Source organism: Novosphingobium sp., assembly GCF_030699305.1.
Lineage (GTDB): Bacteria > Pseudomonadota > Alphaproteobacteria > Sphingomonadales > Sphingomonadaceae > Novosphingobium.
This window is the reverse complement of sequence record NZ_JAUYNB010000006.1, coordinates 111,631-166,220: the sequence shown is the minus strand read 5'-3', so window position 1 is coordinate 166,220 and position 54,590 is coordinate 111,631. Positions and strand designations below refer to the sequence as shown.

Annotated in this window: 60 protein-coding genes, 1 tRNA gene and 2 pseudogenes (1 of these 63 running past the window's edge); 32 read left to right on the top strand and 31 right to left on the bottom strand. The window is 63.1% G+C overall.

The genetic code is table 11. The features are described from left to right. Positions 1-96 precede the first annotated feature (96 nt). The gene (locus tag Q8Q53_RS16255; protein WP_371136482.1) at positions 97-471 is read right to left on the bottom strand and encodes a hypothetical protein; all 375 of its coding nucleotides are present in this window, start codon (positions 469-471) and stop codon (positions 97-99) included. 219 nt (positions 472-690) lie between these two features. Between Q8Q53_RS16255 and Q8Q53_RS01745 the strand changes: the two genes are divergently transcribed. From Q8Q53_RS01745 to Q8Q53_RS01705, 9 genes and pseudogenes are all read left to right on the top strand, one after another. Beyond that, entirely contained in the window at positions 691-1,704 is a 1,014-nt protein-coding gene (locus tag Q8Q53_RS01745) for a dihydrodipicolinate synthase family protein (RefSeq protein ID WP_305700019.1), read from the top strand. Positions 1,705-1,766: 62 nt separating this feature from the next. Further along, positions 1,767-2,030 carry a hypothetical protein gene (locus Q8Q53_RS01740; RefSeq protein ID WP_305700018.1) on the top strand — a complete coding sequence of 88 codons (264 nt, stop codon included), beginning with the start codon at positions 1,767-1,769 and terminating at the stop codon, positions 2,028-2,030. Between the two features lie 30 nt (positions 2,031-2,060). Beyond that, positions 2,061-2,885 (top strand): protocatechuate 3,4-dioxygenase, encoded by an 825-nt coding sequence (locus tag Q8Q53_RS01735; RefSeq protein ID WP_305700017.1) that lies wholly within the window; start codon positions 2,061-2,063, stop codon positions 2,883-2,885. Further along, positions 2,882-3,475, top strand: a complete 594-nt coding sequence (locus Q8Q53_RS01730) for a 2-hydroxychromene-2-carboxylate isomerase (protein ID WP_305700016.1) — start codon at positions 2,882-2,884, stop codon at positions 3,473-3,475. The genes Q8Q53_RS01735 and Q8Q53_RS01730 overlap by 4 nt, the downstream gene beginning before the upstream one ends. Positions 3,476-3,636: 161 nt before the next feature. Next, entirely contained in the window at positions 3,637-3,966 is a 330-nt protein-coding gene (locus Q8Q53_RS01725; RefSeq protein ID WP_305700015.1) for a 2Fe-2S iron-sulfur cluster-binding protein, read from the top strand. 85 nt (positions 3,967-4,051) lie between these two features. Then, positions 4,052-4,327, top strand: a complete 276-nt coding sequence (locus Q8Q53_RS01720) for a hypothetical protein (RefSeq protein WP_305700014.1) — start codon at positions 4,052-4,054, stop codon at positions 4,325-4,327. A 38-nt stretch (positions 4,328-4,365) separates the two neighbouring features. After that, positions 4,366-4,749: a hypothetical protein gene (locus tag Q8Q53_RS01715; protein WP_305700013.1), complete on the top strand. Its 384-nt coding sequence runs from the start codon at positions 4,366-4,368 to the stop codon at positions 4,747-4,749. A 6-nt stretch (positions 4,750-4,755) separates the two neighbouring features. Continuing rightward, positions 4,756-5,601, top strand: coding sequence for a protocatechuate 3,4-dioxygenase (locus Q8Q53_RS01710; RefSeq protein ID WP_305700012.1), 846 nt, complete (start codon positions 4,756-4,758; stop codon positions 5,599-5,601). A gap of 101 nt (positions 5,602-5,702) precedes the next feature. Then, positions 5,703-6,403, top strand: a pseudogene (locus Q8Q53_RS01705) (IS6 family transposase). A gap of 36 nt (positions 6,404-6,439) precedes the next feature. On the opposite strand, the gene Q8Q53_RS16250 reads toward Q8Q53_RS01705, so the two are convergent. After that, on the bottom strand, positions 6,440-6,598 hold the full coding sequence (locus Q8Q53_RS16250) for a YodC family protein (protein WP_371136481.1): 159 nt from the start codon (positions 6,596-6,598) through the stop codon (positions 6,440-6,442). A gap of 134 nt (positions 6,599-6,732) precedes the next feature. Between Q8Q53_RS16250 and Q8Q53_RS01700 the strand changes: the two genes are divergently transcribed. Then, positions 6,733-7,344: a hypothetical protein gene (locus Q8Q53_RS01700; protein WP_305700011.1), complete on the top strand. Its 612-nt coding sequence runs from the start codon at positions 6,733-6,735 to the stop codon at positions 7,342-7,344. A gap of 519 nt (positions 7,345-7,863) precedes the next feature. Here Q8Q53_RS01700 and Q8Q53_RS01695 read toward each other — a convergent pair. From Q8Q53_RS01695 to Q8Q53_RS01675, 5 genes are all read right to left on the bottom strand, one after another. Then, entirely contained in the window at positions 7,864-9,279 is a 1,416-nt protein-coding gene (locus tag Q8Q53_RS01695) for an aromatic ring-hydroxylating dioxygenase subunit alpha (protein ID WP_305700010.1), read from the bottom strand. A 115-nt stretch (positions 9,280-9,394) separates the two neighbouring features. Continuing rightward, a complete protein-coding gene (locus Q8Q53_RS01690) occupies positions 9,395-9,838 on the bottom strand; it encodes an enoyl-CoA hydratase-related protein (protein WP_305700009.1) in 444 nt (147 codons plus the stop codon). Next, a complete protein-coding gene (locus Q8Q53_RS01685; protein WP_305700008.1) occupies positions 9,817-10,533 on the bottom strand; it encodes an IS6 family transposase in 717 nt (238 codons plus the stop codon). The genes Q8Q53_RS01690 and Q8Q53_RS01685 overlap by 22 nt, the downstream gene beginning before the upstream one ends. A gap of 278 nt (positions 10,534-10,811) precedes the next feature. Then, positions 10,812-12,014, bottom strand: a complete 1,203-nt coding sequence (locus tag Q8Q53_RS01680) for a site-specific integrase (RefSeq protein WP_305700007.1) — start codon at positions 12,012-12,014, stop codon at positions 10,812-10,814. Positions 12,015-12,196: 182 nt separating this feature from the next. Further along, positions 12,197-12,287 (bottom strand) — tRNA-Ser (locus Q8Q53_RS01675). An 86-nt stretch (positions 12,288-12,373) separates the two neighbouring features. On the opposite strand from Q8Q53_RS01675, the gene Q8Q53_RS01670 reads away from it, so the two are divergent. Then, complete coding sequence (locus tag Q8Q53_RS01670; RefSeq protein WP_305700006.1) at positions 12,374-12,769, top strand: metallopeptidase family protein; 396 nt, start codon at positions 12,374-12,376, stop codon at positions 12,767-12,769. A 52-nt stretch (positions 12,770-12,821) separates the two neighbouring features. On the opposite strand, the pseudogene Q8Q53_RS01665 reads toward Q8Q53_RS01670, so the two are convergent. Continuing rightward, a pseudogene (locus Q8Q53_RS01665) lies at positions 12,822-14,171 on the bottom strand (aldehyde dehydrogenase family protein); the annotation flags it as partial. A gap of 96 nt (positions 14,172-14,267) precedes the next feature. Next, on the bottom strand, positions 14,268-14,777 hold the full coding sequence (locus Q8Q53_RS01660) for a helix-turn-helix domain-containing protein (protein ID WP_305700005.1): 510 nt from the start codon (positions 14,775-14,777) through the stop codon (positions 14,268-14,270). 197 nt (positions 14,778-14,974) lie between these two features. On the opposite strand from Q8Q53_RS01660, the gene Q8Q53_RS01655 reads away from it, so the two are divergent. Next, positions 14,975-15,322: a hypothetical protein gene (locus tag Q8Q53_RS01655; protein ID WP_305700004.1), complete on the top strand. Its 348-nt coding sequence runs from the start codon at positions 14,975-14,977 to the stop codon at positions 15,320-15,322. Positions 15,323-15,421: 99 nt separating this feature from the next. Here Q8Q53_RS01655 and Q8Q53_RS01650 read toward each other — a convergent pair whose 3' ends face one another. From Q8Q53_RS01650 to galE, 3 genes are all read right to left on the bottom strand, one after another. Further along, a complete protein-coding gene (locus Q8Q53_RS01650; RefSeq protein ID WP_305700003.1) occupies positions 15,422-16,045 on the bottom strand; it encodes an HAD family phosphatase in 624 nt (207 codons plus the stop codon). Between the two features lie 108 nt (positions 16,046-16,153). Beyond that, entirely contained in the window at positions 16,154-16,279 is a 126-nt protein-coding gene (ykgO, locus tag Q8Q53_RS01645; RefSeq protein ID WP_003046794.1) for a type B 50S ribosomal protein L36, read from the bottom strand. A gap of 75 nt (positions 16,280-16,354) precedes the next feature. After that, the gene (gene galE, locus Q8Q53_RS01640; RefSeq protein WP_305700002.1) at positions 16,355-17,356 is read right to left on the bottom strand and encodes a UDP-glucose 4-epimerase GalE; all 1,002 of its coding nucleotides are present in this window, start codon (positions 17,354-17,356) and stop codon (positions 16,355-16,357) included. Positions 17,357-17,475: 119 nt separating this feature from the next. Between galE and Q8Q53_RS01635 the strand changes: the two genes are divergently transcribed. From Q8Q53_RS01635 to Q8Q53_RS01625, 3 genes are all read left to right on the top strand, one after another. Beyond that, positions 17,476-18,159, top strand: a complete 684-nt coding sequence (locus tag Q8Q53_RS01635) for a hypothetical protein (RefSeq protein ID WP_305700001.1) — start codon at positions 17,476-17,478, stop codon at positions 18,157-18,159. Positions 18,160-18,230: 71 nt separating this feature from the next. Beyond that, positions 18,231-18,824, top strand: a complete 594-nt coding sequence (locus Q8Q53_RS01630; RefSeq protein WP_305700000.1) for a DUF4136 domain-containing protein — start codon at positions 18,231-18,233, stop codon at positions 18,822-18,824. Continuing rightward, positions 18,821-19,963, top strand: a complete 1,143-nt coding sequence (locus Q8Q53_RS01625) for a M14-type cytosolic carboxypeptidase (protein WP_305699999.1) — start codon at positions 18,821-18,823, stop codon at positions 19,961-19,963. Before Q8Q53_RS01630 ends, Q8Q53_RS01625 begins: the two co-directional genes overlap by 4 nt. A gap of 126 nt (positions 19,964-20,089) precedes the next feature. On the opposite strand, the gene Q8Q53_RS01620 is transcribed toward Q8Q53_RS01625, so the two are convergent. The 3 genes from Q8Q53_RS01620 to Q8Q53_RS01610 are packed head-to-tail and all read right to left on the bottom strand — an operon-like array spanning position 20,090 to position 21,743. Next, positions 20,090-20,518, bottom strand: coding sequence for a cytidine deaminase (locus tag Q8Q53_RS01620; protein ID WP_305699998.1), 429 nt, complete (start codon positions 20,516-20,518; stop codon positions 20,090-20,092). An 18-nt stretch (positions 20,519-20,536) separates the two neighbouring features. Then, the gene (locus Q8Q53_RS01615) at positions 20,537-21,235 is read right to left on the bottom strand and encodes a glycoside hydrolase family 25 protein (protein WP_305699997.1); all 699 of its coding nucleotides are present in this window, start codon (positions 21,233-21,235) and stop codon (positions 20,537-20,539) included. 25 nt (positions 21,236-21,260) lie between these two features. Next, positions 21,261-21,743, bottom strand: a complete 483-nt coding sequence (locus tag Q8Q53_RS01610; protein ID WP_305699996.1) for a UPF0262 family protein — start codon at positions 21,741-21,743, stop codon at positions 21,261-21,263. Positions 21,744-21,890: 147 nt separating this feature from the next. Between Q8Q53_RS01610 and Q8Q53_RS01605 the strand changes: the two genes are divergently transcribed. Then, entirely contained in the window at positions 21,891-23,399 is a 1,509-nt protein-coding gene (locus tag Q8Q53_RS01605; protein ID WP_305699995.1) for a replicative DNA helicase, read from the top strand. Positions 23,400-23,503: 104 nt separating this feature from the next. Then, a complete protein-coding gene (rpoZ, locus tag Q8Q53_RS01600; RefSeq protein ID WP_305699994.1) occupies positions 23,504-23,848 on the top strand; it encodes a DNA-directed RNA polymerase subunit omega in 345 nt (114 codons plus the stop codon). 89 nt (positions 23,849-23,937) lie between these two features. Here the strand turns inward: rpoZ and Q8Q53_RS01595 are convergent, their stop codons facing one another. Together Q8Q53_RS01595 and ftsH are read right to left on the bottom strand one after the other, a co-directional pair. Continuing rightward, a complete protein-coding gene (locus Q8Q53_RS01595; protein ID WP_305699993.1) occupies positions 23,938-24,321 on the bottom strand; it encodes a hypothetical protein in 384 nt (127 codons plus the stop codon). 27 nt (positions 24,322-24,348) lie between these two features. Next, the gene (gene ftsH, locus Q8Q53_RS01590) at positions 24,349-26,277 is read right to left on the bottom strand and encodes an ATP-dependent zinc metalloprotease FtsH (RefSeq protein WP_305699992.1); all 1,929 of its coding nucleotides are present in this window, start codon (positions 26,275-26,277) and stop codon (positions 24,349-24,351) included. A 149-nt stretch (positions 26,278-26,426) separates the two neighbouring features. On the opposite strand from ftsH, the gene Q8Q53_RS01585 reads away from it, so the two are divergent. Then, positions 26,427-27,542 (top strand): hypothetical protein, encoded by a 1,116-nt coding sequence (locus Q8Q53_RS01585; RefSeq protein ID WP_305699991.1) that lies wholly within the window; start codon positions 26,427-26,429, stop codon positions 27,540-27,542. On the opposite strand, the gene Q8Q53_RS01580 is transcribed toward Q8Q53_RS01585, so the two are convergent. Continuing rightward, positions 27,543-27,941, bottom strand: a complete 399-nt coding sequence (locus tag Q8Q53_RS01580; RefSeq protein ID WP_305699990.1) for a hypothetical protein — start codon at positions 27,939-27,941, stop codon at positions 27,543-27,545. A gap of 109 nt (positions 27,942-28,050) precedes the next feature. Between Q8Q53_RS01580 and Q8Q53_RS01575 the strand changes: the two genes are divergently transcribed. Then, positions 28,051-29,586 carry a phosphopantothenate--cysteine ligase family flavoprotein gene (locus Q8Q53_RS01575; protein ID WP_305699989.1) on the top strand — a complete coding sequence of 512 codons (1,536 nt, stop codon included), beginning with the start codon at positions 28,051-28,053 and terminating at the stop codon, positions 29,584-29,586. Next, positions 29,549-30,022, top strand: coding sequence for a dUTP diphosphatase (dut, locus tag Q8Q53_RS01570; RefSeq protein WP_305699988.1), 474 nt, complete (start codon positions 29,549-29,551; stop codon positions 30,020-30,022). Before Q8Q53_RS01575 ends, dut begins: the two co-directional genes overlap by 38 nt. A gap of 129 nt (positions 30,023-30,151) precedes the next feature. On the opposite strand, the gene Q8Q53_RS01565 is transcribed toward dut, so the two are convergent. The 4 genes from Q8Q53_RS01565 to secB form a co-directional block, all read right to left on the bottom strand. Continuing rightward, positions 30,152-30,850 carry a DUF4136 domain-containing protein gene (locus Q8Q53_RS01565; protein ID WP_305699987.1) on the bottom strand — a complete coding sequence of 233 codons (699 nt, stop codon included), beginning with the start codon at positions 30,848-30,850 and terminating at the stop codon, positions 30,152-30,154. A 114-nt stretch (positions 30,851-30,964) separates the two neighbouring features. Continuing rightward, positions 30,965-31,999, bottom strand: coding sequence for a tryptophan--tRNA ligase (gene trpS, locus Q8Q53_RS01560; protein ID WP_305699986.1), 1,035 nt, complete (start codon positions 31,997-31,999; stop codon positions 30,965-30,967). Between the two features lie 24 nt (positions 32,000-32,023). Then, on the bottom strand, positions 32,024-33,595 hold the full coding sequence (murJ, locus tag Q8Q53_RS01555; RefSeq protein ID WP_305699985.1) for a murein biosynthesis integral membrane protein MurJ: 1,572 nt from the start codon (positions 33,593-33,595) through the stop codon (positions 32,024-32,026). A gap of 36 nt (positions 33,596-33,631) precedes the next feature. Beyond that, complete coding sequence (gene secB / locus Q8Q53_RS01550) at positions 33,632-34,159, bottom strand: protein-export chaperone SecB (protein WP_305699984.1); 528 nt, start codon at positions 34,157-34,159, stop codon at positions 33,632-33,634. A gap of 241 nt (positions 34,160-34,400) precedes the next feature. On the opposite strand from secB, the gene Q8Q53_RS01545 reads away from it, so the two are divergent. From Q8Q53_RS01545 to Q8Q53_RS01535, 3 genes are read left to right on the top strand one after another with little or no spacing between them, the layout of a single operon-like run. Beyond that, a complete protein-coding gene (locus Q8Q53_RS01545; RefSeq protein ID WP_305699983.1) occupies positions 34,401-35,078 on the top strand; it encodes a Tim44/TimA family putative adaptor protein in 678 nt (225 codons plus the stop codon). A gap of 7 nt (positions 35,079-35,085) precedes the next feature. Beyond that, on the top strand, positions 35,086-36,312 hold the full coding sequence (locus Q8Q53_RS01540; protein WP_305699982.1) for a murein transglycosylase A: 1,227 nt from the start codon (positions 35,086-35,088) through the stop codon (positions 36,310-36,312). After that, a complete protein-coding gene (locus tag Q8Q53_RS01535; RefSeq protein ID WP_305699981.1) occupies positions 36,312-36,887 on the top strand; it encodes a Smr/MutS family protein in 576 nt (191 codons plus the stop codon). The genes Q8Q53_RS01540 and Q8Q53_RS01535 overlap by 1 nt, the downstream gene beginning before the upstream one ends. Before the next feature lie 128 nt (positions 36,888-37,015). Here Q8Q53_RS01535 and Q8Q53_RS01530 read toward each other — a convergent pair whose 3' ends face one another. Beyond that, positions 37,016-39,328, bottom strand: a complete 2,313-nt coding sequence (locus tag Q8Q53_RS01530) for a TonB-dependent receptor (protein ID WP_371136480.1) — start codon at positions 39,326-39,328, stop codon at positions 37,016-37,018. Between the two features lie 195 nt (positions 39,329-39,523). Between Q8Q53_RS01530 and Q8Q53_RS01525 the strand changes: the two genes are divergently transcribed. From Q8Q53_RS01525 to Q8Q53_RS01500, 6 genes are all read left to right on the top strand, one after another. Further along, on the top strand, positions 39,524-40,165 hold the full coding sequence (locus tag Q8Q53_RS01525; RefSeq protein ID WP_305699980.1) for a TetR/AcrR family transcriptional regulator: 642 nt from the start codon (positions 39,524-39,526) through the stop codon (positions 40,163-40,165). 50 nt (positions 40,166-40,215) lie between these two features. Continuing rightward, positions 40,216-41,769, top strand: a complete 1,554-nt coding sequence (locus tag Q8Q53_RS01520) for a peptide chain release factor 3 (RefSeq protein ID WP_305699979.1) — start codon at positions 40,216-40,218, stop codon at positions 41,767-41,769. 38 nt (positions 41,770-41,807) lie between these two features. Continuing rightward, the gene (locus Q8Q53_RS01515) at positions 41,808-42,380 is read left to right on the top strand and encodes a pyridoxamine 5'-phosphate oxidase family protein (RefSeq protein WP_305699978.1); all 573 of its coding nucleotides are present in this window, start codon (positions 41,808-41,810) and stop codon (positions 42,378-42,380) included. Between the two features lie 6 nt (positions 42,381-42,386). Beyond that, positions 42,387-43,097 carry an endonuclease/exonuclease/phosphatase family protein gene (locus Q8Q53_RS01510; RefSeq protein ID WP_305699977.1) on the top strand — a complete coding sequence of 237 codons (711 nt, stop codon included), beginning with the start codon at positions 42,387-42,389 and terminating at the stop codon, positions 43,095-43,097. Positions 43,098-43,248: 151 nt separating this feature from the next. Continuing rightward, positions 43,249-43,587, top strand: a complete 339-nt coding sequence (locus Q8Q53_RS01505; RefSeq protein ID WP_305699976.1) for a P-II family nitrogen regulator — start codon at positions 43,249-43,251, stop codon at positions 43,585-43,587. Between the two features lie 26 nt (positions 43,588-43,613). Next, a complete protein-coding gene (locus Q8Q53_RS01500) occupies positions 43,614-44,942 on the top strand; it encodes an ammonium transporter (RefSeq protein WP_305699975.1) in 1,329 nt (442 codons plus the stop codon). A 177-nt stretch (positions 44,943-45,119) separates the two neighbouring features. Here the strand turns inward: Q8Q53_RS01500 and Q8Q53_RS01495 are convergent, their stop codons facing one another. Continuing rightward, on the bottom strand, positions 45,120-46,127 hold the full coding sequence (locus tag Q8Q53_RS01495; RefSeq protein ID WP_305700035.1) for a nitronate monooxygenase family protein: 1,008 nt from the start codon (positions 46,125-46,127) through the stop codon (positions 45,120-45,122). A gap of 200 nt (positions 46,128-46,327) precedes the next feature. On the opposite strand from Q8Q53_RS01495, the gene katG reads away from it, so the two are divergent. Further along, complete coding sequence (gene katG / locus Q8Q53_RS01490; protein ID WP_305699974.1) at positions 46,328-48,487, top strand: catalase/peroxidase HPI; 2,160 nt, start codon at positions 46,328-46,330, stop codon at positions 48,485-48,487. An 89-nt stretch (positions 48,488-48,576) separates the two neighbouring features. Here katG and Q8Q53_RS01485 read toward each other — a convergent pair whose 3' ends face one another. Beyond that, the gene (locus Q8Q53_RS01485; RefSeq protein ID WP_305699973.1) at positions 48,577-49,848 is read right to left on the bottom strand and encodes an aspartate kinase; all 1,272 of its coding nucleotides are present in this window, start codon (positions 49,846-49,848) and stop codon (positions 48,577-48,579) included. Positions 49,849-49,925: 77 nt separating this feature from the next. Between Q8Q53_RS01485 and ubiG the strand changes: the two genes are divergently transcribed. Next, complete coding sequence (gene ubiG, locus Q8Q53_RS01480; RefSeq protein ID WP_305699972.1) at positions 49,926-50,660, top strand: bifunctional 2-polyprenyl-6-hydroxyphenol methylase/3-demethylubiquinol 3-O-methyltransferase UbiG; 735 nt, start codon at positions 49,926-49,928, stop codon at positions 50,658-50,660. Here the strand turns inward: ubiG and Q8Q53_RS01475 are convergent. The 5 genes from Q8Q53_RS01475 to Q8Q53_RS01455 form a co-directional block, all read right to left on the bottom strand. Further along, entirely contained in the window at positions 50,633-51,514 is an 882-nt protein-coding gene (locus tag Q8Q53_RS01475; RefSeq protein ID WP_305699971.1) for a VacJ family lipoprotein, read from the bottom strand. The genes ubiG and Q8Q53_RS01475 overlap by 28 nt on opposite strands. Before the next feature lie 129 nt (positions 51,515-51,643). Continuing rightward, entirely contained in the window at positions 51,644-52,150 is a 507-nt protein-coding gene (locus Q8Q53_RS01470; RefSeq protein ID WP_305699970.1) for an ATP-binding protein, read from the bottom strand. After that, positions 52,147-52,752: a nicotinamide riboside transporter PnuC gene (gene pnuC, locus Q8Q53_RS01465; protein ID WP_305699969.1), complete on the bottom strand. Its 606-nt coding sequence runs from the start codon at positions 52,750-52,752 to the stop codon at positions 52,147-52,149. The genes Q8Q53_RS01470 and pnuC overlap by 4 nt, the downstream gene beginning before the upstream one ends. Beyond that, entirely contained in the window at positions 52,734-53,078 is a 345-nt protein-coding gene (locus tag Q8Q53_RS01460; protein WP_305699968.1) for an arsenate reductase, read from the bottom strand. The genes pnuC and Q8Q53_RS01460 overlap by 19 nt, the downstream gene beginning before the upstream one ends. Continuing rightward, complete coding sequence (locus Q8Q53_RS01455; RefSeq protein WP_305699967.1) at positions 53,075-53,386, bottom strand: antibiotic biosynthesis monooxygenase; 312 nt, start codon at positions 53,384-53,386, stop codon at positions 53,075-53,077. Before Q8Q53_RS01455 ends, Q8Q53_RS01460 begins: the two co-directional genes overlap by 4 nt. 60 nt (positions 53,387-53,446) lie before the next feature. Here Q8Q53_RS01455 and aroC point away from each other — a divergent pair, with 60 nt between their 5' ends. Beyond that, positions 53,447-54,514 (top strand): chorismate synthase, encoded by a 1,068-nt coding sequence (aroC, locus tag Q8Q53_RS01450; protein ID WP_305699966.1) that lies wholly within the window; start codon positions 53,447-53,449, stop codon positions 54,512-54,514. A gap of 28 nt (positions 54,515-54,542) precedes the next feature. On the opposite strand, the gene pheT is transcribed toward aroC, so the two are convergent. Further along, positions 54,543-54,590, bottom strand: the final stretch of a protein-coding gene (gene pheT / locus Q8Q53_RS01445) for a phenylalanine--tRNA ligase subunit beta (protein WP_305699965.1). It continues 2,346 nt past the right edge of the window; 48 of the gene's 2,394 nt are visible here — the last part of the coding sequence; its start codon lies beyond the right edge, outside the window; its stop codon occupies positions 54,543-54,545.

Genomic DNA, 54,590 nt, shown 5'->3' with positions numbered 1-54,590 from the left:
TGTCAGGAATTCCATGGGTGGGCAGGCATAATGGGTAAGATGGAGTCCCACTATGTCCCAACGGAAGGAGTCGGCGATTCCGGTTGATTCCCTCGATCAACTTCTGCAGGCAGCGATGCGGCCATCGCTCTGGATCAGGGCGGACTGCTGGATGCGCTCAAGAAGGTCCTGGCCGACCGGGCGCTCAATGCGGAGATGGACCATCATCCGGGCGGCAACGATCAATCTGATAACATCCGCAGCGGCTGCCCTTGCCGAACGGAGTATCGAGGCCGCCGTTCCTGGCCGGTCAAACCGGCGCGTGAAATCGAGCATAGTTCGGCGCACTACAAGCAGTACAATCGTGTCGAGCGCATGTTCGGACAACTCAAGATTAGCCGCGCTATCGCCACCCGATACGATCAATCGGCCAACAGCTTTCTCGGAATGGTCCGTCTCGTCACCGCCAGATACTGGCTTAAATTTGTCCACGCTGGTTAAGCTTGGGGCGCGGGCTGTTCTTACATGCAGGGCCGGGTAATTCGCGCAATTCCCATTGCCTGTCACCCACTAGCCTGCTAGGATGTTAGCATTATCGGCAGTTGACCGATTTTGGTTGCAGGCGGACTGGTGGGCGGTTGCCCTGCGAGTGTGTCGATTTTGCCTCGTGCGTCCGCGCGAGGGCGGCAATTGTATCTGAGGTTCGAAAATATGGCAAAATCTAAGTCTCTTATCGCAACTGAGGAAGTTGTTGGGGCCTGGGCGATCATGCCGACTCCAGCAAAGGCTGATGCGAGCAATTGGCGTTCCCAGAATACGGTTGATCTGGATGAGACGGCACGCGCGGTTGAAGGACTGGTTCAAGCTGGCGTCGATGGCATTCTAGCATTGGGCACGCTTGGTGAGTGCGCAACCCTTACTTGGGATGAGCAGTATGCGTTCATGGCTGCTCTTATCGACAGCGCAGCAGGCCGCGTACCGGTCTTCGTCGGCACGACTTCGCTCAATACGCGCGAGACCATCCGCCAGACGCAGGTTGCCGCCGACATGGGGGCGGATGGCACCATGCTCGGCCTGCCCATGTGGTGCGCGCCCAGCATTCCCACTGCCGTGCAGTTCTATCGCGATGTCGCGGAAGCCTGCCCCGAAATGGCAATCTGCGTCTACGCCAATACAGAAGCCTTCAAGTTCGATTTCCCTACCGCGTTCTGGGCTCAGGTGGCTTCGATTCGGCAAGTTGTATCAAGCAAGTACAACTCCATGGATCGCCTGCTGCAGGACATCGCGGCCACACGTGGCCAGATCAAGTTTCTGCCGATCGATGCCGCCTATTATGGTGCAGCACGCATGGAGCCTGATTTCTGCAATGCCTTCTGGACGAACAACGCAGTGTGCGGGCCAGCTATGGTTACGCGCTTCCGCGACGTTGTCGCAGCGGCGAAGCTCAGCAACGACTGGGGCGAGGCAAAGATCATGGCAGGCGAGATCGGGCATGCACTCGGCACCCTGTTTCCCAACGGCAGCTTCAAGGAATTCTCGACCTACAACATCGGGCTGGAGAAGGAACGTATGAACGCAGCGGGATGGATGAATGCCGGTCCGGTGCGGCCGCCCTACCATATCGTCCCCGAACCTTACCTGGAAGGCGCCCGCGAATCGGGTCGCCGGGCTGCGGCGCTGCATCAAAAGTATTCCGCAGGTGCCGAAGCAGTGGCGGCCGAATAGGCGGCAGAACGTTCGTCTGGCTTGTTCCGGTTTGGCCCCAGCCAATGTCTTGGAGATAGGATATGTCGCATTTCACAACCGAGCGCACCCTTTGGGATATCGCGAGCGGCCCGGCACAGACCCAGTCTTTTCTTGCGGATCCTGACGGCTTTTTGTCCCGCTATCCGTTGAATGACGCCGAGAAGGTCATGATCAAGGAAAAGGACGTCAAAGGCCTCGAGGCGATGGGCAGCAGCAGTATGCTCGTCATGTTGTTCTGGGTTGCAGTGTCGGGCGGGTTCGCCTCGCTTGGTGAATATCTGGGGCGCATGAACGCCCCGGCCTGATAGATAATTCTAGATAGAGGAGTTTGGAGCATGGCTGAGATTGTCGGGGGATTCCTGCTTCCGCATGACCCACTCGTTACGGCAGATCCCGATGCGCCTTCGAAAGAACAGGGTGATGCCGTTCGCAATGCTTTCAAGCATGTTGCGAAGCGTCTGGAGGAGCTTGCGGTCGATACGGTGATCGTGGTCGGCGATGATCACTATACCGTATTCGGGCCGCAATGTCTGCCTCGCTGCCTGATCGTAATCGGTGACGCTGCGGGCCCTATCGAACCATGGGTGAGATTGCCGCAGGAACCGTTCCGCATCAACCAGCCACTGGCCGAGCATATCATGCAGCATGGTTTTGATAACGGTATCGACTGGGCGGTGGCCAAGAGTATCACGCTCGATCATTCGACATCGCTGCCGATCCACCTGTGCTTTCAGGACAAGCCTGGCATCAGCGCAATACCAGTGCTGATCAATTCAGGTGTAGAGCCCTTGATTCCAAACCGGCGCTGCTACCAGATCGGCCAGGCGATGCGGGAAGCGGTCCTTGCATGGGATGGCCCGGAACGCGTGGCGATCATCGGCACTGGCGGTATCAGCCATTGGGTCGGCATGAAGGAAATGGGGCGGGTCAACGTCGAATGGGACCAAATGATCATGGCTGCGGTAGAGCGGGGTGATGCCGAAGCAATCATTGCCCTGAGCGATGACGAGATCATCCGTGAATCGGGCAATGGTGGCCTTGAAATCAAGAACTGGATCGTTGCGCTTGGCTTCGTGGATCGCTTTCGCGGCGAGGTGATAGAGTACCAGGCTGTCCATGAATGGGTAACGGGTTGTGGTTTCATGGAGATCGCCGCGTGACGCAGATTGACTTCTATTTCGACTTTTGGAGTCCCTACGCCTATCTGGCCTCACACCGCCTGGGGCAATTGGCTGACAAGCATGGATGCACGATCAACTATTGCCCGATCGATCTGACCCGGGCGAAACTTGCTGCGGGCAACACGGGACCTGCCAATCTTCAGATACCGCCAAAGATTCGCCACCTGATGACTGACCTGCGGCGATGGGCCGGGCGCTATGGCTTGCCTTTCGGCAGTGTCCCCAAGGGCAAGGATACCAAACGCATCAACACCGGCGCGCTGCTGGCACAGGATCGCGGCATGGCACGAGACTATGTCCGTGAAGCCTATGACGCTGTCTGGGGGCAAGGCGGCGATCCGAACAGCGACGAACTTCTGACCTCGCTGGCAGAAAAATTGGGCTGGGATGCCGAGGAGTTCCTCCGTTACGTCGGGTCGAGCGCGGCTGCCGAGCGCTATGAGGCGGTCTACGAGCGCGCTGTTGAGCGCGGTGTGTTCGGCGTTCCCATCATGATTGTTGGTGACGAGATGTGGTGGGGCAACGATCGACTGGAGTTCCTCGACCAATTCCTTCAGGAACAAGGCTAGGTCCGGTCGATCGGGAAAGTCGCACGAGCCAGACAGCATCGACTTTCCTCGGCAACACGACGAAGAAGTCCCGTGTCGTCGGAGCAAGGCGACACGACGCAGCGGGCCAGCCGCGCGCCTACTCAGGTGATTGTCGGCCGGGCCGATTGGAGCAAATGAAAATGAATTCTATCAAAGTGCAGTTTGTCGATCCGAAAGGTGAGCTTGCTGTTATCAATGATGCCGAAGTGGGCCACACGCTCATGGAAGTTGCGAAAGCCCACGGGGTCGAAGGAATCATGGGCGACTGCGGTGGTGCCTGCGCCTGCGCAACGTGTCACGTCTATGTCGATGAAGCTTGGCGAGCCAAGGTCGGAGAGGCAGACGAGATCGAGAGCGAGATGCTCGATTTAGTTTCCGATATTGTTCGTCCGGGCAGTCGGCTTTCGTGCCAGATCAAGGTCACCGAAGAACTCGATGGATTAATCGTCACCGTTGCTCCGGCTGCCTGAAAAGGTTCTACAAAGCTCGGCCCGGATGCGCGCAATTTAATCGGGATAGGATGATATCGTGATAATTTCTATATCCGAAACGGGCGTGGCCCTTCTCGAGCCGTCGGATTTCAAGCGCTTCAAGGTGGTCAGCGTACTTGATTCCGAGCAGACATCTGCTGAACTTCTTGAGATAGCGACCGTTGATGGCAACGGGGGGGGCTACTGGATCAGCCGCGAATGGATTCGTCAGGCTGCCAGCGTGCACGCTGCCGACGAATCCTGGCAACAGAAATTTATCCAGATGCTGGAGTACGCCGCCTCCAAAGGCTGGGTTGACGCCGAAACGGGTGCCGTTCTGGCGCACTTGGCATCTGACTGAACTAACCTTCCTCCTATCTCACAACACGGGAAAAGCCCATGAGCATTCATGCAATCGAGCGAATCCTCTGGGAACTCGGTGATGATAAACGTCGGGTAAGGCGTTTCGTCGAAGATCCTGACGCTTACCTAGCGAATTATGCCCTCAGCGAGGCAGAGCGCAAGATGGTCAAGGCCTTGGATGTCAAGGCGCTCAGCGCTCTCGGCGTCAGCAACATGCTGATTCTGTCGGCATGGAACATGTTCAACAGCGGCAATCCGCTGGCGATATTCGAGTATCTCAGGAACATGAATGGTGGTCGGATGGTCAACCGGATGAAGATCCCCGGATGGCAATTCGTCTTCATCCGGTCGATCGTAGCGTCTCGCCGGATCTGGCACACGTTGCTGCGCGCGGCGGGCGCCAAGGGAAAGATGGGATAAGTCGACATGGCAAAGTTAGTAGGCGCGTTCTGCGTCCCACACATACCACTCATTGCATCGCAACCAGGGGTCGCAAACAAGCGTCAGTTCCGAAATGTGATGGATGGCTTCACTAGAATCCGCTCGCGGCTAACTGAATTGAAAGTCGATACCGTCATCGTGATCGGTGACGATCACTATACCGTGTTCGGGCCCCACTGCCTTCCCAGCATGCTCATCGGCATCGGCGATATAGAGGGGCCGCACGAAGATTGGCTCAAGAACAAGCGCGCACCAATTGCCAACAATCCGGAACTCGCCGCACATATTATGCGATTTGGTCATGATCACGACTTCGACTGGGCCGTAGCTAAATCGATTACTATCGACCACAGTATATTTATTCCCTATCTGAAAATCGTCAAGGAGCTCGAAGGCGTCAGGATGATCCCGGTTTATATCGCCGCGGGCGTGGCGCCCCTGATCAAGACAAAGCGGTGCATCGAACTCGGGAAGATGATCCGCGACGCCGTGGATGTCTATGACGGTGCTGAACGTGTGGCGATTATCGGCACGGGGGGCCTAAGCCATTGGGTCGGCACGGAGGAGATGGGCGATGTCAACGAAGAGTTTGACTTGGCCATACTGGACATGGTCGAACGCCGGGATATCGAGGCATTGACTGGGCTGAGCGATGACTTTGTGCTGCAAACGGCAGGCAATGGCGCCCTTGAATTTCGCAACTGGCTGGTCGCAATCGCTGCGGCGGGACAATACGATTACGAGTTGATCTGTTACGAGCCGATCAACCAATGGGTAACCGGGACAGCCATGGTAGAGCTTAGAGCGGTTTCCATTCATTCCGGTTCATAGCCGCACGATTTGAAGTAATTGGCGCATTCGTCGGGCTGGAAGATGTCCACGAGGAGCTGTCAGTCTAATGCGAAACGCTCTCCGTTGGTAAGGGGAGGGTGATGCAACAGATATCCTTCAGGCGGCACCGGTTCTCCCCGGATGTGTCCGATATGCGGTTTGGCTCTATTATCGTTTCACGATGAGCCTGCGCGATGTCGAGGATTTGCTGGCGGAGCGCGGGATCGATGTGAGCTACGAGACCGTAAGGTGCTGGGCGAACAAGTTCGGCCCGGCCATCGCGGCCAACATCCGCAAGGCGCGCGGGCGTGCCGACAGTGTCTGGCACCTCGATGAAATGGTGGTCCGCATCAACGGCAAGAGGATGTACATGTGGCGCGCCGTCGACAAGGAGGGCGAGGTCCTCGACATGCTGGTGCAAAAGCGTCGGAACAAGGCGGCTGCGCTGAAATTGCTTAGAAAACTGTTTAAGAACCAAGGCGAACCGCCCGAGCAGATCGTTACCGATGGACTGGCCTCTTACAAGGCTGCGATGAAGACTATGGGTTGTCGGGGCAAGCACTACCCCGGCCGATTACGGGACAACAACAGGGTGGAGAACTCGCACCTGCCGGTCCGACGACGAGAGCGCAAAATGCAGCGCTTCAAGTCCCAAGGCCAGGCGCAGCGCTTCGTTTCCACCCACTCCGCGATCTACAACACCTTCGCCATCCAGCGTCACCTCGTTTCCCGCAAGACCATGCGCATCTTTCGCGCGGCAGCATTTGCCGAATGGAGCGCTGCGTCCGGGGCGTGCGCCTAAATCCCGCCTGATGGGGCGTATCTGGTGCGGTGAGACTTAACCTGACAAGACCAGCAGCGCAGCGTCGAACGAATGACGATGCGGTTTATCCTTCTCGAACCAAACGCAACCTATGTAAGTTCCATCGATTTCCTCGACGGTCATTCTCGGTCCGCCCGACTTTGGCTGCACTACGTCGCCAATTTTGAGCTCCATGGTAATCACTCCAATTCGGAGCGCAAACATGCCGGGAACAAATCGGGTCTGCAAGCCAGCATCCGCATGATCGCTGTGGATACTTGAATGTGACCAACTTAGGCGCGCGCGTGGTATTTGCTAGGGAAGTTGGGATGACGCCCACCGCGACCCGCCTCAAAGCTCGGCTGGACGAGCGTCGCCGCTGGTTCGCCAACGAGTGGTTCTTCAAATGGCATTTCATCGGCAAGGAAGGGCCAGTCTCGATCGACTCATTCGATGGGAGAGGAATCCACTACGGTGGCATCAAGTTCTCAGGAACCGCGCGGCAGGTCTATTGGGACTCCGTTGTGCGAGGCGTGCGGAAGGAGATCACCGATCAGTTCGCTTGGGTAGACGAGCAAGTCCGTAATTACACCGCTGAAACCGCGCTTTGTGCGATCGACGAGAGTGCTGGTCTAATCGCTTCTTTCACTCAGTCTATCCGGCGCGAAGCGGTCGCCAAAGATCGTATCCTGCGTGGAGACGGGATCACCTTCCCAACGGAGAATGACGCCGGTCATTGGTATGACACCGATGCCGAGTCTATATTCAAACAGGCAGAAGCGTTGAAGCGAGCAATCCCACTAGCCGCAACACCAAGCGTTCCGGTTGAGGTGCGTAGTCTCTCAAAGCAAGCGTCGGCGCTTTGGCACGATAACCAGTGGTGGCTGGGTCCGCTCGCATTTCTGGTAGGGCTAGCCGGTCTGCTCCCGTTAGTTTTCTAGGTCATCAACGCCCCTTGGTGCGTTTGCTACCTAATACCTGAGGACTGGCGGAGCGGGAGGGCGCAAGGGGCTTCAAATAATCAATTGATATGCTGTTGGTTTCTGGAATTGCGAGAGCGCTGCCCCCACACTTGCCCCACTGTTCTCATCGGACGTAGTCGTCTGGCATTGTGGATGTTCTGGAAAGCCGGCTCTTTGGTTTGGAGGTGCGGTAAGCCGTCATCCATTCATCTTATGCTCCAATGGCATCTACGAGCTCATTGCCAGTCGTTCGACTTTTCAGCATTCATTCAAGGCAACGGTCGACGGCGCAAGAGAGACCCTGAGAGCGTTTTTCACGAGGGAGTGGGACACATCATTGGCTCAGACCTTCATCAAGAAAACGTCGAAGCGGCATGGTAAGATAGCAGCATTTGTCACCGATAGGCCCCGATCCATACGACTGGACTCTGCCAATCGGTGACGAGCCAGCGTCAGAATGGCGGCACACGTCAGCTATGATGGCAACCGATGTTCAAGTCACTTGCTAACATATCGATAGTATTCGTCAAAGAAGTGCCGGATGCGGATTTCCTGATCGCCATAGATGCCGCCCTTGTACCCCTTTGAGTGTATTCCGCTTTGGACGCGGGGCACCAGAACACGGTCCTGTTTCACCACGGGCCCGGAAACATCGACATCGTCGGGATCTGCGTAGGTGCGCGGCAGGACCTTTTCGCCCGATAGATCAGCATCCTCAACCGCCATGAACGACGGCAGCTCGCCAATGCCGGGTACTGCATAGACCTGCACTTGGTAGATGCATTTCTCCGGGTCAGTCGGATGGGGCAACCATTGCTGAATAAAAAAGCCCTCAGGATGCAGGAACATCTCCGTTGTCGGAAATACGCCCATGCCCCAATCGTCAATCAGCTGTCCTTCGCTGAACTTTTCATAATCAATGACATAGTCCTTGCGGGCCTTCTTGGCCTTGATGATGGCTTCAGGCACTTCGCTCCAGTGTTTGGGGAAGTCAGCTTCTTTGATCCCAGCTTCGCGCAGAAAAATCTTGTGCTCTTCCGCCAGTTCGTTGCTCAGTCTGCTGGCGTATTGCGGGCTAGGGCTCATGAATTGATAGATGCTCAGCGCGTGGCCATTGTCGAACAAGTCAGTCTGCGCATGATAGGCATTCACCGCCGAATAGAGTTGAGGGTGCGTGGCCTGTACGTGATAGCCTTCGACAAATGCCTCATGTGCAGTCTTCCAGTTTGCGGGCCATTCTTGCTGTACGTCCCTGATCCGCAGGACTTTTTCGAAGTCATAGGCGCTGGCACGTTCGATCAGGTCTGCCCCGAGAAACTCCTCAAGTGGCGGGGCGCCGTCGTCTAGCGTCATGAATATCCACCCACGCCACACTGCGGTGCGGACCGGAGGAAGGTCAAGGTTGTGGCAGATCGCGTCCTCCCGGAATGATTCGCGATCCTGGATCTTCAGTAGCTCGCCGGAGGTGCCAAATTCCCAGCGATGAAATGGGCAGACGAACTTTTTGGTGCTGCCAAAGTCCTGCATCACCAGACGCGCGCCGCGATGTTGGCAGACATTGTACATTCCGCGGACTTCATCGCCCTCGCCGCGCACGATCAGAACGGATTCAGGCCCGCGATCGACCTTCATGAAACTGTTGGCCCGGGGGATGTCGTTCAAATGGCCGACATGCAGCCAAACCTTTGACCACAACTGTTCCCATTCCTGTTCCCAGACCTCGCGGGAATAGTAGACATGCTTGTGTTCCAGCCGCCCCCCGCCCAAATCGCGAACAGGCTGCTTGCGGTAGAGCTTTCGAGTATCTTTCCAGTCAGGCAGAACGTAGTCTTGGCGGAACGCCTCATAGTCCAGGGTTTCGTGCGGTTCGGCATACCGGATGTTGCGCAGGCCTTCGTCAGCGTTTTCTGTCATATTCTCCACCGCACAGCTGTTTTATTTGGAGTGGACAGTCCTTGATGACTGTTGGCCGGTAAATGCCCGCTGCCGCAGGACTCCTTGCCTGCCACGGAAACAGCCCAATCCCTGACTATGCCTTGAGTTGCCGTTCGATCACCATGCGGACTTCATCCCCAGCCAGTGTTTCCATCTCGAAATCAAGCGACATGGCAAAGGCTGGACGGTAGATATCGCGGGTCAATCGGGCAAAAGAACGTTTGGTTGCAGCTATGCCGCCACGCGGCAGAGCCGCGATCCGGGCAGCCAAAGCGATTGCGGCAGGCTCGCATTCCTCGGGGGTATCGACCAGATCGCTGACCAAGCCCATCGCATGCGCCTGTTCGCCAGTGATCGCATCGCCCGTCAGCAAGTAGCGCTTTGCGCGCAGCAGCCCGACCGATTGGGACCAGCCGAGCACGCCGCCGTCTCCCGCTGCCAGCCCGATCACCGGAGGTGTCAGTCTGATGCGAAACGTTCTCTGCCGGTCAAACGATCCCTTACCCGCGCAGCCCCTCAGGCCATGAGGTTTTGCCACTCGGCCAGAGCGGCCGAGCGGCGAAGCTTGTAAGTTTGACGGTCGACGAGATGGCGTTCCTGGTTGAAGTGATTGTAGACTGAGCCGTGAACGGAGGCGAACTTTTGCAACGACTTCATCCGCCTGAAGCGCTGCATCGCTCGTTCTCGTCGGCGGAAGGGTAGGTGTGAATTCTCCGCCCGATTGTTGGCGTGCCGACCGACCTCGCGACGCGCCTCGTTACCCAGCTCGCGCATCGCGGCAGGGTAGGATTTCAGGCCGTCGGTGACGATCGCCTCGGCCCGGCCATGGCGCCTCAACGCCTTGCGAATAAACCGCAAAGCCGCGCCTTTATCCCGGGTTTTGGTGACGTAGCTTTCCAGCACCTCGCCCTCGTGATCCACCGCGCGCCAAAGGTAGTGCGTCTCGCCGTTGATCTTGACGTAGACCTCGTCAAGGTGCCACCGCCAGTGCCGGAAGCCCTTCATCCGGCTAACCCGCTGACGCCGGATATCGGCGGCAAACAGCGGACCGAACCTGTTCCACCAGAGGCGAACGGTTTCGTGACAGATATCTATGCCGCGTTCGAATAGCAGGTCTTCGACATTTCGCAGGGACAGTGGAAAGCGGACATACATCATCACCACCAGCCGGATGACCTCGGGCGATGAGTGAAAATACCGGAACGGATTGGCGGGTATGCGGGGGCGGGACATGCCCTCACTTTACCCGTCGCGCGGCTCCATCGCTAGCGGTGCAATCCTTTTGACACTGCCCGCCTCCCGCGTATTCCCCAAAGGTATTGTATTTCGCAGGCCGCCCGACCGTAGCCGAGTTGCCTGTGTTCGCCGCCGATTGCGGGCCGCCCCTTCCGATCAAAGTCGGGGCAGCAATTGGACGTTATGGCCTACAGCCGCGCTTGTCCATGCAATGCGAAAGCGGCCTGATCTAATCGCTGATAGACTCCCCCGCCAACATATGGCGGGGGTAGTCACTAAACCGCGCGGGCCTGCCTGATCGGCACGACCTTCGCCAAATCGCGATCGGTGGCGCAATACGCACCCCATGCGTCCATCAGCTTCCGGCGCTTGTCGAGCAAACCGCCGCGCTGATATGCTCGTTCAACTTCGTTGGGGTTCTGGTGCGCCAGTGCTGCTTCCGCCACCTCGCCGGGGAAGTTCGTTTCCTCGGCTACCCATGTCCGAAAGGTCGAACGGAAACCATGGACGGTGGTCGCCTCCTTCATGCGGCGAAGCACGCCTAGTAGGGTCATGTCCGACATGGGACCGCCGTTCATGCCGGGGAAAATCAAGTCCGTTCCTTCTCGCCTGATCGCCGTGGCACTATGAAGGACGGTCAATGCATGAGGCGATAGCGGAACAACGTGTTCGATTCGCATCTTCATGTGATCGGCTGGAACGGTCCATAGGCCCTTTTCCAAGTCGATTTCGCTCCATGTCGCCAGTCGGACTTCCTGTGAACGAGCGGCGGTCAGGATGACGAACTCAAGTGCCAGCCTGCCCCATGTTCCTCCTGCTGTGCGAAGGCGGGTGATGAATGCCGGTATATTGGCATAGGGCATGGCGGCGTGATGCTTCCCGCCTTTTTGCTTCGGCAGTCCATTGCCTGCCGCCAAGGCGTCTGTCGGGGCCTCGGTCGATCGCCACCCGCGAGCATGGGCAAAGTTCAACACCGCCCGTATGCGCTGCTTCACCCGCCTGCCGGTTTCCGGCTTTTCTGCCCATACCTTAGCTATGGTCGTGATGATCTCACCGGCGGTTATGCTGCCGACTGGCTTTGAACCAAGGGAAGGAAAGGCGTAGGCGTTCATTGAGTTGATCCACTGCTCGCCACTCTTGGCGTTGGACCATTGGTTCTTGTGCGTTTCGTAGTAGGTCAGAGCCGCGTCACGAAAGGTGACGCTCTCGGCCTTGGCCTTGCGTTTCTCTGCCACGAGATCACGACCATCTTCGCGTGTAGCCTTGCGGGCTTCGGCGGCCTTGGCTCGGGCCGCTGCCAGCGTCACCAACTTGGCACTGCCGAGGCCGATGTCACGCCGCTTGCCGTCATGCTGGACTCGCAACAGCCAGCTTGCGCCGCCAGTGCGGCTTACTTTCAGGAAAAGTCCGTCGCCATCACCGTATGTTCCCGGCTTCGCCAGTGCGGCTTTGAATTCTTTGTTGGTCAGCTTGCTCATGTCAGTTCCCCACACAATGAGGGCAGGCTTCCCCACACTCTGGAGTTTCCCCACATCGCTACCCACATTTTAATGCGGCTGTAGGCGAATTTCAACGAACAGGGGCGACTAATGGCAACCCGATTATCCGCAGAAAACCGCGCCTCTCGGCGTTCTGTTATGAACAATGGTGAATGGGTAGATGGCGGAGCGGGAGGGATTCGAACCCTCGATACGCTTTTGGCGTATACTCACTTTCCAGGCGAGCGCCTTCGACCACTCGGCCACCGCTCCGCATGCACTGGAATGGCGCGCCCTAGCGCCCGGGCGGGGATCGTGCAAGCGTTGCTGCTGCGGTTTCAGTCGCTATCTTGTCGGGTATGACCCGAATATTTGGCCTTGCCCCATCGCTGATCGAAATCGAAACACTGGCGCGCGCGGCGCTGGAGCAGTTGCCGGAGCCGTTTGCCGCCCAACTTGAGGGGGTGCTGCTGGTGGTGGAGGAGTTTGCCGACGATGCAACGCTGGCCGATCTGGGGATCGCCGATCGGTTCTCGTTGACTGGGCTTTACGAGGGCATACCGGTGGGTGAGAAGCACCATGCGTCGGGGGCGATGCCTGATCGCATCCGGCTGTTCCGCGCGCCCATTCTGGATGAATGGATCGCGCGCGGGGATGAGGAGCTGGAACACCTCGTGGCGCATGTGGTGATCCATGAAGTTGGACACCACTTTGGCCTGTCAGATGCGGATATTGCGAAGCTTGAGGCGAATTGAGGGCTTGAAGCGAGTTGAGGGCTTACCGCAGTGCCATCAGGCGCAATGCCGGTCAGATGTGCCGATAAACCGCCCGCTCGTGTGAAAACGCCTTGAACCCGAAGTAGCCGTGATAGCTGCCGGTGCCGCTGTGGTTCACGCCGCCGAAGGGCAGGTTATTTTCCAGGTAGTGGCTGAACACGCCGTTGACGGTGACCCCGCCGGATGAGGTGCGGCTGAGGACTTTGGCCACATTGGCTTCGTCCGGGCTGTAGACGTAGAGCGCCAGCGGCTTGTCGCGCGCGGCGATGTAGTCGATCACCTGATCGAGGTTTTCATACGTCATCACCGGCAGCACGGGGGCGAAGATTTCGTCCTGCAAGATCTTCATCTGCGGGGTGACGCCGGTCAGCAGCGTGGGGTGGACGGTGAGGTCGCTGGCGTCGAGCACGCCCCCGGCGGCAACGGTCGCGCCCTGGTCCACGGCATCGTCGAACATGGTCTTCACGCGGTCGAAGTTGGCCTGGTTGACGATCTGGGCGATGCTGTCCTTCCTGATCTGGCCGGCATCGTCATACAGGTTCTTGGCGACGTTGGCCTTGAACCCTTCGACCAGCCGGGCCTGCTCGCTTTCCTTCACAAACACATAGTCCGGGCAGATGCAGGCCTGCCCGCCGTTGAACTGCTTCGCGCCCGCAAGATCAGCGGCGATCTTGTCGATATCGGCGCCGTCATCGATGATCACCGGCGACTTGCCGCCCAGTTCCAGCGTCACGCTGGCCAGATGTTTCGCAGCGGCGGCCGCGACGATCTTGCCGACGCGGGTGCTGCCGGTGAAAAAGATGTGGCTGAACGGCAGGTCGAGCAGGGCGGTTGCGACGCTGACATCGCCTTCGAACACGGCGACTTCGCTTTCGTCAAACGCCTCGGCGATGATCGTGGCGGCAATCCGCGCGGTTGCGGGGCACAGGTCGGTCAGCTTGACCATGCAGCAGTTGCCCGCGGCGACGGCGGCGGCGACCGGGCCGAGCGTGAGGCCCAGCGGAAAGTTCCACGGCCCCAGGATCAGGCACACGCCGCGCGCTTCGTACATGATCTGCGCGCTGTCAGCGGGGTTCATCGACGGGGTGACTTCGGTCGGAGTCATCCAGGCATCGAGGTTTTCGATATTGCGCTGGATATTGCCGACGATGTTCAGCACTTCGGTTACGCGAATTTCGCCGACGGGCTTGCGGGTGTCTTCCAGCACGGCGGCGATGATATCGTCGGCATGCGCCTCAACCGCGGCTTTCAGCTTGGCCAGTCTGGCTTTGCGCTGCTCGGCGGTGGAGGCTTTCAGGTCCCACTGGCGGGCCTGCTGCAACGCGAAAATCCGGGCGATTTCGGGGGCGAGGTCAGCGGCGGTGGTGGTCATGGGGAGGTTCCCTGAGAGCGGTTTGAATCGTGATCGGCTGGAGCGGGTATGGCGCGCACGGTACTGTAACCGGCGGTGCGCGCGGTCAACCGGCGGTGCGTGCGGTCAGAGCGCGTTGAGTCGCGGGCGTAGGCCATCATCGTCGGCAGCCAGCGGCTTGCCGATATCCGCCCGGTCGCGCCATTCCAGTTCCATCGGGGCGAGCAGGCGGCCATCGTGCGCGTGGATCGCGATCGCGGCGATCGGCTGGCCATCGCGGCTGTCGCACAACACCGGGTTGGCCGGGATGCCAACGCCGTATTTTTCGCCCCACTGGCGCAGCGCCAGCATGGCGGGGAGCAGGTCCAGCCCCTTGACGGTCAGGCGGTATTCGATCTTGCGGCGATCATCGGGCATATGCTCGCGCTTCATGATCCCGTGTTCGACCAGCCGCGCCAGCCGGTTTGACAGGATATTGCGGGCGATCCCCAGCGCGCCCAGGAATTCTTCGAAATGGTAAAGGCCGTTGAACGCGGCGCGCAAAATCATGAACGACCAGCGCTCACCCATGACTTCCAGCGCGCACGGCAATCCGCAGCTTTGGATTTCATCGAGCGGCTCGTGAAGTTTACCCATCTTTCAAATGTCCCCAATCCCGGAATCGAAGCCTAACGCAATCAGGCTTCGGGTGTGACAAAAAAATCTTTGCTGCGATGCACAGTTTTAGGTTGCAACTTAATACCTATCGCATTATTTCGGCTTCAGCAACGCAAATCGGCATCCCCCCTCCCACGAGCCACGGTCCCTGCGTGCAGTTTCGAAAGGGCAGTATCATGATTTCCACTCTTCGCCGTCCGCTCTCGCGCACCCTGTTTGTCGGGGCGCTGGCCGTTGTCGGCACCATCGGTTCGTTCACCGCCACCACCACCCCGGCTGCGGCGCAGTCCGCCAAGGTCTACACCGCCAAGCTGGCCACGGCTGTCGAAGCCCCGGCGCGCAAGGTCGTGAACGGCGCGGTGTGGAATTGCTCCGGCGATTCGTGCACCGGTTCGAGCGATGGCTCGGCCCCGGCGACGACGTGTGCCCGTGTTGCCAAGGCCTTTGGGCCGGTTACCAGCTTCGCCACCCCGAAGGGCGAATTGAGCGCCGACAAGCTCGCGCGCTGCAACGGCGCTGCCTGACGCCAATCACCCAGGCACTCCTTATAACACCCCCTTGCTGGCCTCCGTCTTCGGACGGGGGCCTTTTTTTGTTCTGTCCCGGCAAGGGGAGGGGGGCCGTCAGAGCAGGCAGCGGGCCCGCAGCTCTGCCGCCAGCCCGGCGGCGTCGATGAAATGGTGCGTGTGCCAGCCTGATGCGCGGGCCGAGGCAACATTGGCTTCGCTGTCGTCGATGAACAACATCCGGTCCGGCGCATGGCCAAACCGGCGCGCGGCGAGCGCGTAGATCGCGGGGTCAGGCTTGGCCAGTTGCTCCACCCCCGACACCACGATGTCGCGAAAGCGGTCCGCCAGCGGAAAGTGGGGGCGGAAACCCGCCCAGGTGTCGGCCCCGAAATTGGTGATGGCATAAAGCGGCACGCCGCGTTCGTGCAGTGCCTCGACCAGTTCGGGGCTGCCGGGGACGGGGCCGGGGATCGTTTCGTTGAAGCGGCCAAACCAGTCGGCGATCAGGCCGGAGTAATCGGGGAACAACGCGCTGCGCTCTGCAATCAGGTCGGCGGCGGAGCGGCCGGCGTCATGCTCGGCGTGCCAGTCCAGCGGGATCACGGTATCCATGAACCAGTCCAACTGGGCCGGATCGGCGAAGTGCCGGATATAGGGGAGGTGGCGTTCCCACCGCACCAGCACTTTGCCGACATCGAACACGACTGCATCGATCGGCCCTTCGCGGCGGGTAGTCATGCTGGCGGCTCCGCAGGGATAAAACAGCCGCGGCCCGCGCTCCGCTGCCGGAGGCGGGCCGGTGAAGGGGACTGCCCGGCAACGCCGGAACAGCCAAACGCCGGGTGATTAGCCCTGACGCGCCTTGAAGCGGCGGTTGGTCTTGTTGATCACATAGGTCCGGCCACGGCGGCGAATCACGCGGTTGTCCCGGTGGCGGTCCTTGAGCGACTTCAGGCTGTTGCGAATCTTCATGATACCCTCGTGCGGCAACGCGCCGCTGAAATTGGAGACCGGGCCGTTAAGGGTGACTCTGGCCCAAGTCAACCCTTACCCCCGGATCTCGCCCAGTTTACGCTCCCAATTCAGCGCGTGGGCCACGATCAGTTCGAGGTCGGCAAACTTTGGCACCCACGGCAGCGTCGCCTTGATCCGGCGGTTGTCGGAAATCAGCGAATCGGGGTCACCCGCGCGGCGGGGCGAGAGCGTGCGGACGATCGTGTTGTTGGTCACCCGGTCCACCGCATCGAGCACTTCGAGCACCGAATAACCCTGGCCATAGCCGCAATTCATCGTCAGCGAATCGGCGGGGTGGGCAATCAGGTGGTCCAGCGCCAGCACGTGGGCGTTGGCCAGATCGCTGACGTGGATGTAATCGCGCACGCCGGTGCCGTCAGGGGTGCCGAAATCGGTCCCGAACACTTCCACGCCCGCGCGCTTGCCAAGGGCAGCTTCGCCCGCGACCTTGATCAGGTGCGTGGCCCCGGCGGTCGATTGCCCGGTGCGGCCCTGCGGATCGGCGCCCGCCACGTTGAAATAGCGCAGGGCGCAGAAGTTCAGCGGGTGCGCCGCCGCCGTGTCGCGCAGCATGAATTCGGTCATCAGCTTCGACATCCCATAAGGATTGATCGGGCGCTGGGGGGTATCCTCGGTCACGGGGGAGACTTCGGGGATGCCATAGGTCGCGGCGGTGGAACTGAAGATGAAGTGCGGCACGCCCGCGGCCACGGCAGCGGCGATCAGCGCGCGGGTCTTGGCGGTGTTGTTGTGGTAATATTTCAGCGGGTCCGACACGGATTCGGGCACCACCACCGATCCGGCGAAATGCATCACCGCGCGAATGCCCTGTTCGGCGAAGATCCGGGCCAGCAGTGCGCCGTCTTCGATGTCGCCCTGATAGAACGGGACCCCTTCGGGCACAGCCCAGCGAAATCCGGTGACCAGATTGTCGATCACCGCCACCGGCCAGCCGGCATCCTGAAGGGCGAGAACCGCGTGGCTGCCGATATAGCCGGCGCCGCCGGTGACGAGCACGGGGAGCTTTGTTGTCATGTCGATCAGGCTGTTAGCACCGCCGGTTGACCTTGGCAGCGATTTTCTGTCCGTTCAGCTTTGCGCAAAGCTGAACGGACTAGCGCGCTGATAACTTCACTGTTTTCCCGGAGAACCCCATGTCCCTGCCGCGCACTCTGACTTTGCTGTCCCTGATCGCGCTGGCGGCTCCGGCGCAGGCGCAGCCGGGGGGCTGGGGTGATCGGGGTTGGGGTGATCGGGGCTGGACCAGCGCACCCAGCGGCTATGCCCGAAATGCCCGCGCCGTATCGGTCAACCGCGAAGGCAAAGTGCAGGTCGCCCGGTTCGTGGCCGAAGATCCGGCAGCCGTGGCGGCCCTCGGCAAAGGCACGGTCAGCGTGATTGAGGCCCCGGCCACCAGTCTGGTCGATGCCCGCGAAATGGCGACCTATCAGGCGGCAGTGATCGATGCGCTGGCCGGGGCCGGTTACCAGACTGCCACGCCCGACGGCGCACACGTTGCCGAAGTGCGCGTGGCCCATGCCGTGGCCGAACCGCAGGAAGCGCCGAAAAAGCCGGTCAGCGGTGAAATGATGATGGGCGTATCGAATCGCGGCACCATGATGGGCATGGGGATCAACATCGATCTGACCAAACCCAAGGGCGCGCTGGTATCCACCCGGCTGGAAGCGCGGATCAGGGACCGCGTCAGCGGGGCGGTGCTGTGGGAAGGGCGGGCCGATATCCTGACCCGTCAGGGCGATGCCCGCTGGACCGACCAGAAGATTGCCCAGCGGCTGGCCGACGCGCTGTTCGAAGGCTTCCCCGCCGCCGGGGCATGACCACGCTTGCATCACGCGCCGCGCGGTCGCACAATTGCCGCAACAAGCCCTTGATGGAGAGGTCGCCCGCAATGAAGCCCCTGAAATTCGCCGCACTTTGCCTGGCGCTGGTACCCCTGGCGGGCTGTGTCGCGCCGACCGGACCGGTCGAAGTGACCCGGTTTCACGTGCCCGACGTGTCACCGCTGGGCAAGGGGACGATCTCGGTCGAACCGGCCCCCGGCATGGACGGCGCGTCGATCGAATGGCGGACCTATCAGATGGCCGTGCAGCGCCAGCTGACCTTGACTGGCTATAGCGGTGTGCCCGCCGGAACCGGCGCGCAAGTGGCGGAACTGCGCTTTACGCGCGGCACGTATCAGCCTGATCGGAGCGGCAGTCCGGTCAGCGTCGGGGTGGGCGGATCGACGGGCAGCTATGGGTCCGGCCTTGGCGTCGGGATCGGCCTCAACCTGTCTCCCAAGCCGACCGCGCAAGTCGAATCGATGCTGGGCGTGGTGATCAAGGACCGGATGAGCGGGCAGGCGCTGTGGGAAGGGCGGGCCAGCTTTTCGGTCCGGGCCTCATCGCCGCTGGCGGATACGACGCTGAGCGCGGGGAAGCTGGCCGAAGCGTTGTTTCAGGGCTTTCCGGGACAGTCGGGTGAGACTATCTCGGTCAAATGAGCCCATCTCCGATCCAGATCGACGCCGCCTTTGACAGCGGCAATATCCAGGTGCTGTCCATCGACGGCGCATCCGCCCGGCTGGCGATCCGCAAGGACGCGCATTCGGACTTCTACCAGTGGTTCCACTTTCGCGTCGCGGGCGCGCAGGGCCGCGAACTGACGCTGAAGATCACCGGGCTGGGCGGTTCAGCCTATCCCGGCGGCTGGCCCGGCTACCGCGCCGCCGTCAGCGAGGACCGCGATTTCTGGGGCCGCGCGGCCAGCAGTTATGACGCGGACGAGGACGGCGGCACGCTGACGATCCACTATCGGCCAATGGGCAATCTGGCGTGGTTCGCCTATTTCGCGCCCTATTCGATGGAGCGGCACCATGATCTGGTGTCTACCATGGCCGAGGCTGACGGCGTGGATCATCGCGTGCTGGGCTACAGCCTGGAAGGGCAGGCGATCGATTGCCTGTCACTGGGCGAGGGGGCGAAGCAGGTCTGGCTCTATGCCCGCCAGCATCCGGGCGAATCGATGGCCGAATGGTGGATGGAAGGCGCGCTGGAATGCCTGACCGATCCGGCCGATCCGATCGCGCGCAAACTACGCCAGCTTTGCCGGTTCCACATCGTCCCCAATGCCAACCCGGACGGATCGTGCCGAGGCCACTTGCGGACCAATGCGGCGGGGATGAACCTCAACCGCGAATGGGCCGAGCCGAGCGCGGAAAAATCCCCCGAAGTGCTGGCGATCCGGGACGCGATGGACGCGTCCGGCGTCGACTTCGCGATGGACGTTCACGGCGATGAGGCGATCCCGCATGTGTTTCTGGCCGGGTTCGAAGGCATCCCATCGTGGACGGAAGGCCAGCAGAGCGGGTTTGACCGCTACAAGACCATCCTGAAACGCCGCACCCCCGATTTCCAGACCCGGCACGGCTATCCGGTGGCGGGCAAGGGCCGGGCCAATCTGGCAATGTCGACCAATCAGGTGGCGCAGCGGTTCGGCTGCGCGGCGATGACGCTGGAAATGCCGTTCAAGGACAACGACGACCTGCCCTGCGCCGCGCAAGGCTGGTCGGCGGAGCGCAGCAAACTGCTGGGCCGCGACTGCCTGGGCGCGTTGCTGGAGTGGCTGGAGGGGGCGGAGTAACCTCCTTAGCGCTATCTCTCGTCCGTTTGTGTCGAGCGAAGTCGAAACACGTTAGCGCCAAGCTGTCTCGACTTCGCTCGACACGAACGGAGCTTGGTTTTGCGGAGGCTGGGCCCGGTTGCCAGCCTAAGCCAGACTATCCGGCCCGAACGCATGGGGCAGCAGGTCTGACAGGCGCAGTTCCAGCACTTCGTCCTCGCCCACGCACCACACCAGCGGGTCGCTGGCGCCCAGCGCCGCGACCTCGTTCAGCATCTGGCGGCAGCGGCCGCAGGGTGTGACTGGTGCGCCTGCGCCAACCTCGCCCGCCTTGCCGCCGATCACCGCGACCGCTTCCAGCGATCCGCGCCAGTCCTCTGACAGCGCTTTGCCCACCGCGACCGTTTCCGCACACAGCGTCAGGCCGTAACTGGCGTTCTCCACGTTCGCGCCGGTTACCACCGACCCGTCGGCAAAGCCCAGCGCCGCGCCGACGTGGAAGTTGGAATAGGGGGCATAAGCACTGGTGGCAGCCGCGCGGGCGGCGGCGATCAGGGTGTCGCGATCAATCGTCATGCAACCTTCCTAACCGGTTCAGGGCTGGACCACCACCCAGCGGACCGGGGTGGCCCCGGCTTCGTTGGCCAGTGTGCTGTTGGCGGTCCACAGCATCCACGGCCGACCGGCATAGTCCGGCTGGAACCGGTTGCGCACCAGCCACAGGTTGCGGTCGATCGCGGCGGCGACGCCATAGCGCCGCTGGAACGCGCGCGACACTTTCAGGATCGAGGACTTGCCGGTGTGCGTTTCGATCTGGTTGATGAATGTGGTCAGCTCGCTCTGCACCGCGGCGTCGCTGACCTTGATCGGGCAATCGTCGGCCAGCATGTCAAGGTCGATCGCCGGGGGCAGCAGCTTGGCATCGCGCGGCACCACGGTCACGAAATTGCCGGCCTGCTTTTCGGCCGGCTGGCAGGGGTCATAGCGGTGGACCGCGCCGACCTGGAGCTTGGCGGCGCGGGCTTCTTCGAGGTTTTTCACGAACGCGCCGTCGCGGGCAAAGGCGCTGGCCGAAGCATCGAGATAGGCAAAGTCCGCGCCGATGGCCTTCAGCGCCGGCCAGTCCACCGCGCCGTCTTCCGCGCCGATTTCCACGCCCTGCAGCGGGAAGGCGGCGCGCGGCGGCAGCCAGTGATGCAGATCCCACCATGCCCAGCCGCCGCCGATCAGCGCGATCAGGAGTCCCGCGCCCAGCAGGCGCAGCCGCCAGCGACTGGATGATTTGCGTGCCATGATGTGTGCGCCGACCCTTTGAAACTTAACCCCTGATATGCAGCACGCAGATCAGGGTAAAGAGCCGCCGTGCGGTGGGAAAGTCAGTTTCCACTTTTCCATCAAGGCGTTCCAGCAGCATTTCTGCTGCTTCGTTGTGAACGCCGCGCCGGGCCATGTCGATTGTCTCGATTTCCATGGCACTGGCCTTGCGGATCGCCTGGTAATAGCTGTCACAGATCGCGAAGTATTCGCGGATGTGGCGGCGGAACCGACCCAATCCCAGGATCAGCGATTCCAGCAGGCTGCCGTCTTCCGCGCTGATTTCCAGCACCAGCCGGCCGTCTTCCACCGAAAGCCGCAGCCGGTACGGGCCCTGATGGCCCGCCCCCCAGGCGCGCATCGGCTTGAAGGTGTTGTCCTCGATCAGGTCGAAGATCGCGATCCGGCGTTCCTGCTCGATATCGGCATTGCGCCACAGGATCGTCGCTTCATCCAGCGCGATGTCGATGATCCGTGCGTCTGCCATCCTGCTGCGGCTTCTCGCAGATGCAATATGCGGCGGCAAGAGGGGGATTTCGCATCGGCCGGTGCGAATAATTCCACACCCTGTGCAAAACTCGCGCCTGCCAGCGGCCTTGAACCGGACCGGGCGGGCGCGCAAAGAATGCCGCGCATGGCTGAACTCGATCTCATCACTCGCCCGTCCGAACCGCTCGCCCGCGCGCTGCCCGCCAACGTCGAGGCTGAGGCCGCGTTTCTGGGCGCGGCGCTGATCGATAACCGCGTGATCGAGGAACTGGTCACGCCGCTGCGCCCCGAACATTTCTTTGAATCCGTCCATGGCCGGATTTATGAGCGCATCCTGCAACTGCTGGACCGCAAGGCGATTGTCACGCCGGTCACGCTGAAACCCTATTTCGAGGCGGACGAGGCGCTGAAGGATCTGGGCGGCGCATCCTATCTGGCGCGGCTGACGGCGGATGGGCAGGGGCTGCTGGCGCCGCGCGAACTGGCCGAGCAGATATATGACCTCGCGCTGCTGCGCGAACTGGTGACGGTGGGACGCAACCTGGTCAATTCCGCGCTCGATACATCGGAAAGCGTCGCGCCGATGGACCAGATTTCGTTGGCCGAAGCCGCGCTTTATCAGGTGGCCGAAGGGGCGGCGGCGGGCACCGAGGCGCAAGGGTTCGCCATGGCGACCCGCACCGCGCTGGGCATGATCGAAAAGGCGCTGCTGTCGGGCGGGCACGTGTCGGGCACGACCACCGGCCTTACCTCGATCAACGAAAAGGTCGGCGGCCTGCACGATTCCGATCTGATCATCCTGGCCGGGCGTCCGGGCATGGGCAAAACCTCGCTTGCCACCAACATCGCCTTCAACGCGGCGGACCGGTTGCGGCGGGATCTGGCGGACGGGATCGATACGGCCAAGTCGGTCGGCGCGGCGACGGCGTTTTTCAGCCTGGAAATGAGCGCGGACCAGCTGGCCACGCGTATTCTGGCCGAACAGTCCGGGATCAGTTCCGAAGCCTTGCGCATGGGCAAGATCAGCCGCGAGGATTTTCAGCAGCTGTCCTATGCCAGCCAGCGTCTGGCCGAGCTGCCGCTGTTTATCGACGATACGCCGAGCCTGACCATCGCCGCGCTGCGCACCCGCGCGCGGCGGCTGAAGCGGCGGCATGATATCGGGCTGGTGGTGGTCGATTACCTCCAGTTGCTGCAAGGATCGGGCCGCGCCAACGACAACCGCGTGAACGAGATTTCCGAAATCAGCCGCGGCCTGAAAGCGCTGGCCAAGGAACTGTCGGTGCCGGTGATTGCGCTGTCACAGCTCAGCCGTGCGGTCGAACAGCGCGAGGACAAGCGCCCGATGCTGTCGGATTTGCGCGAATCCGGCTCGATCGAACAGGACGCGGACATGGTCTGGTTCGTGTTCCGCGAAGACTATTACGTCGCGGCGCGCGAACCCAAAGTGCCCGAAGGGTCGGACGATTCCAAGACGCACGAAGCCCACGCCGCCTGGCAGGCCGAAATGGAACGGGTGTTCGGCACGGCCGAACTGATCGTGGCCAAGCAGCGCCATGGTTCAACCGGCAAAGTGCGGATGCGGTTCGAACCGCGGATCACCCGGTTCAGCGATCTGGCAGATGATTCGATGGCGAGCTATAATAACGACTGAAAAATAGTCAATTAATACAATGCTTTATGCGAATATTTCTTGACTTGCGAATCACCCTGCGTGTAGGCCCGGTCTTTCCCCGATTTCCTGGACTGGAGTGCCCGATGGCGCGCGTTACCGTTGAAGATTGCGTCGACAAGATTCCCAACCGTTTCGACCTGGTGTTGATGGCCGCGCAGCGTGCGCGTGAGATTTCGGGCGGCGCCGAACTGACCATCGACCGTGACCGGGACAAGAACCCCGTGGTCGCCCTGCGCGAAATCGCGGAGCAGACCGTGCGTCCGGCCAACCTCAAGGAATCAGTGATCAGCTCGCTTCAGCGCGTGCTGCCGGATGATGACGATGAAGTTGATGACATCGGCTCGCTCAGCCAGTCGGCTGAAGCGCTGCGGATCACCGCTGCGGCACCGGTGCGCAACACCTCGATCGGCGGCGATTACGAAGGCTGACCACAGCCAGCGGCTCACGCCTGCGCAGCGGCCCGCTTCCCCATTGGGGAGGCGGGCCGTTTCGTTTGGGGGTCAGTTGCGGATACGGATCAGCGGCAGGGATAAGTCTTGATGAAATAGTCCGCCATCGCCGCCTTCATCGTCGTGGCCCCGCGCGCCGGTGCGGGATAGGCGCGCAAGTGGGTCAGCAACTGATCGGATGACATGCGCGCCTTGCCGCCGGTTGGCGGGCAGCTGCTGGGCTTGCCGGCTGCGCGTTCGGCGGTCAGCCGTGAGCGATAGGCAGCTCCGGCGGCTTCGCCTTCGCTTTTCAGCACTTTCATGTCGCCGGAAAACAGCGCCGCCGGACCCTTGGCCCGCAGCGCATCGGCCTTGGACAGGAAGGTTGCGACGCTCATCTCGCCCGTGTTGGCGAAAGCAGGGGTAGCCAGCACCAGGCTGAACCCGATGGCGACGGCGGCGATGGATTTCATGTGCTTCTCCGTGATCTGGGCATGCTGTCAGGTACTCTGCGGGGCTTCCGAAAAGCGGCGCCCGGCCTTGGGGATGGCCGAGCCCTGAACCGTCACGGGCCGGGCCGGGCCGCTGGGCTTGTCGGGCCGGTCCAGCTTGCCGGTTTCCAGCAGTTCCTTGATCTCGTCGCCGGTCAGCGTTTCGTATTCGAGCAGGGCCTGAGCCAGCAGGTGCAGCTTGTCCTCATGCGTCTTGAGGATGTCGGTCGCGCGGGTGTGCGCACCGTCGACCAGTCCGCGGATTTCGCTGTCGATCAGCTTGTTCGTCTCGTCAGAGGCGAACGTGCGCTGCGTGCCGCCCATCCCCAGATAGCCTTCCTGCTGGTCTTCATACTGCAGCGGTCCCAGCTTTTCCGACATGCCCCACTTGGTGACCATGTTGCGCGCAAGGCCGGTGGCATACTGGATATCTGACGATGCACCCGATGACACCTTGTCATAGCCGAAGATCAGTTCTTCGGCGACGCGCCCGCCCATGCTGACCGACAGGTTCGCGTGCATCTTGTCGCGGTGATAGGAATAGCTGTCCCGTTCCGGCAAGCGCATCACCATGCCCAGCGCGCGGCCGCGCGGGATGATCGTGGCCTTGTGGATCGGATCGGACGCGGCCTCGTTGACCGAGACAATCGCATGGCCCGCCTCGTGATAGGCGGTCATCTTCTTCTCTTCCTCGGTCATCACCATGCTGCGGCGTTCCGCGCCCATCATGACCTTGTCCTTGGCGTCCTCGAACTCCTGCATGGCAACCAGCCGCTTGTTGCGGCGCGCGGCCAGCAGGGCGGCTTCGTTGACCAGATTGGCCAGATCCGCGCCGGAAAAGCCCGGCGTTCCGCGTGCAATGACGCGCGGATTCACGTCGGGGGCCAGCGGCACCCGCTTCATGTGAACCGCCAGGATCTTTTCGCGGCCTTCGATATCGGGGATCGGCACCACCACCTGCCGGTCGAACCGGCCGGGGCGCAGCAGCGCCGGGTCCAGCACGTCGGGGCGGTTGGTGGCGGCGATGATAATGATGCCTTCGTTGGCTTCGAACCCGTCCATTTCGACCAGCAGCTGGTTGAGCGTCTGTTCGCGTTCGTCGTTCGAATTGCCCAGACCGTGGCCGCGATGGCGGCCGACCGCGTCGATTTCGTCGATGAAGACGATGCACGGCGCGTTCTTCTTGGCCTGTTCGAACATGTCGCGGACGCGGCTGGCGCCGACGCCGACGAACATTTCGACAAAGTCCGAACCTGAAATGGTGAAGAACGGCACGCCCGCTTCACCCGCGATGGCGCGGGCCAGCAGCGTCTTGCCGGTGCCGGGCGAACCGACCAGCAAGGCGCCCTTGGGGATTTGCCCGCCGAGCTTGGAAAAGCGCTGCGGATCGCGCAGGAACTCGACGATTTCTTCCAGTTCCTCGCGCGCTTCGTCGATCCCGGCAACATCATCGAACGTGACGCGGCCCTGACGTTCGGTCAGCAGCTTGGCCTTGGACTTGCCAAAGCCCATCGCGCCGCCGCCGCCGCCCTTCTGCACTTGCTTCAGGGCAAAGAACGCGACACCCAGGATCAGCAGGAACGGCAGCGAATTGACCAGGATATAGAGCAGCAGATTGGGTTCTTCGGCAGCCTTGCCTTCATACTTCACACCGCTTTCCTGAAGCAGCGGTTGCAGCGAGGCGTCGTTGGGCACGGGGACGGTGCTGAATGCCTCGCCATTCTTGAACTTCCCGGTGATCCGGGTTTCAGACACCTGCACCGACGCAACGGTACCTTCGGACACGCGGTTGCGGAACTCTGAATAGCCGATTGCGCTGCCCGCCGGTTCGCTGCGCGCGCCCATCATCGACACCACCAGCAGCAAGGCCATGATGATCCCGCCCCACATCAGCAGGCTTTTCATCATTGGATTGCCGTTCGGCTGTTCCTCATTCATCGCAAAAAGTCCTTTCGCCGCCAATGTAGGACGGCATGGCTGAATCGCAAGCTAACGCCGTGACAGATGCGACAGCTTGCACCACGGCGCAGGCCAATGCACAAGCTGGCCTGAAGTCCTTGGCCTGAAAATTCAATAGAGGGGTATTGATGAACCACAGCAGCAGCGGATTGGCCGAAGATCGTTTTGCCGGCTGGCCGAAACTGCCTGCGCGGCTGGCGTTGCTGGCGTTCGCGCTGTTGCTCATCGCATCCGCGCTGGTGCCGATCACGGCGGGCGAGCAGGACATCGTCACCAAGGATTTCGTCGAGAACCTGTCCGGCGCGGACGTGCCGGGGGCCGAACGTCCGCGCGATGACGATCTGGCGCTGTATGACACGGTGATCGAACGGATCGGCAAGGGCGAGAATTACTACACCGTCGCGGCGCAGGAACATCGCCGGTCGGACTATCCGGTCACGCCGGGCTGGGCGGTACGGCCGCCGACGCTGGCCTATCTGGCGATGTGGCTGGGGCCGGTCGGGCAGATGGTGGCGGCGATCGTGCTGATGCTGGCCGTGCTGAAAGTATGGTGGGACCGGCTGGCCGAGGAAGCGGGCGATCCGCGCACCCGGCGGATCGGGCTGGCGCTGGTATTTTTTGGCGCGTCGCTGGGGCTGAACCGCTATTACTTCGTGCTGCACGAATTGTGGGCGGGAATGCTGGTGGCGCTGGCGTTCGGCTTGCACCGGCCGGGACGCAAATGGGGCGCGGCGTTGGCCGTGACCGCGCTGGCGCTGGCGATCCGCGAACACGTGTTTCCGTTCGTGCTGCTGCTGGGGGCGATGGCGGCGTGGCGGCGCGACTGGAAGGAAACGGCGGCATGGGGCGCGCTGGCGGCGGCGTTCGTGGTGCTGATCATGGTGCATCACCACTATGCCGCGCTGCAAGTGCTGGCCACGGACCGGCCATCGCCCGAATGGCTGCAATTGCGCGGCCTGTCGGGCTGGCTGTCAAACGTGGCCCTTTCCAGCAACCTGCGGTTCTTCCCGCACTGGATTGCGGGTCCGCTGATCGTGCTAGCGTTGCTGGGCTGGGCCGGGTGGCGCACGGCGGCAGGGGCGTTCGGGACGCTGCTCTATCTGGGCTATGGGCTGGCGTTCATGCTCGCCGGGCGGCCGGACAATTTTTACTGGGGCGCGGTGGTCGCCCCGGTGATGTTCCTCGGGCTGGCGTTCGCCCCGCGCGCGCTGGGATCGCTGTGGCGCGGGGCGAGAACGGCCTGATCAGTTCGCGATTTCGCTGATCTTGTGGTGCGGCAAAACGCGCCAGGCGGCAACGGCCAGGATTACTTGCGCCGCCTCCAGGGCCATCGGCATGGCAAAGCCTGGGGCCGTGCCATCCAGCGCGGCGCTGATCGCGCGGCCGGTGAAGGCGATGCCGAACAGCAGCGCGGGCACCAGCAACAGATCGCCATTGCGCCGCCAGCCGCCCCACAACTGGCATCCGCCCGCGACCAGGAAGAATGCGGTCAGATCGGCGCGCAGCACGGCCAGACCGCCGGGGCCGACCGGTGACAGGTTGAAGGCTGCGCCCAGCCGCGCCGGATCGATCAGAAAGCTGACCCCCAGGAACAAATTGAACAGACCGGCCAGAAACAGCACGGCGGTCAGGATGATGCGCATTTTTCGGTAACTCCCCCTGTTAACGCGAACTTGACCACTGTGGCGCAGGCGTTGCGGGAAAGCAAAGCCTGTTGCGCGAAAGGGAGCGGCGTTGCACAAGCTGCCTGCTATGAGGAACCCCCGGATACTCCTGATCGTCGGCGGCGGAATTGCGGCCTACAAGGCGTGCGAACTCGTGCGCCTGATCCGCAAGAACGGCGCCGAGGTAACCTGCGTGCTGACCCAAGGCGGCGCGCAGTTTGTCACCGCGATGACGCTGGCAGCGCTGAGCGAGAACCCGGTTCACACCACGCTATGGGATCTGACCGCCGAGGTCGAGATGGGCCATATCCAGCTGTCGCGCGCCGCCGATCTGGTGGTGGTCTGCCCCGCCACCGCCAACCTGATGGCCAAGATGGCGGCCGGGATCGCGGACGATCTGGCGACCACGCTGCTGCTCGCCACCGACAAGGCGGTGCTGGCCGTGCCCGCGATGAACGTGCGGATGTGGCAGCACGCCGCGACCCAGCGGAACGTCGAAACGCTGGTGGCGAGCGGTGTGACCGTGCTCGATCCCGACGAAGGGATGATGGCCTGCGGCGAATATGGTCCCGGCCGCCTGCCCGAACCGGCAGCAGTGTGGCAGGCGATTGCCGCGATGCTGGGGCTGGATGCGCCAGCGCCGGTTGAAGCCGTTGAGGCGGGCGATCTGGGCGGGCTGTCGGCCAGCCTCATTTCCCGCAGCACGGTCAGTTCCGCCGTGTTTGGCGAGGATTTCGCGGACGTGCCGGAGCTGCCCGAACTGCCCGTTCCAGAGTTTGACCCTGTGGCGGCTGGCTTGCTGCTGCCGAAGAAGGGCAGGGCCAAGGCCGCGCCGCCGACCGATGCGGAGGCGATCAACCATCTGGTGTCGGACCAGTCAGAGCCGGAACCGCTGATCGACCAGCTGACTGACGACCCGCTGACCTTCCAGCCTGATTTCGAGGAAGACCCGCCGCATCGCCCGCTGTTTGGCAAACACGTGCTGATCACGGCCGGGCCAACGCATGAGCCGATCGACCCGGTCCGTTACATTGCCAACCGCTCGTCCGGGAAACAGGGCTTCGCAATTGCCGCTGCGGCGGCGCAGCTGGGCGCGCGGGTGACGCTGGTGTCCGGGCCGGTCAGTCTGCCAACGCCGGTGGGGGTGGACCGGGTGGACGTGGAAACCGCGCGTGAAATGGCCGAAGCGGTCAAGCGTGCGCTGCCGGCCGACGTGGCGATCATGGTCGCCGCCGTGGCTGACTGGCGCACGCTGGAAACGTCGAGCGAGAAGATGAAAAAGCGCGGATCGGCTCCGCCCGCGCTGCGGCTGACCGAAAACCCCGATATTCTGGCGACGCTGTCGGTCAGCGACAAGCGCCCGAAGCTGGTAGTTGGCTTTGCTGCCGAAACCGAAAAGGTGATCCAGCACGCCACCGAAAAGCGCCAGCGCAAGGGCGCGGACTGGATTATCGCCAACGATGTGTCGGGCGATGTGATGGGCGGCAATTCCAATGCCGTGCATATCGTCACCGCGCAGGGTGTCGAAAGCCTGCCCGAAATGCCAAAGGACGATGTCGCCCGCGCGCTTGTCGAAAGGATCGCCGATGCACTCGCTCCCCCCGCCAGTCCCGATCCGCGTTAAACGCCTGCCGCATGGGGAAGGGCTGGACCTGCCCGCCTATGCCACGGCTGGCGCGGCGGGCATGGATGTTGTTTCCGCAGAAGACGTCACGATCGCTCCGGCTGCGCGCCACGCGGTCGCCACCGGCCTCGCGCTGGGAATCCCGGCCGGCTACGAAGTGCAGGTCCGCCCGCGTTCGGGCCTTGCGCTGAAGCACGGGATCACTGTGCCCAACACCCCCGGCACGATCGACAGCGATTATCGCGGCGAGTTGAAAGTCATCCTGATCAATCACGGCGCGGATGCGTTCGAAATCCGGCGCGGTGACCGGGTGGCGCAGCTGGTGCTGGCCCCGGTGACGCAAGGCAGCTGGCTAGAGGTGAGCGAACTCGATGAAACCGCGCGGGGTGAGGGCGGGTTCGGCTCCACCGGCGGGGTGACCGCGCTGGGGAACTAGGCGTAAACATTGCCCCCCACCCCTAACCCCTCCCCGCCGGGGAGGGGAATTTCAACGGCAAGCCCCGCAGCCAAGAAAAAGGGCGGGACCGTTGCCGACCCCGCCCTTTCACTCTCGGTGGTGTGCCGATCAGTTGTCCCGCTTTTTCTCCGGAGCGACTGAAATCCGCACGGTTTCGCCGGAATTACCCGGGAAATCGGTAAACATCGCCTCTACCAGGTTGGGCACCAGGTGCGACAGGCGGTTCGAGGTTGAGGCCGCTTCGGCCTTGCCTTCGAACAGGCGCTGGCCATCGGCCTTGCGATCGATCTTCAGCGATATGCCGCTGGTATAGACAGTGTAGCTTTCATAGCCGTTGTCGAACCACGGATCATACCAGCCGTAACCCCACGCGCTGTGGCGGGCATAGCCAAAGGGCCGATAGTAACCCCGGCGACCGCCCCAGTAACCCATGCGCGGGTGGCCATACCACGAACCCCAATAGGGATCGGAAAAGCCGGTGCTGCGGACCTTGTCACGGCCCTTGTCGACGCCATAGTCGAACCGCACGATCAGTGTGGCGGCATCGGTGCTGGCAACCGGGGTATAGCCCAGCTGCGCCATCCGGGCTTCGACCAGGCGGGCGTATTGCGAAAACTCAAGGCCCCCGGCCAGCGCCGGGTCATCCGCGACAATCGCGAAAGTCTGCCCCTGCGGCGCAGGCAGCTGGCTGGCAAAGCGCGAGACATTGGCGTTGAACGGTGTGGCGCAAGCGGCCAGCGTTACCAACATCAGCGGCACGAGGGCGGCCTTTAACCAGCCGAGCGGCGAAGTGCGGTGGTGCGACATGGACCCGTTTTCTCCCTTGCTTGCCCCGGCGCGATTCGCGCACCACAGCAAGCGGAACGTTAGCAGTCTGACGGGGGTAAACCAGCACGCCTGAATGGCAATTGAATGGGCCGCTCAGCCCCGCACCAGCCCCAGCGCCTCATAAGTTGCCGCCAGCGTCGGCGCGGCCAGCGCGCGGGCGCGTTCGCCGCCTGCGCGCAGGATCGCGTCGAGCGCGGCGCGGTCCTGCCGCAGTTCAATGAAGCAGGCGTTGATCGGGGCCAGCTTTGCAACCAGCAGTTCGCCCAGCGCAGGCTTGAACGCGCCAAACCCCTTGCCTTCGAACTCAGCCAGAACTGCATCGACAGCGCACCCGGCCATCGCGGCATAGATGCCCACCAGATTGGCGGCTTCCGCGCGGCCTTCCAGCCCTTTGGCCTCACCCGGCAGGACTTCAGGGTCGGTCTTGGCCTTCTTGACCTTGCCCATGATCGTGTCGGCATCGTCGGTCAGGTTGATCCGGCTCATGTCCGACGGGTCGGATTTGGACATCTTGCTGGTGCCGTCGCGCAGGCTCATCACGCGGGCCGCTTCGGGCGGGATGATCGCTTCGGGCAGGGTGAACACCGGGGCGGCTTCGCCATTCTCGTCCTTGGGGCCGAAATCGTTGTTGAACTTTTGCGCAATGTCGCGCGCCAGTTCCAGATGCTGCTTCTGGTCTTCGCCGACCGGAACATGGGTCGCCTGATAGAGCAGGACGTCTGCCGCCTGCAGCACCGGATAAGTGAACAGCGCAACGCTGGCGCCTTCGCGGTTCTTGCCGGCCTTGTCCTTCCACTGGGTCATGCGGTTCAGCCAGCCCATCCGGGCGGTGCCGCTGAGCAGCCATTGCAGTTCGGCATGGGCGGGAACCTGGGTCTGGTTGAACAGGATCGACTTGTCCGGGTCGATCCCGCAGGCGACCAGCGCGGCCACCATTTCGCGGGTGTTCGCCGCCAGGTCTGCGGGCACGTGCGGCATCGAGATCGCGTGGAGATCGGCCAGGAAATACAGGCTCTGTCCGCCGCTGGCGGCCACTTCGTCCTGCATCTTCACCCAGTTGCGGATTGCGCCCAGGTAGTTGCCAAGGTGAAGGTTGCCCGTGGGCTGGATGCCGGAAACGATACGCATGGGATTTCCTAAATTTTGTCCTGATCAGGCCTTGCGCCGCCGCAACTGGCCGATGGTGGCGCGATTGACCACTCCGAAAGCAATCGCAAGTCCGAAGAACACGACTACTCCGACAAGCACGAGGCCGGCGATGGCCGTGATCCGCTCAATCACCCCGCCGATATACCAATCCGTGCCCAGCGGCACGAGCCACCACAAGACCGCGCCCATCGCCGCCGAGGCCAGCATGATCCGTGCGATCCGCGATACGACCTGCCCGGTCAGGCGAAAATGGCCCTTCCACGCCAGGATGCCATAGAGCATCGCGCAGTTGGTCCAGGCCGAGATCGATCCGGCCAGCGCCAGCCCTTCCACGCCCAGCCGCGGCACCAGCACCAGGTTGAGCACGACATTGAGCGTGAGCGAGATCGCGGCGGTATAGACCGGGGTCTTGGTATCCCGCCGGGCGAAAAACCCCGGCATCAGCACTTTGACCAGCACATAGGCCGGCAGGCCGACGACCAGCATCGCCACGACCGATCCGGTCGCCAGACTGTCCGCCACGGTATAGGCTCCGCCGGTGTAGAACGCGCGGGTAATGGCCGTGCCGGTCACGTAAAGCGCGACGGCAGCGGGCATCGTCAGCAGCAGCGCCAGTTCGACCGCGTTGCTTTGCAGGCGGGATGCCTCGCCATCTTCGGACTGGGCGATATAGCGCGACAGCGCGGGCAGGATCGCCGTACCCAGCGCGATACCGATGATCCCCAGCGGCAGCTGGTTCAGCCGGTCGGCCATGGCCAGAAAGGTGATGCTCTTGTCCGGCAGGCTCGACAGGAAGAACAGGTCGATGAACCGGCTGATCTGGTAAACCCCCGCGCCCAGCACGGCAGGCAGGATCAGGCGGCCCAGCGTGCCGACTTCCGGGGTCAGCCGAGGGCGGCGCAGCTTCAGGCTGAAACTGCACTTGCGCGCCCAGAACCATAACCACAGGAACTGGAGCAGCCCCGAAACCGACACTGCGATTGCCAGGAACAGCCCGGTCTGCTGTTTCGCGGCTTCCCCGCCGCCCAGCATCGCCCCGCCGATCAATGCGGCGACCAGGCACAGGTTCAGGATGATTGGTGCAGCCGCCGCCGCAGCGAACCGCGACATCGAATTGAGGATCGCGGCCAGCAGCGTCGCCAGGCTCATGAAGGCAAGATAGGGAAACGCGATCCGCGCCATCGCCACGCTCAGGTCGAAGCGGGTGCCATCGGCGGCCAGCGCGTCGCTGGCGAACAGCCCCATCACCCACGGCATGGCGATCAGCGCCAGGCCCGAAAAGGCCAGCAGGATCGGCACCAGCACCGCCACCACATCGTTGGCAAAGCGGAAGGCGTCGTCGTTGCCGTCCTGGCTGCCGACCCGCTGGTTGAACAGCGGAACAAAGGCCGATGCAAACGCCCCTTCGGCAAACAGGCGGCGGAAGATGTTGGGCAACTGGAAGGCCAGTTGCCAGGCATCGGCCACGCCGCCCGCGCCCAGCACGCGCGCCAGCAGCATGTCGCGGGCGAACCCGAACACGCGGCTGATCGCGGTCAAACCGCCGATCGTGGTGACGTTCCTGATCAGGCTCATGCGCGGTTCAATCCTGCGCGCGGCCCGGCGGGGCGCTTACGCGTTGCCGAGGGGAGCGTCGCCAGCAGCTTCGGCGTCGGCCTGCTGCGCGGCGAGTTGCTGCAGGTAGATCCCGTTGAAATCAATCGGCTCCAGCAGCAGCGGCGGGAACCCGGCATCGCGCACGGCGTCGGAAATCACGCGGCGCGCAAACGGGAACAGGATACGCGGTGCTTCGGCATAAGTGAACGCGTGCATCTGCGGCTCGTCCAGATTGCGCATGCCCACCAGCCCGCAATAGGCCAGGTCGATGATGAACGCCGTGCCAGCCTGCGTGCGCGATTTGATCGCGATCTTCAGCTCGATCTCGCTCACTTCTTCGCTCAGCGCACGGGCGCCGATGTTGAACTGAACATCGATTTCCGGTGCGTCGGTCCACTGGAAGCTGTCCGGCGCGTTGGGGTTTTCAACCGACAGGTCTTTCACATACTGTGAAATGATCCCGGCGGCGGGCAGCGTGTCTGCGCCGTTCGGAGCGGGGGCGCCAAGGCCCATGTCGGTGATGATGCTGCCTTCGTCGGCCATTGGTTGTTCCAGCTTTCCGTCAGATGAAAAGGATTGGCGGCGCGCCTAGCATCCGGCGGCGCGGGCGGCAAGGCTGGGACGCGGGCAGCGGGCGGCGAGACCGGAAAAACGTCACACCCTGGCGTAAAAATTGCACCGAATTGGCAATCGGCGCGTTGTTCATCTGTCATTACTCCCTATTTGGCTTTAGAGTGACATGTTGGCAAATTGCATTGGCCGCGCACGCGGCAGGGACTGGAAAGTGGATAGCACTGTGGAGATCGTGATCCTGGCCATGGTTGCAGCCTTTCTCGGGCTGCGGCTCTACTCCGTGCTGGGCCGGCGGGCCGAGCATGAGGAAGAACCGATTCAAGGCCGGTTCGAAGACAAGGGTGCCCCGCCTGCACGTCCCCGCGCGGCCGATCCGGCTGATCGCACCGTCACCGCGCTGCAACCGCAGCCGCGCGTGCTGATCCCCGGGGTAACGCCTGCCATCGAACGCGGCCTGCGCGAAATCGCCGCCGCCGATCGCAAGTTTGATCCGGTTGCATTCCTGGAAGGTTCAAAGGGCGCCTACCGCATGGTGCTCGAAGCGTTCTGGGCCGGTGACAAGGAAACGCTGGCGCAGCTTTGCGACAGTGATGTTCATGCCGGGTTTGCGGCGGCGATCGATGCCCGGCTCGCAGCGGGTGAAACGCTCGACAACCGGTTGGTGCGGATTGAGGATGCGGCAATCGTCGCAGCCAGCTTCGATACGCCCGTTGCCCGTGTCTCGGTGCGCTTCACGGCCGACATTGCAGCCGTCACGCGCAGCAGCGAGGGTGTGGTGATTGCCGGTTCGCTGGATGACGCGGTTGAGGCGCGGGATATGTGGACGTTCACCCGTAACGTCACCGCTGCCGGACCGGACTGGCTGCTCGACGAAACCGACGAGGGCTGATCCGGCAATGCCGGTCAAGGTGCGGCGCGGGCAGCTTCGCAGCGCAGCGGCGGTGGCCTTGATGGCTGTTCTGGCGGCTTGCGGGCGGATCATTCCCCCCGGGCAAGCGCCCATTCCGCCGGTTGCCCAGCCAGCCGTGCCAGTTGTGGCGAACGCGCTGCTGGCCGGAGTGGCGGCTGGCCCGGCGATCACCAACCTGGGGATCGTCCGGAGCGACGCCTTGGGCGCACTGCGCTCATTCCGGGAAAGCTGCCCGCGCCTGACCAGCCGGACCGACACATCGGGCCTGACCCGTCCGGGGGATTGGGTTCCAGCCTGCACCGCCGCAGCAAAATGGCCGGACGCCGAACCTGAGAGCTTTTTCCCGGTCTATTTTGAAACCGTCCGCGTGGGTGATGGCAAGACGCTGGTCACCGGATATTACGAACCGGAAATCGCCGGAACGCGCACCCGTCAGGCAGGGTTTGACGTGCCCGTCTATCGTGTGCCGCCAGACCTTGTCCGCGCGAAAATCGGCGATGCACCGCCCAATCCTGACGGCTCGCAGCCGCTGGGCCGCTATGACGCCAGCGGCCTGTTCGTGCGCTATTTCGACCGGGGTGAGATTTATGACGGGGCGCTGGCGGGCAAGGGGCTGGAAATCGGCTGGGCTGCGGATCCGGTCGAAATGTTCTTCCTGCAGATTCAGGGGTCAGGACGCCTGCGCGCGCCTGACGGCACGGTGTTGCGGATTGGGTATGCCGGGCAGAATGGCCACGCCTACACCGGGATCGGCGGCGTCATGCGGGAACGCGGGCTGCTGGGTACCGGGCCGGGGCAGTATGCCGGATCGATGCAGGGCATCATGCAATATGTGCGGGAGAACCCGGACGCGGGCAAGGCGCTGATGCGAGAGAACCGCAGCTTCGTGTTCTTTCGCGAACTGACCGGCGATGGCCCGCTGGGCGCGCTGAACGTCCCGGTGCGCGGGCGCGACAGCGCGGCGGCGGACCCGGCATTCGTGCCGCTGGGCGCGCCGGTCTGGCTGGATATCGACCGGACGGAAGCCAACGGGCTGTGGATCGCGCAGGACACCGGCGGCGCGATCAAGGGGCCGAACCGGATCGACAGCTTCTGGGGCGCTGGTGCGGAAGCGCGAACCATTGCCGGCGGGATGAGCGGGCGGGGCACGGCCCTGCTGCTGTTGCCGCGCGGCACGCTGGCCCGGATCGGCACTGCGGCCGGCAGCAAGTAATGCGGCCCCCGCGCGGCCTTTCGCCGCAGGAAGCGGAATTGTGGGCGCGGGTAGCGGCAACGGTCAAGCCGCTGCGGCCGCGCGCCATTGCCGTGGTCGCCGCTGAACCGGCATCAGCCGCTCCGCCGCTGCCACCTGGCAAGCGCCCGCCGCGCATTGCTCCGGTTCCTGCAACCCAGCCTGCACTGCGCGTGGCCCCGGTGGCCAGACCGGTTCGCCCGCTCGACCGGGACGGACTGGATGGATCGTGGGAGAAGAAACTCGCCCGCGCCGAGGTTCATCCGGACTTCACGCTGGATTTGCATGGTCATGGGCTGGACGCGGCGCACGCCCGGCTGGATCATGGCCTGATCCAGGCGCTTGCGCTGGGCGCGCGGGTGGTGCTGCTGATTACGGGACGACCGCGCCCGGCTGAGGCGGCGGACCGGGGGGAGCGGCGCGGGGCAATTCGCGCCAAGGTGCTCGACTGGCTGGCGGCAGGTCCCCACGCCAGCCGGATCGCCGCTGTCCGTCCGGCGCATCGCAAGCACGGCGGGGCTGGGGCGCTCTACATCATCCTGCGCCGCGTGAAGTAGGCCCGCCGCGTCAAGCTGTAGCTGTTTTCTGTTCCACAAACGCAAACAGGGCCTCGGTTGAGGCCCTGTCGCATGGTGGTCCTGCCAGCCGCCGCCGAGGGAGGAAACGGCGGCGGCTGACAGACCGCTCAGAAGTTGACCGTCGCCGTCACGAACACCTGGCGCGGGTTGCCATAGAACGTGGTCAGCGTGCCTTCACGGCCCAGCGCCGAAATCAGGTTGCCGCCCGAGGTAAGCAATGCACCCGTGGTCGGGTCGGCTGCCATGAAGGTGTAGCCGGACGTCTTGACCTTCTTGTTGGTCAGGTTCTTGCCGAACACGCCCAGCGTCCAGCGCTTGTCCGGCGCGGTGTAGATCAGGCTGGCATCGACCAGCGCATAAGCCGGCTGATCGAGGAACGGGTTGGGCACTTCGAACTGGTAGGTCGTGCTCTTCCAGGAAATGCCCGCGCCCAGGCTGACTTCGCCTTCGCCCACCGCCATATCATAGCGCGCGCTGGCGTTGCCGCTCCATGCCGGGGTGTTCTGGACCTTGCGGAACTTGGCCACGTCGGTCGGGGTGCTGGCGATGTTGGCGATGTAGCTGAGATACTTTGCATCAATGTAACCCAGCGAGCCGGACAGCGTCAGTCCGCCCAGACGCAGGCGGCTTTCCAGTTCCACGCCCTGCATCCGCGCCTTGCCCGCGTTGGAAACAACGCCGCAGAAGCTGGGCAGACCGCCCACCGTGCAGGCGACCGAGCCGGGGATCTGCACATCGGTGTAGTCCATCCGGAAGGCCGCGATCGCCAGGTTCAGCGCGCGGTCGAACAACTGGGCCTTGTAGCCCACTTCATAGCTGTTCACCTTTTCCGGGCGGAACGACAGGAAGGCGGCGACTTCGGCGTCCGAACGGACACCATTGCCATCCAGATCCGGTGCGTTCACGCCCGCGCCGCGCGGATCGAACCCGCCGCCCTTGAAGCCCTGCGAGAAGCTGGCGTAGAACGTGTTGTCGCCGTTCGGCTTGAAGCTGATCGAGGCCTTGGGCGTGAACTTCTTGAATGTGCTCTTGCCCTTGAAGTTGGTGCCCGGTGCGCCAAATGCCACGCCCGCGCCGCCAAACACCGGTGAGCCGCCGCCCAGATAGTTCTGGCGCAGGATGGTGGCGGTGCGCTCATCCCAGGTGTAGCGGCCGCCGACCGACAGGCTCAGCTGATCGGTCAGATCATACGTAAAGTCGGCAAACCCGGCCAGCGTATCGGTGCCGACGTCCGCGTTGGTGAACGCAGTCAGCCCGGCCAGCGTGGTGTACAGCCGCACATCGAACTGGGTCAGCGCCTTGGCGTTGAGGTAATAGGCACCGATCAGCCCGTTGAACCGGCCGCTGTTGATCAACAGCTGGAATTCCTGGCTGGTCTGGCTGTTGCGATAGATCCCCGGCACATCGAGGTCGGTTGCGGGCAGCGCGTCGAAATCGATCGGGCTGAGCGAATCGTCCTTGCGATAGGACGAGATCGAGCGGACCGTCAGGATGTCGTTCAGTTCACCTTCCATGAACAGCGAAACGCCCCACGCCTTGACGTCCTGCTTCGGGTCGACCAGCCCGCCGCGCGTGTCATACACGTTGGCCAGCACCGGCGCGCCGGTGTTCAGGCTGGTGATCAGGCGGTGGCCACCGCGCGCGCTGGACGCATCGTGGGTATAGTCCGCCGCCAGACGAGCGAAGAACCCATCGGTATGCACTTCCATCGTGCCGCGACCGGCCCAGATGTCCTTGTTGTAGTTTTCATCGCCCGTGGTCAGGTTCTTGCCGAACCCGCCGCGCGACAGGCGTGCCAGCGAACCGCCAAAGCGCAGCGTGCCATCACCCACCGGGGTGCTGGCGCTGATCACGCCGTCGGCCTGATCATAGCTGCCATAGGTGGCGCGGGCGTTGAGGCGGGCGACGTCGTCGATCTTCTTGGTGACGTATTTGACAGCGCCGCCAACCGTGTTGCGGCCATAGAGCGTGCCCTGCGGTCCGCGCAGCACTTCGATGCGCTGGACGTCATAGATATCCAGCACGGCGGCTTGCGGGCGGTTGAGGTAGACGTCGTCGAGATAGATGCCGACGCCTTGTTCAAAACCGGAAACCGGGTCTTGCTGGCCGACGCCGCGGATGAATGCGGTGAGCGTGGAATTGGTTGCGCGGCTGGCTTCCAGCGTCACGTTCGGGACGGTTTCGGCGAGCGAGGTGATGTCCATCGCGCCGGTGCGTTCCAGCTCGGCACCCGACAGCGCGGTGATGGCAATGGGAACGTCGATCAGTGCTTCTTCGCGGCGGCGGGCGGTTACGATGATCGCGCCATCATCTTCGCTGGCGCTGGCGGCACCATCCTGCGCGAAGGCGGGGACGGCGGACAGGCTGAACATGGCACTGGCGACAAGCGACGTGCGGGCAAGCAGGGCTGCGGTACGCATAGGAATTCTCTCTCCCTTGAACAGGACACCGCCGTCAGGCCCGTTGTGGGCGATTCAGGTGATGGACTGAGCCTGCTTATATAAAAGTTGAACCAACTTTCAACTTCGTTATGCTTGACCGGCAGGCCGTTCGGCGAAACGGTGTGCAATCGTGGCAAGACGGCAACACCTGTCGTCGCAACCGGGGGATGGATCATGGACGCTGCGCAGCCGGAAACGGCCCGCACCGAGCGCGCTCCGCGTGTGCCGCGCACCGAACGCGGCCGCCGCACCCAGCGCGCGATCCTGGATGCGGCCGCCGCCGAGTTTGGCGAAAAGGGCTTTCACGACAGTTCCATCGTTTCCATCACGATCCGGGCGGGCGTCGCGCTGGGCAGCTTCTATACCTACTTCGAAAGCAAGGAGGCGCTGTTCAAGGCGTTGGTGCAGGACATGTCGAGCCGGGTGCGCGATCATGTCGCCCCGGTCCTGGCTGAACGGACCCGCCCCGGCGTCGAGGCTGAAGGCGCTGCGTTGGGGGCATTCCTGATCTTCGCGCGGGAGCACAAGGAAATCTACCGGATCATCGACGAAGCCGAATTCGTCGCCCCGGAAGACTGGCGCGCGCACTACCTCAACACCGCCCGCCGCATCGAGGAACGCCTGACTGCCGCTTACGGGCGTGGGGAACTGGCGGTCCGGCCGGACGAAGTCCACGCCTGGGCGATCATGGGCATGAACGTGTTCCTGGGCCTGCGCTTCGGGGTGATGGACGGCGATGCCGATCTGACCAGCGTGGCGGCAAAGGCGAACGCGTTGTTGAAGGATGGGTTGGGGTTGAAGGATGGGTTGGGGTAGGGCGCAATCCCCGATGACTCTGCCCGCAACCTTCGCTATGCGCGGCCACCATGTCCTTGCCAGCTTCCAACCGCCGCACCTTTGCCATCATCTCGCACCCTGACGCGGGTAAGACCACGCTGACCGAAAAGCTGCTGCTGCAAGGCGGCGCGATCCATCTGGCCGGTGAGGTCAAGGCGCGGGGGGCAGCGCGGCGGGCGCGGTCGGACTGGATGAAGATCGAGCAGCAGCGCGGAATTTCGGTCACCTCCAGCGTGATGACCTTTGAGCGCACCAGCCCCGATGGCAGCGTGATCACGTTCAACCTGCTCGATACGCCGGGCCACGAGGATTTCTCGGAGGATACCTACCGCACGCTGACCGCTGTGGACTCCGCGATCATGGTGATCGATGCCGCCAAGGGCATCGAGCCGCAGACCCGCAAGCTGTTTGAAGTCTGTCGGCTCCGCTCGGTCCCGATCATTACCTTCGTCAACAAGGTCGACCGCGAAGGCCGCAGCGTGTTTGAAACGCTGGACGAAGTGGCCGATGCGCTGGCGCTGGACGTCGTACCGATGTCATGGCCGGTGGGGATGGGCGGCGTGTTCCAGGGTGTGCTGAACTTTGCCGACAACATGATCAGCCGTCCCGAAGGCGACAGCCGCGAATTTCTGGGCAAACGTGAACTGGCGACAGCCGACAACATCCCCGCCGACATCGCCGAGGAAATCGAACTGGCGAAGGCGGGCTATGGCGATCTGGACATCGAGGCCTATCGCAATGGCGACATGACCCCGGTCTATTTCGGATCTGCACTGAAAAACTTCGGGGTGGCCGAACTGATCGACGCCATTTCCAAGTACGCACCGCCGCCGCGCCCGCAACCGAGCGAGAGCGGCACGATCCAGCCGACCGACAAGGAAGTCACCGGCTTCATCTTCAAGGTTCAGGCCAACATGGACCCCCAGCACCGCGACCGGATCGCGTTCATGCGGCTGGTATCGGGCACGTTCAAGCGCGGGATGAAGCTGACCCCGTCGGCACTGGGCAAGCCGGTGGCGATCCATTCGCCGATCCTGTTCTTCGCGCAGGACCGCGAAATTGCCGACACGGCGGAACCGGGTGACATCATCGGCATCCCCAACCACGGCACGCTGCGGGTGGGCGATACATTGTCTGAAAACAACAAGGTGCGCTTCATCGGCCTGCCCAACTTCGCGCCGGAAATCCTGCGCCGCGTCGCGTTGAAGGACCCGACCAAGACCAAGCAGCTCCGCAAGGCGCTGGACGACCTGTCCGAGGAAGGCGTGATCCAGGTGTTCTATCCGGAAATCGGCAGCCAGTGGATTGTCGGCGTGGTCGGGCAGTTGCAGCTGGAAGTGCTGATCTCGCGGCTGGAGGCGGAGTACAAGGTCGAGGCTGTGCTGGAAGCATCGCCATTCGACACCGCGCGCTGGGTCAAGGGCACCGACGCGGATTTGAGCAAGTTTGCGGACTTCAACAAGTCCAACCTCGCCAAGGATCGCGACGGCGACATGGTGTTCATGGCGCCGTCGTCGTGGGACGTGACCTATCAGCAGGAACGCCATCCGGAACTGACGTTCGGGGCGACCAAGGAGCGTTAACGCTACCGCTGGGCTGAACAAGGCGCTAGGCTGACACCATGTCCGATTTCACCGATACCCTGACCGAAGCCGACATCGCGATGATCGCGAAGCAGGCGATCTTCTTCACCGCCACGGCGGCTGCGGAAGGGCGGATCAACCTTAGCCCCAAAGGGCTGACGGACACCTTCCGGGTGCTTTCGCCTGCGCGTGTGGCCTACCTCGATCTCGGTGGTTCCGGCAACGAAACCCATGCCCATCTGGCGGCGGACGGGCGCATTACGGTGATGATGTGCAATTTTGAACAACCCGCGCTGATCCTGCGGATTTACGGCCGGGGGCGGGCGGTGTTGCCGCAGGATCCGGACTGGGCGGAACTCGCCGCGCACTTCACGCTGCTGCCCGGCACACGGCAGATATTCGATATCGCGGTGGAAAGTGTGCAGACCAGTTGCGGCTGGGGCGTGCCGGTGATGACGCTTGACCATGAACGGGCGACGCTGGTGAAATATCATGCCCAGGCCGATCCGGCGAAGTGGGAGGCCAAGGTTGCGGGCCGGACCAGCAGCATCGATGGGCTGCCGATCCGCGCGACGGATCGCTACATCGCGGGCGATGTGGCGTTCGACTGAACAGTCGTGCGGATCACCTTTGCCAGTTATAATATCCACAAGGCTGTGGGGCTGGATCGCAAGTGCGATCCGCAGCGCATCCTGTCGATCCTGCACGAGGTCGATGCCGATGTGATTGCCTTGCAAGAGGCGGACCGCCGGTTCGGCCGACGTGAAAGCGTATTACCGCGCGATATGCTGGATGATATTGGCGATTACCGCGCGGTTCCGCTGAACTCGCGGCCGGACAGCATCGGCTGGCACGGCAATGCGCTGCTGGTGCGGCGCGGGATCAGCGTGGCCGAAGCCGCGATTGTGCCATTGCCAGCGCTGGAGCCGCGCGGCGCGATCCGGGCGGACTTGCTGGTCGAGGGACAGCGCATCCGGGTAGTGGGAATGCACCTTGACCTGTCTGGCCTGCGCCGCCGCCACCAGTTGCGTGCTATCCTTTCCCATGTCGAACGCTGTGACGGGCACTGCCCGACTGTGTTGATGGGCGATTGCAACGAATGGGGCCTCAGCCGCCGGGGCGGGGCGCTGGCGGAGTTCCATGCGCCGTGGCGCGTGCTCAATCCGGGACGCAGCTTTCCGTCACGCCGTCCGGTCGCACCGCTCGACCGGATCGTAATCTCACCGGATTGGGAGCTTGAAGGGACCGGGGTCCATCACAGCGCGCTGGCCTCACGCGGGTCCGATCACTTGCCGGTCTTCGCCCGGCTTGTTCTGCCTAAAAAATAGGCAGTTGCGCAGGATTCAGGCGCGACGAACTGCTTCCAGGCAGGCTGGTTAACCGTTCTATCCCTGTAAAATAAGGAAATGTCCGGCTTGGCACGGTCATTGCTTAATATGTTCAGCCGGCGCTGTGCCGGTGTGTGAACAGGGGATCGGCATGAAATTCATCATCGCGATCATCAAGCCGTTCAAGCTTGACGAGGTGCGTGAAGCCCTCGGTGCACTTGGCGTCGCGGGGATGACCGTGACCGAAGTGAAGGGCTTTGGGCGGCAAAAGGGTCAGACCGAAATCTACCGTGGGGCGGAATACTCCACGAACATGTTGCCGAAAGTGAAGGTAGAGGTCGCCACATCGGACGAACTCGCGCCGCAGGTGGTGGAATCCATCCAGCAGGCTGCCAGCACTGACGCAATTGGTGACGGCAAGATCTTCGTGCTCGATCTCGTTTCCGCCACGCGTATCCGCACCGGCGAAACCGGGGACACCGCGCTGTGAGCGCGCCTGACAGGAGGCAAGATACCATGATTCGCAAGCTTCTCTCCGGCGCGGGGGCTATTGGCACAGCGCTGATGACTTCGACCGCCGCATTCGCACAGGAGGCGGCTGAAGCCGCCGCACCTGTGGTCGACAAGGGTGACACCGCGTGGATGATGACATCCACCGTGCTCGTCCTGCTGATGATCCTGCCGGGTCTGGCGCTGTTTTACGGCGGCCTGACCCGGACCAAGAACATGTTGGCCACGATGACCCAGATCGGCGCGGCCGCGTGCCTCGCGATGGTGATCTGGGTTGCTTATGGCTATGGGTTGGCATTCGGCCCCGAAGGCAACGCCTATATCAGCTGGGGCAAGTGGTTCCTGGCGGGTGTGACGCCGGACAGCCTGGCTGACACGTTCAGCGATGATTTCAAGTTGCCCGAATATGTGTTCATCTCGTTCCAGATGACCTTCGCCGCGATCACGGTTGCGCTGGTGCTGGGCTCGGTGGTCGAACGCATGAAGTTCGCCGCAGTGATGATCTTCGCGGCGGTCTGGCTGACGATCGTGTACTTCCCGATTGCACACATGGTGTGGGCAGTTGGCGGCCTGTTCTTCGAAATGGGCGCGCTCGACTTTGCTGGCGGCACCGTGGTGCACATCAACGCCGGTGTTTCGGCGCTGGTCGCGGCGATCATCCTGGGCAAGCGCATCGGCTACGGCAAGGACGTCATGGCTCCGCACTCGCTGACCATGACCATGATCGGCACCGGCATGCTGTGGGTGGGCTGGTTCGGGTTCAACGCCGGTTCGGCGCTGGAAGCGAACGGTTCGGCTGCGCTCGCCATGATCAACACCTTTGTCGCCACGGCGGCGGCTGGCCTGACCTGGATGATTGCGGAAAAGGCGGCTGGTCACAAGGCTTCGGCGCTGGGCTTCTGCTCGGGCATCATCGCCGGTCTGGTTGCGGTAACCCCGGCTGCGGGCAACTCCGGCCCGATGGGCGCGATTGTTCTGGGTGCGGTTGCTTCGGTGGTCTGCTTCCTGGCCGTCACGATCCTCAAGCCGAAGCTTGGCTATGACGACTCGCTGGACGCCTTCGGGATCCACGGCGTGGGCGGCATCGTCGGCGCGCTTGGCACCGCGGTAGTCTATGCCCCGATGTTCGGTGGCCCCGGCGACGGTTCGACCGGGATCGGCGCGCAGCTGGTCACCCAGGCGGCGGCAGTTGGTGCCACCATTGTGTGGGCCACGATCGGCACGATCATCGCCATGTATGTCGCCAAGGCCCTGACCGGCCTCAGGGTTTCCGAAGAAGTCGAACGCGAAGGCCTCGACCTCGGTGAGCACGGCGAACGCGCCTACAACTACTGATTACCCAGCTTGGCGGGGTCGGGGGTCTCCTCCTCTCCTCCCCCTCGGTCCCGCCTACCCACGTTCCTCCTGCGAACGTAAACTGAATGGGCCGGAGCTTACGCTCCGGCCCCTTTTTTTGTTGGGTGGTTTTCATGTGGAGCGGACAGGCCATCCGGCCTGTCCTTGCGGCACCCATCAGCGCGTCAGCGCAGCCTCGCTCTCAGCCATCAGTTCGGTCATGATGTCGGCGACGGGTTCTTCCTTGTTGACCATGCCGACCGACTGGCCCGCCATGATCGAGCCGCTTTCCACATCTCCGTCGATCACCGCACGGCGCAATGCGCCTGCCCAGAATTGTTCGATCTGGAGCTGGGCCTCGCCCATGTCGACTTTGCCGTCATCCAGCAACTGAGCGACTTCGCGCTGCTTGGCGGTGAATTCTTCGGTGCCCTTGTTCTTCAGCGCGCGGACGGGAATGACCGGCAGGCGCGGATCGACCTGAACACTGGCGATCGCATCGCGCGCGTTGGCGCGGAAGAACGCCTGCTTGAATGCCGGGTGGGCAATGCTTTCCGTCGCGCAGGCAAAGCGCGTACCCAGCTGCACGCCGGACGCGCCCATTTCCAGATAGGCTGCGATCATGTCACCCCGGCCGATCCCGCCGGCCACGAACACCACGTGGTCCGCCGCCAGCGCGGGCAGGAATTCCTGCGCCAGCACGCTGGTCGCCACCGGGCCGATGTGGCCGCCCGCTTCGCTGCCTTCGATCACCAGCGCGTCCGCACCGCTGCGCAGCAGCTTTTTCGCCAGCGCCAGCGTGGGGGCGAAGACCAGGACTTTGCCGCCGAACGCCTTGATTGCCTCGACACTGCCCTTGGGTGGAATGCCGCCAGCCAGCACCACATGGCTGATGCCGTGGCGAGCGCAGACTGCGATCAGATCGAACAGCATCGGGTGCATGGTGATCAGGTTCACGCCGAACGGTTTCGTGGTGAGCGCCTTGGTCGCGGCGATTTCGGTGTCGAGCAATTCAGGGGTCATCGCCCCGCAGGCGATCACGCCAAATCCGCCCGCATTGCTGATCGCGGCGACCAGATTGCGTTCCGACACCCAGCTCATCGCGCCGCACAGGATAGCGTGTTCGCTGCCCAGAAAGTCGATGCCACGTTGCATCAGGGCCTGGGTCTTGGAATAATCGGCCATCCGGTGAGTCCATCCTTCGTCATTTGCCCGCGCCATTGGGCAGCTAAACGGGCTTTAGGCGGGGGATTCAATGGCTGCAAGGCACTGTGGATGGGTATATATCGTCCTTGCCGATGATTGTGACGACTTTAATCGACTTTGGCGAACAGTTTGCCGCAGGTAAGCCCAATTCAGCGATGAAACGAGCAGGAGCAACGAGCATGAACACTTCAGGGCAATGCCCCGTGATGCACGGCGGCAATACCGCCAGCGGCAATTCCCCCATGGCCTGGTGGCCGAATGCGCTGAACCTGGATATCCTGCACCAGCACGATGCCAAGACCAACCCGCTGGGGCCGGACTTCGATTACCGCACCGCACTGGCCGGACTGGATATCGCCGCGCTCAAGCGCGACGTGACCGCGTTGATGACCGACAGCCAGGACTGGTGGCCGGCCGACTGGGGCCACTACGGCGGGCTGATGATCCGCATGGCTTGGCACGCGGCGGGCTCATACCGCACGGCGGACGGGCGCGGTGGCGGCGGCACGGGCAACCAGCGGTTTGCCCCGCTCAATTCCTGGCCCGACAACACCAACCTCGACAAGGCGCGCCGCCTGCTCTGGCCGATCAAGCGCAAGTACGGCAACGCCGTCAGCTGGGCCGATCTGATCGTGCTGGCCGGGACCATCGCCTATGAATCGATGGGCCTGAAGACCTTCGGCTTCGGCTTTGGCCGGGCGGATATCTGGCACCCGGAAAAGGACGTCTATTGGGGTTCGGAAAAGGACTGGCTGGCCCCCACCGGCAGCGAAGGCAGCCGTTATTCGGGTGAGCGCGATCTGGAAAACCCGCTGGCGGCGGTGATGATGGGGCTGATCTACGTCAACCCCGAAGGCGTCGATGGCCAGCCAGATCCGCAGCGCACCGCGCACGACATCCGCGTCACGTTCGACCGCATGGCGATGGATGACGAAGAAACCGTCGCGCTGACAGCGGGCGGCCACACCGTTGGCAAGGCTCACGGCAACGGCAACGCCGCGCTGCTGGGCGAAGCACCCGAAGCCGCCGGGATCGAGGAGCAGGGCCTGGGCTGGAACAACCACACCAGCCGCAGCATCGGCCGCGATACCGTGACCAGCGGGATCGAAGGTGCATGGACCAGCCACCCGACCCGGTGGGACAACGGCTATTTCGAAATGCTGCTGGGCCACGAATGGGAACTGGCGAAAAGCCCGGCCGGAGCGTGGCAGTGGCAGCCGGTGGGCATCGCGGAAGCCGACAAGCCGGTGGACGTCGAGGACTCGTCGATCCGCACCATGCCGATCATGACCGATGCCGACATGGCGATGAAAATGGACCCGGCCTACCGCGCGATTTCGGAACGGTTCCGCGCTGATCCGGCCTATTTCTCGGACGTGTTCGCCCGCGCGTGGTTCAAGCTGACCCACCGCGATATGGGGCCGAAAGTGCGCTATGTCGGGCCGGACGTTCCGGCGGAAGACCTGATCTGGCAGGACCCGGTGCCCGCTGGCCGCAGCGATTATGATGTGGCCTCGGTCAAGGCCCGGATTGCAGCCAGCGGTCTGTCGGTGTCCGACATGGTCAGCACCGCCTGGGACAGTGCCCGCACGTTCCGGGGATCGGATATGCGCGGCGGTGCCAACGGCGCACGCATCCGGCTGGCTCCGCAAAAGGACTGGATCGGAAACGAGCCGGAGCGGCTGGCCCGCGTGCTGGCCGTGCTGGAACCCATCGCGGCCGACACCGGCGTAAGCGTGGCCGACGTGATCGTACTGGCGGGCAACCTGGGTGTGGAACAGGCAGCGAAAGCTGCCGGGTTCGACGTGACGGTGCCGTTCGCACCAGGACGCGGCGATGCCACGACGGAGCAGACTGACGCGGAATCGTTCGACGTGCTGGAACCGCTGGCCGATGGTTTCCGCAACTGGCTGAAGCAGGATTATTCGGTTCAACCCGAAGAACTGCTGCTCGACCGGACGCAGCTGCTGGGCCTGACCGCGCACGAAATGACCGTGCTGGTCGGTGGGCTGCGCGTGCTGGGTACGAACCGCGGCGGCACGAAGCATGGCGTGTTCACCGACCGGGAAGGCGCGCTGACCAACGACTTCTTCGTGAACCTGACCGACATGGCCTACACTTGGGTGCCGACGGGGCGGAACAGTTATGAGATCCGTGACCGCAAAACGGGTGCCGCCAAGTGGACTGCCACGCGCGTCGATCTGGTGTTCGGATCAAACTCTGTCCTGCGCGCCTATGCCGAAGTCTATGCACAGGATGACAGCCGGGCGAAGTTCGTGGCCGATTTCGTCGCGGCCTGGACCAAGCTGATGAATGCGGATCGGTTCGATCTGACGTGACGTTCAAATCCCGGCAGGTCGTTTGATCACGGTGCCTGCCGGGCCTTTGGCCTCGCCCATGGCTTCGCGCCGGGGGCGGGGTTTTTGGGTCAGTCGGCCGCGTCGAGGCCGTAGGCGGTGTGCAGCACGCGCACGGCCAGTTCGGTTTCATCCTCGTCGATCAGGACCGAAACCTTGATTTCGCTGGTGCTGATCGCCTGAATGTTGATGCCCCGGTCGGCCATCGCACGGAACATCGTGCTGGCAACCCCTGCGTGGCTTTTCATGCCGACGCCGACAACGCTGATCTTGGCGACCTTGCTGTCGGTGATGATCCGGTTGTAACCGATCGCTTCCTTCTGCGCTTCCAGCAGGGTCTGCGCGCGCAGCAGATCAGCGGCTGGGACCGTGAAGGTCACGTCCGTCTCACCTTTGTCGCGGCCTACGTTCTGGATGATCATGTCGACGTTGATGTTGGCAGCGGCCAGCGGGCTGAAAATCGTGGCCACGGCGCCCGGACGGTCGGGCACGCGGGTCAGGATGATCTTGGCTTCGTTCTTGTCGGCAGCAATGCCGGTGATCAGCTGGCTTTCCATGTCCAGATCCTCTTGAATTTTGGCCAGTTCCTCATCGGAAACAATCATCGTGCCGGGGATTTCGTCTGCCGGGGTCGCATCATCGCCGATGAACGATGACAGCACCTGCACCCGCACCTTTTCCTTCATGGCGAGGGAGACGGACCGGGTTTGGAGGACCTTTGAGCCGACGCTGGCGAGTTCCAGCATTTCTTCATAGGTCACGTTCTTTAGCTTGCGGGCCTTGGCCACGATGCGCGGGTCGGTGGTGTAGACGCCGTCGACATCGGTGTAGATGTCGCAGCGGTCTGCTCCAATCGCGGCGGCGACGGCAACGGCGGAAGTGTCCGAGCCGCCCCGGCCCAGCGTGGTGATGCGATTGCCCGCCGTCAGCCCCTGAAAGCCCGGAATGACCGCGATCTCACCGCTCGCCATGCTGGCCAGCAGTTCAGCGGAATCGATGCTTTCGATCCGCGCCTTGGCATGGGCGTCGTCAGTACGGACCGGCAATTGCCAGCCGAGCCACGAGCGCGCCTTGCAGCCCAGCGCCTGCAGCGTCATCGCCAGCAAGCCAGCGGTGACCTGTTCGCCCGAGGCAACAACCACGTCGTATTCGGCCGGATCATACAGCGGGTTCGCCTCACGGCAGAAGTTCACCAGCCGGTCGGTTTCGCCCGCCATGGCCGAAACCACCACCGCCACTTCGTGCCCGGCCGCCTGCTGGCGGCGCACGATATTGGCAACGCGCCGAATGCGTTCCGAGCCGGCCATCGAAGTGCCGCCGAATTTCATTACGATGCGGGCCACGCGTGTCGCACCTTTCCGCAAGATTCTTTCCCGCACGACCCCTCGCCGCGCGGCGCGCGTCCTGTTAGGGACGGGGGATGAGCAATGCAACCTCTCCCGCAACGATCCGGCCCGAAGAAGCGGCGCATTTTGGCCAGCTGGCGGCCGATTGGTGGAACCCCAAGGGGTCTTCGGCGATGCTCCACCGGCTGAACCCGGTGCGGCTGGGCTTTATCCGCAGCGTGATCGACGCGCACTGGCCGGGTGATTCGCGGTCCGCTCGCCCCCTGGCAGGCAAGCGTGCGCTCGATGTCGGGTGCGGTGCGGGGCTGCTATGCGAGCCGCTGGCCCGGCTGGGCGCGGCGGTGACCGGGGTCGACGCGGCAGCGGAAAATATCGCGGCGGCCAGCGCCCATGCGGCGGGCGGCGGGCTGTCCATCGATTACCGCCGCGGAGAAATCGGCGCGTCGGGCCTGTCCGGGTTCGATCTGGTCTGTTCAATGGAAGTGATCGAGCACGTCGCCGACAAGGCGGCGTTCGTGGCTGCGCTGGCACCTACGCTGGCCCCCGGCGGGCTGATGGTGCTTTCCACCCCCAACCGCACGGCCAAATCGAAATGGCTGATGATCAAGGCCGCCGAACGGATCGGCATGGTCCCGCGCGGCACGCATCACTGGGATGATTTCATCACGCCTGATGAACTGCGCGATCTGCTGGACGGCGCAGGGCTGGTCATGGGCGATCCGCAGGGCATCGGGTTTTCACCGCTGAAGGGGCTGCACTTGTCCGATGATCTGGCGCTGAATTACATCGTGGCGGTAACGGCTGGCTGAGCAGGCGCTGATTTACCTTTCAACGCCCTGATCTCTGCCTCGCGCTTGTTCAGATACCAGGTTCGTTCGGCGGCATAGGGATCGTTCGCTTCGCGGAATTCGCGCAGGAGATCGTCCATCTCGACCCGGTCATCGACCGACCGCAGCACTCCGGTGCCGGCCGAGTAATATGGCGTGTTGAACGGCGAACCCAGCGCGCTGGGGAGCAGTGTCAGATCCAGTCCTCGCCCGACCAGATCACGCACCGTGGTCGGCCCAATCAGCGGCAGGAACAAATACGCCCCCGGCTTCACCCCGTAGAACCCCATCGTGTTGGCAAAGCCATTGCGCCGATAGGGCAGGTTGATCGGCTTTGCTTTGGCCACGTCAATTACACCGCCAATGCCAACGGTCGTGTTGACGGTGAACCGGCCCAGCGTTTCGGCAGCCTTGCCGGGTTTGAGCTGGAGCAGATAGTTCACGAAGTTGATCGGCTCGCTCAGATTGTTGAGCAAGTTGTGCAGCCCGCTGCGGATGGGCTGTGGCACCTTGTTTTCATACCCCAGCGCAATTGGCGCAACGATCGCGTCGTCAACGGCCTGCACCGCCTGAAACGAGGTCGCGTTGACCGATTGCAGCGGATCGGACCTGGGCGGCTTGCCGCGCGCGGATACCACGATGGCGCTATCATCAGCGCCTTCGCTGGCAGGCACGAGTGGCGGGGCAGGGACCGGGTCGGCAGCACGGGTGGCTGCGGGAGTGGCCGGGGTTTCATCCGTTGTGACGGATTCCTCCGCTTGCGGCGGCTGGGTTATGCTTGGCTCGGCGGATGCACCCAGCAGCAGCAGGGCGATAACGGGGGCTGCAACGCTCAATCGCTTGACCTTTATGTGGCACAGCAATTGCGCCAGTTTTTGAATGCCCCGCATCGACTTAGCAGGCCTGTCGTAAAATTGTAGTAAAACGCTCCAGTAAAATCCTGATTTTCCCGAAGTTTGTCAGGTTCACGTCAGGTCGGTGAGTGCCGCGCGCACTTGCGCCTCGCGTTCGGGCCAGGTTCCGCCGATCCGCTGCCATTTCACCCCGGCGCGCTGTAGCACGGCCTCTGCCAGATCGGCGAAACGCGCGCGCTGCGCGGTCTGGCCGAATAGCCGGGTGCCATCCTCCACCCACGGCACGTCCGCGCTGAACAGCAGGTAGCGGTCGGCCTTGGGATAGGCCAGCAACGCATCCGGCACTTCGCCGAACAGCATTTCCGCCCAGGCAGCAGTCATCAGCTGGTCGGTATCGAGCAGCAGGAGCGGCGGATCGCTCGCGCTGGCGGCATCAATGGCGGCTTGCTGCCCTTCGGCAATTGCCAGCAGATCGGCCATGGTCAGGTCGGTGCCGCGCGCCTCGCAATAGGCGCGGCCATATTCGGGCACCCATGGCACACCCAGCGCGCGCGCCAGTTTGTCCGCCAGCACTGACTTGCCGGTGCTTTCCGCGCCGTGAAAGCAGATTTGGATCACCGCGTCGCCACCTTGCGCCATTCGCGCAGCCCCAGCACCGACATCACCCCCAGCACGACGTAAAGCGCGGCGAGGAAATACAGCCCGCGGTTGATGTAGAGCATGACCGCCAGCACATCGATCGCGATCCACAGCACCCAGTTCTCGATCCGCCGCAGCGACAGCAGGATCTGCGCGGTGACGCTGGCCCCGGCAATCGCGGAATCGGCAAAGGGCAGCGCGGCGTTGGTGAAGCGGTGCAGCAGCCAGCCGAGCGAGAGCGACAGCGCCGCCGTGATCGCCGCCCAGACGAACCGCGCGCGGTCGGTCATCCAGCCGACCGGCACTTTGCGATCATCAGGGTTTCCAGCGGCGCCCGCATTGGCCCCGCGCGCCGCGATCCACAGATACCAGCCCCACGCATTGACCACGAAAAAGAACACCTGCAGCCCGGTCTCGGCATAGAGCCGCGCCTGAAACAGCGTCACCCCGATCAGGCTGACCATCGCCATCGCCGCCGGAAAGTTCCAGACCGACCGGCGCACCAGCAATACGATATTGAGCAGACCCAGCGCCGCCCCGGCCAGTTCGGTCCAGGCCGGAATCAAAGCGCCGCTGCCCACTCATCCGGTTTGAAACCCACCAGCAGCCCGCCGGGATGCTCGACGATGGGCCGCTTGATGCAGCTGGGGTTGGCGGCCATCAGCGCGATGGCCTTGGCCGCGTCCAGCCCGTCCTTGTCGGCATCGGGCAGCTTGCGGAACGTCGTTCCGGCGCGGTTCAGCACCTTTTCCCACCCCGCCGCCGTGCACCACTGCACCAGCTTGCCCGCATCGGCCCCGGCCTTCTTGTAGTCATGAAAGGCATAGGCGATGGCGTGCGCATCCAGCCACGTGCGGGCCTTCTTGACGGTATCGCAGTTGGGGATGCCATAGACGGTGACAGTCACGATTGCGGCCTCTCGAAGTGGTGGGTGCGCGGGTTGTCGCAGGTGTAGAGGGTGTAGTCCTGATAGTATTCGGCCCGCCCGCGTGATTGCGTGGCGCTGTGGTCCGGGTGGCTGCCCCACGCACGGGCGGCATCGGCGCTGGCCCATTCGGACAAGGCGATCACCTCGCCGTCATCGGCGGTATAGCCCTTGAACGAAACGAACCCCGGCTGGGCGCGGGCGAGCGCCTCCATCCGGGCGGCATCGGCGGAATACGCGGCGGCATCGATGTTGGCGCGCTTGCGGTTGCGGAAGACGACGAGGAACATGGGCACCGGCTTAGCGGGGCCGCGCTTGCGCCGTCCACCATTTTTGGCCAAAGCGGGACCATGTCCGTGAACACTTTTGGCCGCCTGTTCCGTTTCACCACCTGGGGCGAAAGCCATGGGCCGGCGCTGGGTGCCGTGGTCGATGGGTGCCCGCCGGGGCTGACCATCGATGAAAGCGTGATCCAGCCGTTCCTCGATGCGCGGCGGCCCGGCCAGTCGAAGTTCACCACCCAGCGGCAGGAGCCGGACGCGGTGCGGATACTGTCCGGCGTGTTCGAAGGCAAGACGACCGGCACACCGATCAGCCTGATGATCGAGAATGTCGACCAGCGCTCCAAGGATTATTCCGAAGTCGCCAAGGCCTATCGCCCTGGCCACGCGGACTATGCCTATGACGCCAAGTACGGCTTTCGCGACTATCGCGGCGGCGGGCGCTCATCCGCGCGCGAAACGGCGGCGCGGGTCGCGGCGGGCGGCGTGGCGCGGCTGGTGATCCCGGAAGTCACGATCCTGGCCTATGTCTCCGAAATCGGCGGCGATGTGATCGACAGGACGAATTTCGATACGGGCGAAATTCGCAACAACCCGTTCTTCTGCCCCGATCCGATCGCGGCGAAGCGCTGGGAAAAGATCGTCGACGATGCGCGGCTGGCCGGGTCTTCGGTCGGCGCGGTGGTCGAATGCGTGGCGACCGGCGTTCCCGCCGGATGGGGCGCGCCGCTCTATGCCAAGCTCGATTCCGAACTCGCCAGTGCGATGATGGGGATCAATGCGGTCAAGGGCATGGAAATCGGCGACGGCTTCGCCGCCGCGCGCCTGACGGGTGAGCAGAACGCCGATCCGATGCGACCTGCGGCGGGCGGTCCGGCATTTCTGGCCAACCACGCAGGCGGGATCGCGGGCGGGATTTCCACCGGGCAGCCAGTGGTGGTGCGCGTGGCGTTCAAGCCGACCAGCTCAATCCTCACCCCGCAGCAGACCATCACCCCGGACGGTGAAGCGGCGGAAATGTTCACCAAGGGCCGCCACGACCCCTGCGTCGGCATTCGCGGCGTGCCGGTGGTCGAAGCGATGATGGCGCTGGTGCTGGCCGATCAGAAGCTGCTCCACCGGGGGCAGTGCGGCTGATCATCCCCGCTCCCAAGGGGGAGGAAGCTTAACCCCGCAGCACCGCGCCCAGTTTCCCCGCAGCTGTGGTCACCCG

Coding starts and splice junctions, on each gene's coding strand:
- Q8Q53_RS01735 (WP_305700017.1), top strand. CDS start 2,061: ATGGCTGAGATTGTCGGGGGATTCCTGCTTCCGCATGACCCACTCGTT.
- rpoZ (WP_305699994.1), top strand. CDS start 23,504: ATGGCGCGCGTTACCGTTGAAGATTGCGTCGACAAGATTCCCAACCGT.
- Q8Q53_RS01630 (WP_305700000.1), top strand. CDS start 18,231: ATGAAGCCCCTGAAATTCGCCGCACTTTGCCTGGCGCTGGTACCCCTG.
- Q8Q53_RS01740 (WP_305700018.1), top strand. CDS start 1,767: ATGTCGCATTTCACAACCGAGCGCACCCTTTGGGATATCGCGAGCGGC.
- Q8Q53_RS01585 (WP_305699991.1), top strand. CDS start 26,427: ATGAACCACAGCAGCAGCGGATTGGCCGAAGATCGTTTTGCCGGCTGG.
- Q8Q53_RS01670 (WP_305700006.1), top strand. CDS start 12,374: ATGACCCGAATATTTGGCCTTGCCCCATCGCTGATCGAAATCGAAACA.
- Q8Q53_RS01695 (WP_305700010.1), bottom strand. CDS start 9,279: ATGACAGAAAACGCTGACGAAGGCCTGCGCAACATCCGGTATGCCGAA.
- Q8Q53_RS01610 (WP_305699996.1), bottom strand. CDS start 21,743: ATGGCAGACGCACGGATCATCGACATCGCGCTGGATGAAGCGACGATC.
- Q8Q53_RS01595 (WP_305699993.1), bottom strand. CDS start 24,321: ATGAAATCCATCGCCGCCGTCGCCATCGGGTTCAGCCTGGTGCTGGCT.
- Q8Q53_RS01650 (WP_305700003.1), bottom strand. CDS start 16,045: ATGACTACCCGCCGCGAAGGGCCGATCGATGCAGTCGTGTTCGATGTC.
- Q8Q53_RS01525 (WP_305699980.1), top strand. CDS start 39,524: ATGGACGCTGCGCAGCCGGAAACGGCCCGCACCGAGCGCGCTCCGCGT.
- Q8Q53_RS01660 (WP_305700005.1), bottom strand. CDS start 14,777: ATGGGTAAACTTCACGAGCCGCTCGATGAAATCCAAAGCTGCGGATTG.
- Q8Q53_RS01635 (WP_305700001.1), top strand. CDS start 17,476: ATGTCCCTGCCGCGCACTCTGACTTTGCTGTCCCTGATCGCGCTGGCG.
- Q8Q53_RS01725 (WP_305700015.1), top strand. CDS start 3,637: ATGAATTCTATCAAAGTGCAGTTTGTCGATCCGAAAGGTGAGCTTGCT.
- Q8Q53_RS01565 (WP_305699987.1), bottom strand. CDS start 30,850: ATGTCGCACCACCGCACTTCGCCGCTCGGCTGGTTAAAGGCCGCCCTC.
- Q8Q53_RS01715 (WP_305700013.1), top strand. CDS start 4,366: ATGAGCATTCATGCAATCGAGCGAATCCTCTGGGAACTCGGTGATGAT.
- Q8Q53_RS01515 (WP_305699978.1), top strand. CDS start 41,808: ATGTCCGATTTCACCGATACCCTGACCGAAGCCGACATCGCGATGATC.
- Q8Q53_RS01580 (WP_305699990.1), bottom strand. CDS start 27,941: ATGCGCATCATCCTGACCGCCGTGCTGTTTCTGGCCGGTCTGTTCAAT.
- Q8Q53_RS01745 (WP_305700019.1), top strand. CDS start 691: ATGGCAAAATCTAAGTCTCTTATCGCAACTGAGGAAGTTGTTGGGGCC.
- galE (WP_305700002.1), bottom strand. CDS start 17,356: ATGACAACAAAGCTCCCCGTGCTCGTCACCGGCGGCGCCGGCTATATC.
- Q8Q53_RS01530 (WP_371136480.1), bottom strand. CDS start 39,328: ATGCGTACCGCAGCCCTGCTTGCCCGCACGTCGCTTGTCGCCAGTGCC.
- Q8Q53_RS16250 (WP_371136481.1), bottom strand. CDS start 6,598: ATGGAGCTCAAAATTGGCGACGTAGTGCAGCCAAAGTCGGGCGGACCG.
- secB (WP_305699984.1), bottom strand. CDS start 34,159: ATGGCCGACGAAGGCAGCATCATCACCGACATGGGCCTTGGCGCCCCC.
- Q8Q53_RS01540 (WP_305699982.1), top strand. CDS start 35,086: ATGCCGGTCAAGGTGCGGCGCGGGCAGCTTCGCAGCGCAGCGGCGGTG.
- Q8Q53_RS01710 (WP_305700012.1), top strand. CDS start 4,756: ATGGCAAAGTTAGTAGGCGCGTTCTGCGTCCCACACATACCACTCATT.
- dut (WP_305699988.1), top strand. CDS start 29,549: ATGCACTCGCTCCCCCCGCCAGTCCCGATCCGCGTTAAACGCCTGCCG.
- ftsH (WP_305699992.1), bottom strand. CDS start 26,277: ATGAATGAGGAACAGCCGAACGGCAATCCAATGATGAAAAGCCTGCTG.
- Q8Q53_RS01605 (WP_305699995.1), top strand. CDS start 21,891: ATGGCTGAACTCGATCTCATCACTCGCCCGTCCGAACCGCTCGCCCGC.
- Q8Q53_RS01655 (WP_305700004.1), top strand. CDS start 14,975: ATGATTTCCACTCTTCGCCGTCCGCTCTCGCGCACCCTGTTTGTCGGG.
- Q8Q53_RS01680 (WP_305700007.1), bottom strand. CDS start 12,014: ATGAGCAAGCTGACCAACAAAGAATTCAAAGCCGCACTGGCGAAGCCG.
- Q8Q53_RS01685 (WP_305700008.1), bottom strand. CDS start 10,533: ATGTCCCGCCCCCGCATACCCGCCAATCCGTTCCGGTATTTTCACTCA.
- Q8Q53_RS01520 (WP_305699979.1), top strand. CDS start 40,216: ATGTCCTTGCCAGCTTCCAACCGCCGCACCTTTGCCATCATCTCGCAC.
- Q8Q53_RS01495 (WP_305700035.1), bottom strand. CDS start 46,127: ATGGCCGATTATTCCAAGACCCAGGCCCTGATGCAACGTGGCATCGAC.
- Q8Q53_RS01620 (WP_305699998.1), bottom strand. CDS start 20,518: ATGACGATTGATCGCGACACCCTGATCGCCGCCGCCCGCGCGGCTGCC.
- Q8Q53_RS01625 (WP_305699999.1), top strand. CDS start 18,821: ATGAGCCCATCTCCGATCCAGATCGACGCCGCCTTTGACAGCGGCAAT.
- Q8Q53_RS01700 (WP_305700011.1), top strand. CDS start 6,733: ATGACGCCCACCGCGACCCGCCTCAAAGCTCGGCTGGACGAGCGTCGC.
- Q8Q53_RS01535 (WP_305699981.1), top strand. CDS start 36,312: ATGCGGCCCCCGCGCGGCCTTTCGCCGCAGGAAGCGGAATTGTGGGCG.
- Q8Q53_RS01505 (WP_305699976.1), top strand. CDS start 43,249: ATGAAATTCATCATCGCGATCATCAAGCCGTTCAAGCTTGACGAGGTG.
- trpS (WP_305699986.1), bottom strand. CDS start 31,999: ATGCGTATCGTTTCCGGCATCCAGCCCACGGGCAACCTTCACCTTGGC.
- ykgO (WP_003046794.1), bottom strand. CDS start 16,279: ATGAAGATTCGCAACAGCCTGAAGTCGCTCAAGGACCGCCACCGGGAC.
- Q8Q53_RS01575 (WP_305699989.1), top strand. CDS start 28,051: ATGAGGAACCCCCGGATACTCCTGATCGTCGGCGGCGGAATTGCGGCC.
- ubiG (WP_305699972.1), top strand. CDS start 49,926: ATGAGCAATGCAACCTCTCCCGCAACGATCCGGCCCGAAGAAGCGGCG.
- Q8Q53_RS01500 (WP_305699975.1), top strand. CDS start 43,614: ATGATTCGCAAGCTTCTCTCCGGCGCGGGGGCTATTGGCACAGCGCTG.
- Q8Q53_RS01455 (WP_305699967.1), bottom strand. CDS start 53,386: ATGTTCCTCGTCGTCTTCCGCAACCGCAAGCGCGCCAACATCGATGCC.
- katG (WP_305699974.1), top strand. CDS start 46,328: ATGAACACTTCAGGGCAATGCCCCGTGATGCACGGCGGCAATACCGCC.
- Q8Q53_RS01615 (WP_305699997.1), bottom strand. CDS start 21,235: ATGGCACGCAAATCATCCAGTCGCTGGCGGCTGCGCCTGCTGGGCGCG.
- murJ (WP_305699985.1), bottom strand. CDS start 33,595: ATGAGCCTGATCAGGAACGTCACCACGATCGGCGGTTTGACCGCGATC.
- aroC (WP_305699966.1), top strand. CDS start 53,447: ATGTCCGTGAACACTTTTGGCCGCCTGTTCCGTTTCACCACCTGGGGC.